Source organism: Nocardia yamanashiensis (assembly GCF_021183565.1).
Classification (GTDB): Bacteria; Actinomycetota; Actinomycetes; order Mycobacteriales; family Mycobacteriaceae; genus Nocardia; species Nocardia yamanashiensis.
In genome coordinates, this window is sequence record NZ_CP089226.1 from 3,242,804 (window position 1) to 3,298,705 (window position 55,902).

Genomic DNA, 55,902 nt, shown 5'->3' on the forward strand with positions numbered 1-55,902 from the left:
CAGCTGGAGGTGGAACCGGCCGCGCCCGGTCGCGAGAAGCTGGCCGCCCGGATCAGCGTGGTGCTGGGCGACGAGGTGGTGGGCCAGGGTCTGGTGAAGGCGGTGTGGACCACCGACACCGATCTGTCGGCGCGGATCAGCCGCCGGGTGGCGCATTACACCGGGCAGGCCGAACTGGCGCAGGCGGTGCAGGAGGGGCTGGCCGCGCGCAAGGCGGGCGATCTCACCACCGCCACCGCGAAACTCCAGCGCGCGGTGCAGCTGGCCGCCGAATCCGGCAACGACAACACCGCCAAACTCCTTGCGGCGGTGGTGGAAGTCGATGACCGGACCGGTACGGTGCGGCTGCGTTCGGCCATCGATCCGGCCGACGAGATGGCCCTGGATGTGCGTTCCACCAAGACCGCCCGGGTGCGAAAGGACGACTGATGCCCGCCTGCCCCGAAGGCCACCCGTCCACGGCGACCGACTACTGCGATGTGTGCGGATCGCCGATGGGCGCGGCCGCGCCGCCCGCCGCCGCGCTCGCGCCGCCGTGCCCGCAGTGCCAGTCGCCCCTGGAGGGCCGGTTCTGCGAGTACTGCGGTTACGATTCCGCGCTGGGCGCCGCGCCCCGGATCGCCGCTCCCCCACCGGAATCCGTGGCGGAGACGACCGGCGACCATGGCATCGCCGCGGGCACCGTGCTGTGGGTGGCCACGGTGACCGCGGATCAGGCGCACTATCAGCGCATGATCGCGCTCAAGGGCCCGGACCTGGATCGCGTCGACTTCCCCGTCTACTACCCGGAGCGCCGGATTCCCCTGCACGACACCGACATTCTGATCGGCAAGCGCAGCGAATCGCAGGGCGTGCACCCGCACATCGACCTGTCCATCGCCCCGGCGGATGTGGCGGTCTCACGCTCGCACGCCATCCTGCACGTCGACGGCGACAGCATCGCGGTGACGGATCTGGGTTCGACCAACGGCACCTGCGTCAACGAGAGTTCCACGCCCATCCCGCCGCGCCGGCCGCTGCCATTGCAATCCGGCGACCGGATTCACGTCGGCGGCTGGACCACCATCACGCTGACCGCCGAACGGTGCTGACTCAGCGCACCGAGCGGATCGGGGCGACCGCGAGCGCGCCGAGCACCGAGAGCAGGCCGCCGAACAGGAACAGCGGGGTGTAACCGCCGAGGCCGACCACCGCCGAGGCCACGAACGGGCCGAGGATCTGCGGTCCGGCATTGGCGATGTTCAGCACGCCCATATCGCGGGCGGCGTCCTCGGCCTTGGGCAGCACCATGGTGACCAGGGCGGTGTCCACGGCCATGAAACAGCCGAAGGCGAAACCGTTCACGGTGGCGAAGACCAGCATGCCGGGCCAGGTGGGGCTGAGGGCGGGGATGAGCTGGGCACAGGCGGCAAGCCCGGCGGAGATGCCGACGAACAGTTTGCGGCGGTTCAGGCGGTCGGACAGGACGCCGCCGATCACGGTGGAGATCGCCATGCCGACGGCGGCGATGGGGGTCAGGATCGCCACGGCGTCGGCGGGTTCCAGGTTCCCGGGCAGCCGGATGTGGTCTTGCAGGATGTAGAGCTGGTAGCCGCTGACGGCGAAGTAGCCGAGCACGATCAGCGCGCGGCCGATGAACGCCCAGCGGAAGTCGTGCTCGCGCAGTACACCCAGGAACGTGGCGACCTGATCCCGCAGTGGCGCAGCCTGTTTCGGCGGCAGTCGCTGTTCCCTGGCACGCGTGGTGAACACCACCGCGGCCAGCGCGACCAGCGCACCCAGCGCGAGATATCCGGTGCGGTAATGGCCGGAGAAGCCGGATGCCAGCAGCACGCCGATGATCGATCCCACCGGCAGGCCCAAACCCACCGCCGCCGAGGCCGTTCCGCGCCGATCCAACGGCACCCGGTCCGGCACCACCGAGGTGATCGCGGCCTGGTAGATGTTCATGACGGCCTGCCCGAGGCACCAGCAAACGGCCACCAGCAGCACGGTATTCACGCTGCCGAGCAGCCCCAGGACGACGATCGCCGCCAGCCCGCCGCCCAGGATCCACGGATTGCGCCGCCCGGACCGATCCGACAGCGCGCCCGCGACCGGATTGAAGACGGTCGCGAAGATGGCCGCCACGCCCGCCACCACACCCAGGTTCGCCACCTTGTGCACCGGATCGATGTGCTCGATCTGCAAGGGCAGCAACACCGATCCGACGCCCACGTACACCGCGTACATGGCCGCATTGCCCAGGAACAGCAGGGGCAGCAGCCCGCGGCCCGGAGCGGCCACGGGTGGTTCGCCGACAACGGCGTCGATATCGGCCACGGTGAATCCCAAACGAAGAGAAGCGGAAGCGAGATTTCCGGCCCCGAGCGGGCCGGGCGGCAGGCCGTCTGCGCGGCCCGCTCCGAGCGGCCGGTCCCGCACGCGGCACGGGACCGGCCGCGGCTCAGCCGATGTCGGCGGTGAGCGGTAGCTCCATGACGGAGGTGCCGATATGGAGTGTGAAGCCGCCGGGCTCGACGGCCCAGCCGGTGTCGGTCCAGTGCTCGAACGCGCGCCGCGGCAATTCGATGGTGGCGGTGACGGTTTCACCCGCACCGGCCTCGACCAGCGCGAAGCCGGCCAGCCAGCGCACCGGGCGATCGACGGCGCTGTGCTCGCGGGACAGGTACGCCTGCACCACCTGACGCCCGGCACGATCGCCGGTATTGCGCACCGTGACGGTCGCGGTGCGCCCCGACACCGTGAGCCCCGACAGCTCCCAGCTGGTGTAGCCGAGCCCGTGCCCGAACGGATAGGCCGGGGCCACACCGGATTTCAGCCATGCCCGGTAACCGATGTGAATGCCCTCGTCGTAGGGCAGGGTGTTGTCCGGGTTCGGTTTGGTGTTCAGCACCGGTACGTCGGCCATGGTCTTGGGCCAGGTGGTGGGCAACCGGCCGCCGGGTTCGGCCGCGCCGGTGAGCACATCGGCCAGCGCCGCGCCGAATTCCTGTCCCGGGAACCAGGCCAGCAGCACCGCCGCCACGTCGTCGCGCCACGGCATCTCCACGGGCGAACCGGAATTCACCACCACAATGGTGCGCGGGTTGACCGCCGCCACCGCCGCGACCAGTTCGTCCTGGCGGCCGGGCAGGGCGAGATCGGTGCGGTCGAAGCCCTCGGATTCGATCTGCTCGGTGGTGCCGACCACGATCACCGCGACATCGGAGTTGCGCGCCAATTCGACCGCGGCGGCGAACTCTTCGTCGTCGGCGCGACGCGGGCGGCCGATGGCGTAGGTGATGCCCATGGCCGGGAAGCCGCCGCCGGGCGTCAGGCGGATCAGCACATCCACCTCCTCGCCCTCGGCGAGGGTGCGGGTGACGAAGCGCTGCGGCGGATTCAGCAGCATCTCCACCGGGTCGCCGCCGTCGGGCATGACGGTGTCCTCGAGCACGGTCTCGCCGTCGATGCTCAGGCTCAGCGCGCCGACGCCCGCGAGCCCGATCCGCCATTCCCCGGCGGCATCGGCGCGCAAGCGCCCGCGCAGCTCGATGGCCTTGGCGGCCATGGCATTCGGATTGCCGAACAGCATGAGGCTGCCGGCCGTGCGATGTTCGGCCTCGAGCACCTCGTCGCCGTCGAGATAGCGCAGCGACAGCCCCGGCGTCCCGGTCTCGGGATCGGTGACCAGGGCAAGCGGGACCGGAATCAGGTTCTCGCTCAAGTGCACACCGGGCGTGTAGGTCACCGGCAGCGCCGCCGACAGCCCCTCCAGGGGTGAGGTGGTGTGCGCTGGAATGACCGTGGCGCTGCCGCCGCCCATGAAACGCGGTTCGGCGGCGGCGGATCCGAGCAGCGCCACCCGCGCGGGCTTGTCCAGGGGCAGCGTGCCGTCATTGGCGACCAGCACCATGGCCTTGGCGGCGGCCGCGCGCACCAGCTGCTGTGCGGCGGCGTCGGTGAACGGCGCGACCGCCTTGGGCTCGCCGTTCAACCCGCCGACCCGTTCGGCGAAACGCAGGATGCGCCGGACCTTCTCGTCGATGGCGGACTCGGGTACCTGGCCCTTGCGCACGGCCTCTTCCAGGGGCGCGCCCCAGGCCTCCCACGGTCCGGGCATGGCGATGTCGTTGCTCTTGGCCGCGCCGGTGGTGGAGCGCACCGCGGTCCAGTCCGACACCACCACGCCGTCGAAACCCCACTCGCCTTTCAGGGGCTCGTCGAGCAGGGCGTTCTCGGTCATGGTGACGCCGTCGACCGAGTTGTAGGCGGCCATGACCATCCACGCGCCGGCGGCCACCGACCGTTCGAACGGGTACAGGTACAGCTCGCGCAGGGTCCGTTCGGAGGCGATCACGTCGGTGGTGAAGCGCTCGGTCTCGGAATCGTTGGCCACGTAATGCTTCGGGCAGGCGCTCACCCCGTGCTCCTGCACCGAGCGCACGTACGCGTCCGCGATCTCGCCGGTCAGCACCGGATCCTCGGAGAAGCATTCGAAATGCCTGCCGCCCAACGGCGATCGATGCAGGTTGATGGTCGGGCCCAGCACCGCGTACACGTCCTTGCGGCGCGCCTCGGCCGCGATCAGCGCCCCGATCTCGGTGAGCAGCTCCCGATCCCAGGTGGCGGCCAGCGCCGTGCCCGAGGGCAGGCTCACCGACGGATCGCGCTCGTCCCACTGTTCGCCGCGCACCCCGGACGGCCCGTCCGAGACCGGCATCTCGGCCAGCCCGATGCTCGGCTCCCCCGCGAACCGGAAGAACCCGGCCCCGGAGATCAGTCTGATCTTGGCGGGCAGGTCCAGCTTGCCGAGCAGATCCTCGATGCGGTCGCTCATGCCAGTTCCTTCCAGAAGTCGACCAGATCGGCCGTAACCTGTTCGGGCACATCCTCGTTCGGCACATGGCCGTGACCGTGATACACGGCGGTCTTCGCACCCAGCGCGGCGGCGAACTTCTCGTGCACGGCCGGGGCCCACAGATCATTGGTATCGCCGTAGGCGACCAATAGCGGCACGCCGGTCTCGCGCAGTTCGGCCGGATCCTTGACCGGCGGCTCCTCCATCACCTTCAGAATGCCGAGGATGTTCGCCTGTTCGGTGGCGAGGATCCGCTCGTGCAGGAACTCGGCGCGACCGGGCGCGAAGGTGGTCCCCGCGGCGGTCATGGCGGCGTTCATCTGCTGCCAGATGGCTTCGCGCCCACCGGCTTCCACCATTTGCGCGACCAGCTGCGGCGGCGGGAAGTCGATGTCCTCGATCGAGGAGGGCCCGGAGGCCAGCAGGGTGAAGCTGCGGAAGCGCTGCGGCGCGGCGATGACCGCGACCCGTGAGACGTAACCGCCGAAGGAATGCCCGACCAGGTGCACCGGTTCGGCGGGCGACACCTGATCGATCACGCCGAGCAGGTCGCCGACGAAATCGGCCATGGCATAGCCGGACACCTCGTCCGGCCCGTCGGACTGATACTGCCCGCGCTGGTCGTAGGCCACCGCGCGATACCCGGCCGCCGCCAGCAGCGGGAGCATGTACTCGAAGTCTTCCTTGGATCCGGTGAAGCCCGGCACCAGCACCACCGTGCCGCGCGGCTCGGCTCCGGCGGCCGGCGGAATCTCCCAGGCGGCGAGCGCTCCGGCTCCCCCTCGCAGGGTGATGGGCGTGATCGCCTCGCTGCTCCGACTCATCCCGGCTTCCCTTCCTCGCACGTCCCTGTACGGCTGGCACGAGTGTGCCAGCGGAGCACCCAGTTTACCGAGTGCCCACTCGGTACTGTTACCGTTTCGTTATTCGAGAAGGATTTTGCCTGATCAACGCACTTGGTTAGTGTGCCTGGTCATGAGCGAGAACCCGCAACGACGCTCCCGGGGCGAGGCCCGGCGCGAGCAGATCATCGACGAGGCGCTGCGGGCGTTCGCCGACAACGGCTATCGCGGGGCCTCCATCGCCGAGATCGCCGAGCGGTGCGGACTGTCGCAGCCGGGCCTGCTGCACTACTTCCCGAGCAAAGCGGCGCTGCTGGCGGCGGTGCTGGAACAGCGCGACCGGCTCGACTACGACCGCATGTCCGCGGGCCGCCCGCTGAGCGGCAAGGACGCGCTCATGCGGCTGGTGCAGCTGGTGGAGTACAACGAGCATGTGCCCGGGCTGGTGCGGTTGTTCACGGTGCTCACCAGCGAGGCCGTCACCGCGGACCATCCGGCGCACGAGTGGGCGGTGCGGCGGTACCGGAAATTCGGCGAGTATCTGGCGCAGGCGCTGGCGGAAGGCCAGGCGGACGGGACGATTCGCGCCGAGGTGGATACCGTCGCGGTGGCCCGGCAGATCTCCGCCATGATGGACGGCCTGCAGCTGCAATGGCTGCTGGATCCGGAGCGGGTGGATATGCCGGGGCTGTTCCGCGCCTATATCGAAGAGCTCATCGCCGGGCTGTCGTAGCCGGGCGCTGGGCGGCGAACCAGGACAACAACTCCGGAGCGTCGACGGCGGAGGGGTCCACCACCTGCGCCGGATCCGCGCCCTGGAGCAGGCGTTTGAGCGGGACTTCGAGCTTCTTGCCGGTGCGGGTGTGGGGAATGCCTGGGGCGCAACGGATTTCGTCGGGGACGTGCCGGGGCGAGAGTTCGATGCGGATGACGGCGGCGATGCGCTGCTCCAGGATCGGGGTCAGCTCGTGCCCCGGCGCGGGGACGATGAACAACGGCATCCAGTACCCGCCGTGCGGCTCCTCGATACCGAGCACCAGCGCCTCGGCCACCTCGGGCAATGCTTCGACGGCCTGGTAGATATCGGCGCTGCCCATGCGAATTCCATTGCGGTTCAAGGTGGAATCCGAACGGCCGTGCACGATGACGCCGCCGTGCGCGGTGCGGGTGATCCAGTCGCCGTGCCGCCACACCCCGGGGAAGGCGTCGAAATAGGCGTCACGGTAGCGGGACCCGTCGGCATCGTTCCAGAAGCCGATGGGCATGGACGGCATGGGCGCGGTGACCACCAGTTCGCCGACCTCGCCGTACACCGGGACGCCGGCCTCGTTCCACGCCTCCAGCGCGACGCCGAGATACGGGGCCGACAGTTCGCCGGGCCGGACCAGGACCGTGCGCACGCCACCGGCGAAGGCCGACACCACATCGGTGCCGCCGCTGATCGAGGACACCGGAATGTGTTCGCCCACGGCGTCGCGCAGCCACAGCGACGAGGCCGGCGGGAGCGCGGATCCGGTGATGCCGACCAGCCGCAGCGCGCTCAGGTCATGTGCGAGCGCCGGGATGACGCCGGCTTTCTCGCACGACAGCACATAGCCGGGACTGGTGCCCAGCACGGTGGCGCGGGTACGGGCGGCCAACCCCCACAGCGCGTCCGGGCAGGAATAGGAGGGGCTGCCGTCGTAGCAGACGATGGTCGCGCCCACGAGCAGGCCGGCCACCTGGTAGTTCCACATCATCCAGCTGGGGCTGGTGTACCAGAAGAACGTGTCGTCGGATCCGATATCCGATTGCAGGGCAAGGACTTTGAGGTGTTCCAGCAGCACTCCGCCGTGACCGTGCACGATGCCCTTGGGCTTGCCGGTGGTGCCGGAGGAGTACAGCACCCACAGCGGGTGATCGAAAGCCACCGGTTCGACGGCCGGCAACGCGCCGCTGTGCCCGGGATCCTCGGTGGCGTCCTCCCAGCTCAGCGCGGCGGGCACGGTGAGCCCGAGCCGCGAGATCGCCACCGTCGCACGCAGACTCGGCAACCCGGCCCGCAGTTCGGCGATCTCCGCGCGCTTGTCGTGCGCCTTGCCGCCGTAGCGGTAACCGTCGGCGGTGACCAGCACGGTCGGCTCCAGCTGCCCGAGCCGGTCCAGCGCCGCCTTGGCCGTGTAGTCCTGCCCGCACGCACTCCAGGTCGCCCCCAGGCTAGCGGTGGCCAGGAACGCGATGACCGCCTCCGGAATATTGGGCAGGTACCCGGCGACCCGGTCCCCCGGCCGCACCCCGAGCTCACGCAACGACTGCGCGAGAACAGCGGTGCGGGAAAGCATGTCGCCCCAGGACAGCTCACGCGGTGGCGTGTCCTCGCCCAGTCCGATAATGGCGGGCCGGTCGGTACGCGCCTGCCGCACCACCTGCTCGACATAGTTGAGCCGGACGCCGGGGAACCACCGCGCCCCCGGCATGGCGGTGTCGGCCAGCACCTCGCCCGGGATCGCCCCGAGCTCGAAGTACTCCCACAGCGCCCGCCAGAACCCGGGGATATCCCCGACCGACCATTGCCACAGCGCACGGTAGTCGCCGGTCCGCACCCCATACCGCCGCTCCACGAAGCGGGCGAAGTCGGTAATGCGCGCCTCGTCTATATCAGCCTTGCCCGGAACCCATTGCGGCACGTTCTCATTCGCCCCGGTCGCGCTAGGCGCGCTCCCATTCGCCGCAGTCGCACTCGCAGCGGTCACACTCGCGGCGGTCGCCTCAGACCTATCCGGCGCGGTCACGCTCGGCGCGGCCGTACTCGCGGCGGTCGCGCTAGGCGCGCTCGCGCTCGCCGCAGTCGCGCTCGCGACGATCGCCGCAGACATATCCGGCGCGGTCATGCTCGGCGCGGTGGCGTTCTCGGTGCGGTTCATCGCGCGCTCCATCCGCCGTCCATGGTGTAGGACGCGCCCGTCACCATCCGCGCCTGGTCCGTGGCCAGCCACGCCACCAGGGAGGCCACTTCCTCCGGTTCCACCAGGTGTTTGACGGCGTTCTCGGTCAGCATGATCCGTTCCACCACTTCCTGCTCCGGGATGCCGTGCGCCTTGGCCTGATCGGCGATCTGCTTGTCCACCAGCGGGGTTCGCACGTAGCCGGGATTGACGCAGTTGCTGGTCACCCCGTGCGGGCCGCCTTCCAGCGCAGTCACCTTCGACAACCCTTCCAGGGCGTGTTTGGCGGTGACGTACGCGGATTTGAAGGCCGAGGCCCGCAATCCGTGCACCGAGGACACATTCACGATGCGACCGAACCCCCGCGCGTACATGTGCGGCAGGGCGGCGCGGGTGAGCAGGAACGGGGCCTCCACCATGAGCGCCAGCATTTCGCGGAAGCGCTGCGGCGGGAACTCGGTGATCGGGCTGACCGTCTGCACCCCGGCATTGTTGACCAGGATGTCGGCGTCCAGCCGCAGCTCCTCCAGCGCGGTCACGTCCAGCAGATCCACTTCCCAAGCGCTGCCGCCGATCTCGGCCGCGACCTGCTTGGCGCCGAGCCCGTCGATATCGGCCACGGTGACGGCCGCCCCGCACGCGGCCAGCTCCCGCGCACAGGCCGCGCCGATCCCGCTCGCGCCGCCGGTCACCAGCGCCGTCCGCCCGCTCAAGTCTCCGCGTAGGGGTCCGGTCGTCCCGCTCATGCCACCCGCACCTTCGAATTCGATTCCGCCGCCAGCATTTCCGCATCCGCCCGGTCCACCTCGGCCAGGTCCGCGCCCTTGGTCTCGCGGGCGAAGAACACCGCCACCACGGTGATGGCGCAGGCGCCCGCCAGGTAGAAGGCGATCGGCACCGAGGAGTGGTAGGTGTCCAGGAGCTTCACCGCGATGATCGGCGCCAGCGAGCCGGCCACGATGGAGGTCACCTGATACCCCAGGGACACACCGGAATACCGCATGCGGGTCGGGAACATCTCGGCCATGATGGCCGGCTGCGCGGCGTACATGAACGCGTGGAACACCAGGCCGATGATGATGGCCGACAGGATCACCGCATTGTGTTTGGAGTCCATCATGGGGAAGGCGAAGAAGCCCCAGGTGCCCGCGGCGAGCGCGCCGATCAGGTAGACGGGCCGCCGCCCGTAGCGGTCACTGAGCCGTCCCACCACCGGGATCACGAGGAAGTGCACGGTGTGCGCGGCCAGCAGCCACCACAGGATCACCTTGGTGTTCGCGCCCACATGGACTTTCAGGTAGGTGATGGAGAAGGTGACGATCAGGTAGTAGCTGATGTTCTCGCCGAACCGCAGGCCCATGGCGGTGAGCACGCCGCGCGGATACCGCTTGAGCACCTCGAGCGCACTGAACGAGGCGGCCTTCTCCTGTTCCGCGAGCTGTTGCGCGGCAACGAAGATCGGCGCGTCGGTGATCTGCCGGCGCACGTAGTAGCCGACCAGCACCACCACCGCCGACAGCCAGAACGCCACCCGCCAGCCCCAGGACAGGAAGGCCGCGTCCGACAACGTGGAGGTCAGCGCCAGCAGCACGACGGTGGCGAGCATATTGCCCACCGGCACCGCCGCCTGCGGCCAGGAGGCCCAGAACGCGCGGCTCTTGCTCGGACTGTGTTCGGCGACAAGAAGAACCGCGCCGCCCCACTCTCCGCCGACCGCGAAGCCCTGGATGAAGCGCAGGGCGACCAGCAGCGCCGGGGCGAGATAGCCGACCTGCCCGAAGGTCGGCAGGCACCCCATCAGGAAGGTGGAGGCGCCGACCAGGATCAGGCTCAGCTGCAACAGTTTCTTGCGCCCGTACTTGTCGCCGAAGTGCCCGAACACCACCCCGCCCAGCGGCCGGGCCGCGAATCCGACGGCATAGGTGATGAACGCCGCCAGGATGGCGTCCAGATCGCTGGTGCCCTTGGCGAAGAACACCTTGTTGAACACCAGCGTCGCCGCCGTGCCGTACAGGAAGAACTCGTACCACTCGACGACGGTCCCCGCCATCGAGGCGGCCACTACTCGCCGTAATCCGGCGAGCGCCGACCCCGGCTCCGGTTCCGAAACCCGGACGCTCATCGCGCACTCCTTCACGCTCGGGCCGTCACACCCTCATCGTGTGACGGGGCCCACAAACTTCGATGCCAAGGAGTATTCGTGCACATCGGAGGGCGAAGCAATGACCAGTTCCGCAACCACAATCTGCAGATTCGCAGATAAGGCCGTGACCTGCGCCACTTCGTACCCACCCCCTGGATGAATCAAACCGAAAGGTCGCGATTCGATATCGGACGGGCCGCGCCTGCACGGGACCGGGCCGGATGCGTCGTAACGTCGCGAGTCATGACGGAGAAAAAGCTCATCGGCCTGCTCGTCGGTGCGTTTGTTTGTGCCGCCGTATTCACCTTCAACCCCACCCCCGCCGGTGCCTCCGGTGATGTCGGAACACCCGGGGGACCCGTTCCCAGCAATGCTCCACACGGCTCCACCCCCGCCGGCGCGCTGCCGGTTCCGGAAAGGCCCGTGCCCGCACCGGAAAAGATTCTCCCCGCCAGCCCGCCCGGTGGAGGTTTCCTCTGCCCGACACCCTGATCAGTACCGGACGTTGTTCCGAACCGCGAAACTATGGGCCCCTCCGGCCTGGCCGGAGGGGCTTTTTCGCGCCCGGACGCAGGGATAGGTAACCCGCGGCGAGCATGATCAGCACCGCCCCGGTGACGACGGCGGGCGTCAGGGCGATGGGATAGAACGCGGCGGAATAGACCAGGGTGAGCACCGGGCTGATGGTCCGGACGGCATTGGCCTCGTTCGACGGAATGCGTTTGAGCGCCTCGTAGAACAGGATCAGGCCCAGGAAGCCGTTGAGGAAGGACGCCAGGCAGATCCAGCCCGTGCCGCCATTGACCGGCAGAGCGCCTTCCGAGAGCAGAGCCGCGGGTAGCAGCGGAATCAGCGTGCAGACATTGATCGTGAACAGAGTGTCGTTCGAATCTTGTTCGGGGGCGAGGCGTTTGATCAGGACATTGGTCAACGCGAAGAACGCGGCGTAGGCGAGCACGGCCAGCACCCCGAAAGCCGGTGCGGTCGCCGAGCCGGAACCCATGAACAGCAGGCCGCCGCACACGATGACCAGCAGGCAGGCGCCGCCGATGGCGGAAACGCGTTCGGCCAGCAGCCAATAGGAGAAGGCGGTCGCGAACAAGATGTAGGAGCGGCTGTAGAAGCCGACCTGAGCGGGCGCCAGCCAGACCGCGGACAGATAGAGCAGGGTCAAGCCCGCGGCGTTCGCAGCGGCGATCAGCAGCATGGGGGCGGTGGGAATCAGCACCGGGCGGCGCTTGCGGATCAGGCCGAATGCCAGGCATCCGGCCGATCCGATGGCGGCGCTCAATACCGATCCCCACAGCGGCCCCACGCCCGCGGCGACGCCGAACTTGTTGAACAACGGAGCCGATGCCATGATCGCCACCGATAGCAGTTGCATGAGGTGGCCGGGCCGGACCCCTACTCGTTCAGCCAGAAATAGGACAGTCCGTCGCCGGGATGCGCCGCCATGTGCGCCAAGGCGTTTCGCACGTACGGCACCACCGGTTCGGGTAACGCGTTCGGCGGAAAGAATCCCAGGTCGTCGCATTTATCGCGCTCCAGGTTCACGGCTCGCTGGTCCGGGGGCAGGGTCGCGGTGAAGAACACGTCGAAGCGTTCCTGGCGGTCGGTGTCGCGCTTGTGTTGCAGCAGCGCGTATTCCAGATCGCCCGGTTTCAGCAGCACCGAGGTCTCCTCCGCCAGTTCGCGCACCGCCGCGTCGTGCAGTTGCTCGCCGAACTCCACGTGCCCGGCCGGCACCGTCCAGCATCCGTCCGCGTAGCCGGTGTTCGCGCGCCGCAGCATGGCGATGGCTCCGTCCGCGCGGGCCAGCACCACATGGACCGCGACGTGATAGCTCGCATGCGTCACCGCTCGTCTCCGTTCTCCCGTAGGCAACCGTCCCGGAACACCGACAACCCTTTCAGACCGAGCGAGCGCGCCCGGTCGAACAGCGCCGCGACATCGTCGACCGTTGCCTCGGCGGGCAGGTTGATGGTCTTCGAGGCGGAATCGTCGGCGAATCCGGAGAACGCGGCATGGATGCGCAGATGGGTGTCCGGGGTGAGCTGTCGCGCGCACGCCAGCAGATGCGATTCCCCGATCCCCGGCAGCTGCCCGGCGGAATCCAGGCTTTCGATGCCGATGCCGTGCCGGCGCACCTCCGGTGGCACCGTGTTCTCGAACCGGCTCGCGACGCCGGTCTGCCCGAGCAGCGAGAAGTGCGGTTCGTAGGAACGCGAGACGCCGAGCATCTCCGCCACCACCCCGGTCGGCGGAAACGCCACCGCGCTGGCATTCCGAATACCGTGCCGGACAATGCGTTCCTCGAGCTTCCGCCATTCCGCGGGCCGGACCGCACCGGCCCGCAGCGCCCGTTTGCGCCCCACCCAGGCGCGATCGGCCCACCGGGAGGTGTGAAAGGCGGGGAAGGGCCCGCGTTCCTCCGCCAGCCGCTGACTTTCCCGATGACAGCCGTAGGTCAGGAATTCCGCCAGCCGCCGGGCTGTGCGCACACTGCGCGAATACGGGATGCCGAGCATGAGCAGGCTGGTGTGGAATCCGCAGAAACCCACGCCCACACGCCGTTTGGCGAGCACCACGTCCTCGGCGTCGTGCGCCGCGATATCCACCGCGTTGTCGGCGGTACGCATGCACAGCGCGATACTGTGCTCCAGCTCGAGCCAGTCGTAATCGCCCTCCCCGACATGCGCGGCCAGATTGATCGAGACGAATACGCACCGCTCCCCCTCCGCCAGGAACACCTCGGCGCACGGTGCGGTGGAGCGGATTTCGTATTCGGGCGTCGGATTGTCCGCCTCGGCGGCGCGCTGGAACAGCACACCGGGTTCGCCATTGGCGTGCGCCGCCGCCGCGAGCACCGGGCGCAGGCGCTCCCATTCCAGATCGCCGCCCGAGACCCGCAACGAGATATTGGCGACCCAATCACCGAAATCCGCACCGCTTTTCACGGTCGCGAACTCGGCACTGCGCGGATGCCGGGAATCGCAGGTCAGCATGAGCGCCGGTGGCCGCAACCGCCGGGCCCGCAGTTCCCGGTTCAAGCGCGCGGTCGCCGCGTTGATCAGGCGCGCGCCCCGCGCCGGATCCGCGAAGTCGGACAGGTCCACCCCGCAGCCGAGCCCGCGCCGCGATCCGGCCTCGATCAGCACGACCGCGCGTGCCAGCCGGTCGGCATCGGTCGGGCCCGCCACCGGCAGCACCGTGCACGAAGCGGCGGTCCCCTGCCCGCCGAGCGCGGCCAGCAGTTGGCTGGCGGGCGCGATGCCGCCGGTGGCCAGCGCATGCCGCAGCGCCTCCCGATATCCGCCATCCGCACCGTATTTCGCGTCGGCGGCGGCGATCCGCTCCACGAACACCCGGTGCGCGTCCGCGATCGTCGACGCATCGCCGATCACCCCTCGTTGCCGCGCGATCCGGTCCGCGGCCCCGCCGGGCGCGAAATCCGGTGTGTACCGCCCACCGGCACAGGTCTCTTCCCGCAACATCATGTCGATCCCCCCTGGTTCGATCCGGTTTCGATCGAACGACCGGGACCATCCCCTCCCTGCCCCGGCCGCCCGCCCTGCCGCATCGATGGTGCGGGCGCGGACCATTGCGCAACCAGCCTGCTTCCATCCGTGAAATACCGCTTGACCAGCGTTATAGCCTGGTGCTATGGCGCGTTCGGGCGTTCCACCGGTGCAGGCACGATCGCTTTCCGACATCGCGGAATCGAACCTGTTGTCGATGGCGGACCTGGCGTTCCTATCGCAGGTTCCGGTGAGCACGCTCTCGCGGCTGTGGCAGGACGAGGCCTGGCTGGACCGGGTGTCGGGGCCGACCCTGCAACTGCTGCTCGGGACGCTGCCGGGCCTGGCCGAGCACCTTGCGCGCCGCGGCTGCGCGGCACGGCTGGAGGGCGCGGTGCGCAAGTGCCGGGACGCGGGGCTGGAATTGCGCCCGGGCGCAATGGCCCGATTTCTCGCGGATGTCCGGTTGATTCCGCATCTGGCGACGGCCTTGTCGGCGGCCGCCGGGGTGGCGCGGCTGGAGCCTTGGGAGGCGACGGCCTATCTGGCCCGATGCTGGGGCAGCAGACAGGATCTCGCGCTGGACGCGGCGTTCTCGGCCGGGCCGGACCGGCTGCTGGCCGATCCGGCGGGGCTGCTGGCGCAAGCGCGTGATCTGGTCGGGCGGGTGGAGGTGGGCAACAATGCGCTGCATCCGACGGTGGCGTACGGGATTCTGGTCCACAAGATCGCCAAGGCGACGGGGACGCCGCCGGTGCTGCATCGGCCGGACACGCCGGAGCGGCACTCGGCGTTCGCCTATCGCAGCGGCGTCATCGGGGTGCTGCTGCACACCGACGATCTCGAGACCTCCATCGCGTATCAGCGTGCGCTGGAGCGGAATCCGCTGCTGCGGCGCAACGAGCTGTGGTCGCTGTCCAGCTATTGCGCCGATATCCAGCAGACTCCCCAGTTCACCGTCGCGATGACGCGGGGACTGCGCCGGACGGCGGGCGAGGTCATCCGGGATGTGGGTCTGCGCAATGAAACCTATCTGCATTACCTGGTGAACACGGCGATACCGGTTCTACTGGAACGAGATCCGGGGTTCGGCGGGCAGCAGGCCGAACTGCGCCGGAGCTTGCACGAACGGCTGACCACCGGCATTTCCGCGCCGATCGTGCGGACGGCGGCGGCGCAACTGATCCGCAAGACCCGCTGAATTGCCCAGAGGAGCGAATGTGCTTGGTGACGAACGCGTTTCGACCGCGTACGCGCGGAATGCCGAATTCTGGATCGATATCGTCCGGGATCGGCTGGATCCGTATCAGACCCAGCTCACCGATCCGGCATTGCTCGCGGCGGTGGGCGACTGCACCGGATCGGACGTGCTGGATGCCGGATGCGGGGAGGGGTATCTCACCCGGGAGCTGGTACGGCGTGGGGCCGGGCGGGTGCACGGGGTGGACACCTGCGCCGAATTCGTCACGGCCGCACGCACACACCCGGAGCACAGGGCCGACACCGCGACCTTCCATCATGCCGATGTCGCCGAGCTGCCACTGCCGGACCGCAGTATCGACCTGGTCATCGCCAATCGCCTGCCGAATGGAATCACCGATCCGCAGGGGCGTTTTCGCGAGTTCGCCCGGGTGCTGCGGCCCGACGGCCGCCTGCTCACCCTGGGCATGCATCCCTGTTTCTATGCCGCCCGCGCCGAACGTGATTCCACGACAATGCAATTCGATATCGACGACTACTTCGGCACTCGGACGGTGGAGCAGCGGTTTCAGGTCGCCGGCCGCACTTCCCCCGCCGCGTCCGTCCAGAGCTTCTTCTCCCTCGAAGCCTCCACAGCCATGATCACCGAGGCGGGATTCGCCATCACCGCACTGCGGGAACCCCGGCCCACCGCCGAGCAACGCCGCGAAAACCCGTGGTGGGATCAGCATTTCCAGCGTCCACTGTTCCTGCTGCTCGAAGCCAGGCCCTGGCCACGGCCGGGACGACGAAAGCGGGAGGTGGCCGATGCCGCCTCCCACTTTCCCGCCTCGTGACTCGCGCGCCTTCCTTCGATCCGCTCAGGCCGCGAGTGCGAGCTGCCGTTCCGCCCGGTCCGTCGGCCAGCGCCGGTGCTCGGCGTCGATCACATACACGTGGGTGTGTTCGTACAGCCCCTCACCCACCAGCTCCGCATCCGCGAGCCGCTCCGGAGCGATGCTGCCCGCCGCGTGCACGTGGGTCAGCTCGGCCGGGTCGTAGGCGGGCCAGACCCGCAGCGCCACCACGATTCCCGCACCCGCCAGCACCGTCAGCGTCACCCAGGTGGCGGTGAACCCCGCGGCGGTGGTCAGCCAGCCCGCGATCGGGTAGGTGACCAGCCAGGCCAGGTGCGACAGCGAGAACTGAGCCGCGAACAGGGCCGGGCGATCGGCGGCCCGCGAGGAACGCCGCAGCACCTGACCGGTCGGGGTGAGAATGGCCGCGGTGCCCGCACCGACGGTGGCCCACACCGCGATGGCGGCGATCCAGCGCCAGTCCCCGGCGGTGGCCAGCGACAGCGCGATACCCGAGGCGAGGCCGGTCACCAGCGTGGCCGCACCGGTCAGCATGACCGGCCGCGCACCCACCCGATCCAGCACCCGTGGCAGCGTCAGCGCGATGACCATGGTGCCGAAACCGTTGGCGGCCAGCAGCATCGCCACACCCGACTGGGTGCCACCGAGAGTGTCACGGACGTAATTGACGGTATTGACCATGATCACCGAACCGGCGGCGGCGACCACCAGGTTCAGGCCCAGCAGCCCGCGCAGTCGCGGTGTGGCGGCGAAGATGCGCATACCCACCGCGATGCGTTCGCGGAAGCTGTCCTGCGCGGCGGCGGTGGCGTCCGGGATGCGGGTGCTCACCACCAGCAGCGCCGAGATCACGAACCCGATGGCGGTGCCGACGAACAGCCAGTGGAAGCTGATCACGGCCAGCGCGGCGGCGGCCAGCATCGGGCTCAGCAGGGTCTCCATGGTGGCGGCCAGCTGGGCGGCCGACAACGCCCGGGTGTAGTCCCGCTCCTCCGGCAGGATGTCCGGAATCACCGCCTGATAGGTGGGAGTGAAAGCGGCCGAAGCGGTTTGCAGCACGGCGATCAGCACGTAGATCTGCCAGACCTGGTCGATGAACGGCAGCGCCAGCACCACCGCCGCGCGAATCGCGTTGAGCGACACCAGGAACAGCCGGCGCGGGAAGCGATCGGCGTAGGCGCCGACGATGGGCGCGACGGTCACGTACACCAGCATCTTGATGGTCAGCGCGGTGCCGAGCACCGCCGCCGCGTTCCCGCCGGCCAGTTCGTAGGCGAGCAGGCCGAGGGCGACGGTGGTCAGGCCGGTGCCGAAGAGGGCGGACACCTGAGCGGTGAACAGGCGCAGGTAGTCGCGGTTGCTGAAGAGTGAGGAGATCATCGGAAAGTCCTGTGGCTAGGGCTCGGTGGAAGGTTCCACTTCGCTCGTCGAGCTGATGACGGGGTCGGCGTGGTCCGCGCAACAGCTACAGGTCGTTCCGGTCACGGCAACGGTGATGGCGCTCATCGCAAGTCCCTTCTCGGTGCCGCTCGATCGGCAACACCGGGAACCATACCCCCAGGGGGTATATTCCGCAAGGTGGTGTGACGGCTGGATTCAGCGTTGTGGCGGTTCCCACTCCAGCACCGGGGCCAAGCCGTCGAGCAGCGCCTTGGCCGGGGTCAGACGCACGATCAGGTCGCGCAGCGCGGCCGCCGGCGGGAAACTCCAGTGCGCCACCGCGCCGATGCGATGCGAGCGGGTCGCGATCTGCTGGGTCCGGGGCCGGCGCTGCTTGTCGTAGGCCGCCAGCGCCGCGCCGATTCCCGCATGGGTGTCGAGCAGCGCGGCCAGGGTCACGGCATCCTCGAGGGCCTGGTTCGCGCCCTGGCCCATATTCGGCGTCATGGCGTGGGCCGCATCGCCGAGCAGGGCCACCCGGGTGGAGACGAAGGTGTCGAGGGCGGGGAGTTCGAAGATGTCGTGCCGCAGGATCGCGTCCTCCTCGGCGGCGGCGAGCAGTTCCGGAATGGGCAGGTGCCAATGGCCGAAGCGCCGCCGCAGTTCGGCCAGTTCGCCGTCGGCGCTGCGCTGTCCCGCCGGTACGCTCGCCACCCCGAACAGGTACACCCGGCCATCGGGCAACGGCCCCAATCCGATTCGCTCGCCGCGCCCCCAGGTCTCCCCGCCCGCCGTCAGAGGCCGCTCCGGCCGCACCACCACCCGCCAGGTGGTGTATCCGGCGTACTTCGGCTGCACCTCGCCCCAGATCGCGTGGCGCACCGTGCTGCGAATCCCGTCCGCGCCCACCACCAGGTCCGCGCGCGAAACCCCGTGCGAATGCACCACTTCCACCTGCTCCCCCACCACCCGGACGTCCTTCACCTCGGTGGCCAGGTGCAGCAGATCGGCGTCCACCGCGGCGCGCATGATCTCCAGCAGCTCGGCGCGATGCACCACCACCAGCGGACCGAATCGCCGCGTCAATTCCTCGGTGTCGGTCCGCGACAGCCAGCGCCCGGACACATCGCGAATCCCGGCCTGGGTGTCGGCCATGGCGCGCTCGCGCACCGCGTCGCCGAGCCCCAGCTCGTCGAGCGCGCGAATACCGTTGGGCCACAGCGAGAGCCCCGCGCCGACCTCACCGAAGGCCTTCGCCTTCTCCAGCACCTCGACAGCCCAGCCGCTCCGGGTCAACGCCCGCGCAGCCGCCAGCCCGCCGATGCCGCCACCGACCACTATCGCTTTCCGCGCCATAACCCACTCCGATCTCGTGCCTGCGCAATTGCGAGCACGATATTTTCCGGGCGGTGACGGCAGGTATCGGATGAATGCCTGAAGTTGCGTGCCTTATAAGAGGGTCAGGGTGCGGGCCTGCTGATACGGGCAGTGGGCGGCTTCGAACGCGGCGGCGGTGGCCCGCACGCCGTCCGGATCGTGGTCGTGAAGCGCTGCGGCCCGGTCGACGATGGCGGCGGCGATCGGGTTGCCGGACACCGCGGTTCGCGCCGTCTCCAGGTACTCGGGCGCCTTGGGGTCGCCGGCCAGGACGGCGGCTTCGGCGCGCAGGGCCAGGTACCAGTGGCTCCAGACCCACAGGGTCCGTTCGTCCAGATCGGCGGGGTCGGTGGCCAGTTCGGCGAGCGCTTCGGCGGGGCGGTCGTGGTGCAGCAGGACCAGGGCGTTGAAGACGGCGTTGTAGGCGGCCTTGTGGTCGGGGGTGACGCCCAGGGCGTCGACGATCGCGAGCCAGTCCTTGCGGGCTTGTTCGTCGCCGCTCAGGCCGTGGGTGAGGGCCACCGCGGCGGCGGCCGTGGCGAGGTTTGGGGCGTGCGGGCGGCCGGTGAGCGTCCACGCGTCGAGAAAACGCTCGCTGGCGGTGCGGACTTCGTCGGCATTGCCGGCCAGGGCGTCGGCGACGAGGAGGCGGGAGGTGGCGAAATCGCCGCGTTCGGCCAGCAGGGGGAAATCGCGGAGCCGGGTGGCCCAGCGGCGGGCATTCTCCAGATCGCCGGTGCCGATGGCTGTTTCGGCCGCTTCGGCCAGGGCGCTGACCTGTTCGAGGGCGATGGCGGGGCTGGCCGGGGCCGCGTCGAGGAGTTCGACTCGGCGACGGATGGTTTCGGTGGTGGCGAACGCGCCGCCGGTCCAGATCTGGGCGGCCGCGAGGGCGTCGAGGGCGGCGCTGCGCGCCAGCGGGTCACCGGTGCGGTCGGCGAGGTCCACCGCGCGCTGGGCGCGCGCAATGGCCTGGTGCGCAGCGGTTTCCGGCTCGAGGGCATCGGCATCGGCGGTGTTGGACTGGACGCCGCATTCGGCCAGGGCGACGGCGGCCAGCGCCGCCGGGTCGTCACCGGCGAGCGCGCGGGCCTCCTCCAGCAGTGCGGCGGCCTCACCGAACGGGGGCGGGGTGGAGAAGGCATCGGACATGCGGTAGACGGTGATGGCGGCCGTGGCGAGATCGCGTGCGGCCCTTGCCTTCCGATCAGCGCCGCGCGCGACGTCGGCGGCGGCGCGATACAGGCGGTACATGTCCTCGCCGCGCATATGGCAGCCCGCGACCTCGGCGGCGCGGCGCAGGGCGCCGGCCGCCGCGTCCGGGTCGTCGGTGAGCGTGGCCGCCTGCTCGAAGCGGGACTGGGACTCGCTGACGAGATTTCGCCCGAATGCCAAGTGCGCCAGGGACATCGCCAGCTCGTGTGCCGCCGCGCGATGCTGGGGCTCGGAGGCCGCCCACGCCAGGGCGGCCCGGATATCGTCGGCGGCCGCATCGAATCCGGCGCGCCACTCCCCGGCGTCGGAGGTGACGGCACCGGAGCGCTTTCCGACGGCGGCCGGTAGTTCCCGTTCCAGCTTCGCGGCAGTCGCGGTGCACCAATGCAGATGCCGGACAAGCACTTCGGTAAGTTCACCGTTGACGCCGAGCTGCTCGCGCGCGTACTGCCGCACCGCCTCCAGCGCCCGGTAGCGTGTGCCGCGCACGGAAGGCGTCACGGTCAGCAGGCTCTGTTCGACCAGGCCCGCCAGTCCGAGCGCCACCGCGCCGGCATCCAGCGGCGCGTAACCGGCCAGCGCCGCGGCATCGGCGGCCGTGAACGGGGCCACGAATACCGAGATGCGTTGCAGCAGAGTGCGATCGGCGGGCGTCAGCAGCGCCTGACTCCAGTCCAGCATGGCGCGCACCGATTGATGCCGTTCATCGGCCCGGCGACCGCCGACCAGCAACCGCAGCGGATCGGCCAGGCTCGCGCCGAGGCCGTCCAGGCCCAGGGTGGGCAGCCGGGCGGCGGCGAGCTCGATGGCCAGCGCCAGTCCGTCGAGCCGCTGGCACACCTCGCTGACCTGATCCAGCTGCTTCGCGTCCACCGGCCAGCCGAGCGCGGCGGCCCGGTCCTGGAACAGGGCGATGGCATCGGCGGCATCGTCGCCGAGGGACATCGGCGGCACGGTGTAGACCTGCTCGAACGGCACCATGAGCCGGGCGCGGCTGGTGGCCAGCACGGTCACCCGCGGGCAGCGCGCCAGCAGCCGTTCGATGAACGGAGCCACGCCATCGCGGAGATGTTCGCAGTTGTCGAGCACGAGCAGCACGTGCCGGTCGGCGAGCGCGGTCAGCACGGCATCGTCGAGGCTGCGGCCCGGCTGTTCGCCCAGTCCGAGCGCCCGGGCCACGGCCGCGCCCGCCATCTCCGGATCGGTGACCGGCACCAGGTCCACGAACCAGGCGCCGTCGGCGAATTCGCCCGCCAGGTCGGCGGCCACCGCCAGCGCCAGCCGCGTCTTGCCCACCCCGCCCGGGCCCAAAGCCGTGACGTGCCGGTTCTTCTCGACGGCCGCCCGCAGCGCCGCCCGCTCGGCCGCGCGCCCGACGAACGAGGTCAGCGGTGACGGCAGCACGGCCGTCGTCTCGGTCGCCGGCGCTTCACCGGTGAGTTCACCGGCGCGTTCGGCGAGCGCACGCCGATCCGGCACCCCCACCTTGCGCAGCAGCGACGACACGTGCGTCTCCACCGTCCGCACCGAGATGAACAGCTGCGCCGCTATCTCGGCATTACTGCGGTGTTGTCCCACCAGGGTGAGAACTTCCGCCTCCCGGCCCGAGATTCCGGCGGCGACCTTCTGCTTCGACACGCCCCCATTCTCACGCACGGAACCGGAAAGCCCGATACGTACCGATTACGTGGTGGGTTCCGTGGTCAGCACGGATGTCCGGGCCCCTGCCCCGGCCATACCGTAATTCCCATAGCGACAACGCATCCCGAACCACCGGAACCGAAGGAGGGGCCGTGACCGCCAAGGGCATCAAGACGGTGCTGCATCCCGTATCCGACCTGGCCGCAGCCAAGACCATGTACACCGCCCTGTTCGGCTTCCCGCCCCAGGTGGACGGCACGTACTACGTCGGTTTCGAACTCGACGGCCAGCACATCGGCCTGGTCCCCGGCGGCGGCCCGCAGGGCATGACCTCCCCCGTCACGTACTGGCAGGTCACCGACCTCGAGTCCACCCTCGACGAGATCATCACCGCCGGCGCCACCCTCGCCGAGCCCATCCGCGAGGTCGGCGGCGGCCGCCGCGTGGCCACCGTCACCGATCCCGCCGGCAACGTCATCGGCCTGCTGCAAGACCGCTGACCCCCCATTCCCGCCAATCCCCGAGGAGGCACCCCAAATGTCCACCACCACCAAAACCACCGTCGGCTTCTCCGCCGAAGAGCGCGCCGCCATGAAGGCCCACGCCGCCGAACTCAAGACCGCCGCCCGCCGCGGCGCCAAGGCCACCAAAGCGGACGGCGAAGCCGACGTCATCGCCAAGATCGCCGAAATGTCCCCCGCCGACCGCGCCCTCGCCGAGCGCATCCACGCCATCGTCAAATCCGCCGCCCCGGCCCTCACCCCCAAACTCTGGTACGGCATGCCCTCCTACGCCCGCGACGGCAAGGTCGTCTGCTTCTTCCAGTCCGCCGAAAAGTTCAAGGCCCGCTACGCCACCCTCGGCTTCAACGACACCGCCCACCTCGACGAAGGCACCCTGTGGCCCACCGCCTTCGCCCTCACCCACCTCACCCCCGCCGACGAATCCCGCATCGCCGCCCTCATCGCGAAGGCCGCGGGCTGACCATCAACCACTGCTTCGAGCCGGCCGGGTGATCCCAACGCCGCGATCACCCACCGTGCAAGGCCTCCCACCCGCAACGCCGCGGGCCGGAGACCCCCTCGACACGGTGCCGCAAGATACGACCATGACCATCTGGCTGGGTATCCGCTTCGCTGTCGACGACGAAGCGCTCTCACGACTGCATGCCGAGGCTTTCGGGGAGGGCTATGAGCTCGTCCCGTGGGGAGCGCGGCTGGAACGGCACAGTAGATCGTGGGTGGGGGCGTTCGACGGTGAGGTGATCGTCGGGTTTGTTCATGCGGTGTGGGATGGCGGGCGTCATGCGTTTCTGCTCGACACGATGGTCGGTGCCGGGTACCGGCGGCAGGGCATCGGGGTCCGGCTGGTGGCTGCGCTCGCGGATGATCTCCGGGAGCTCGGAATCGATTGGCTCCATGTCGATTACGAGCCGCATCTGGACAGGTTCTATCGCGATGGTTGCGGATTCGGCATGACGGCGGCTGGATTGTTGCGGCTCAGCTGAATCGGAGGCTGGGTGACGTCAGGCGGGTGGCAGCAGGTCGCTTTCACTGACGGTGTAGGTCAGGGTGGGGTAGGTGAAGTCTGTTTCGTTGTTCTCGCGTCGTCGTAGCTGGTAGAACTCGCGCTGCTGGTCTTCGTCCGCTGCGGTGAGGCGTACGCCCTGAGGGAGGTGGGGGTGTCCGTCGCGGAAGTGGATGAGTGTCTTCGAGGTTCGGAAGGTCACGCCTAGCCATTCGTTCTCCACCGCGCGGGCCTCGAGCACGATCTTGTGTTTGAGGCGTCGGTTTGCGTCGATAGAGAACACGACGAAACCGTTGTGGGTGAGGGGTATCTCGTATTGCTCTCTGGAGATCTTCGATTCGACGATCAGTTTCCGCGATGGGGTGGGCTCGGGGTTTCGGTAGCAGGAGAAGACTGCGATGAACGATTCGTCGGCGAGGTCGAGGGCCTGGTCCGAATGGCTGCCCATGGTGGCGTAGGCGTTCGTATAGGTCTCGATGAGTGCGTTGTCGAAGCCGGTCGAGAGCGCTGCCTGGGCTTGAATCGACTGTGCCAGGCGGTCGTGGACCGGATGGAAGTGCTGCGCCGGGTTCGTATATCGCGCGGTGGTTCGCACCAGCGGTACGCCACCGGTGGCATCGACCTTGGTGAGAATGGCGCCGCGGCGGCCTTTTCCTGCGTCTTCGAGTACGGCTGACGCGGAGAGTTCCGTGAAGAGATCCTCCTCGGTCGGCCACGCGTACGAGGCGATCTCGTCGGCGATCCTAGGCGCGGGGCGCAACATAGTCTCCCGTATTCATGCTGAACAGAAACTGGTCCCCGTAGTCGATGAACGACGAGGTCCGGTTCTCCTGTGCGTAGAGTCCGCGCAACTCGTCCATGCCCTCCGGAGTGGGCGGCTCCAACGGAACCAGATCGCCCGCCTTGTCGAGGTACGTCCGCCCGTTCTTGTGTACGGCTTCGGTCTTCGAGCAGCGCACCACGTATCCCAGGCGGGTCGGAAGTAATTCGGCGTCCAGCATCGACGGCCGGATCTCGTGCGTGTACAGGCGATTGGTCGACAGCGGCATGAAGAAGACGGAGCCCGGATACAGCGTCAAGCTGAACTGCGCGGGGAGCGAGCCTCTTTCGCTCTCCTCCACCGAATCCTTGAGGCGGAACCGAAGTTTGGTCAGCCCGCTGACACCCTTCACGCCATAGTCGAAAACGTCATCTTCCAGCGGCTGCAGCTTGTCGAGCCCGTCATAGAAAGTGCAGAAAGCCATGATGCCGTTGACGGGCATGTCCTTGGTCTTGTCGGCATGCGAGGAGATCTTGGCCTTCGATTGCTTCCGATCGGCCGTGGCCAGAGTGTTGTGATAAACCTGCGCGAGCACATGATTGAGCGCCGCATGACCCCGAAAGATCGCGTCGGCCTCACGATTCAAGGCTTCGACGATGCTCGTGTCGGTCGCCCGGAAGTTCTCGGTCGGTCCCGAAAGGTTCGTGGAGCACCGAAGCAGACGAAACCGCAGCTCGTCCCGATCGCGGGTGACAGGAGTCAGGTAGATCCCGCTGCGATGCGCCGACCCCGGCTTGGTGGATTCGGTCAGCGATTGAAACTCGTGCTCCGCGCGTATCCGCCCGAAATGATCGTCCGCGAGATCGAAAAACCGACGGTAGAACACTCCGGCATCGTGAACCCGAAAAGGCACCCGCCCCGCACCCGAGGCAAGCGTCTCCGCCGTGCCCGACGAATCGAAGAAGTCCCCGAAGTTGTTGTCGCCCAGCACCGCGGGCACAACCACGTCTTCAGCGCAGGTTTCAGTTGTATCCAACGCCCGCCCCCTCACTCCCGATCTCTGACGATACCCACCCGCTACGACGTTCTCGCGAGGAAAGTTGATCTACCCGACCACGGTTCATGCTAGGACAGAACCCATGATGCGAAGCATGCTCAGGTTTGCGGCAGTATCCGCCCTGCCGGTCATCGCGTTCGGAACGTCAGTCGGCCCAGCGTCCGCGGACACGTCGTCCTTCGACCCCGTACACGTCGACGCCGGATCGGGCTGCGTCGGCACGGTCAGTGCGTCGGCGTCCCCGCAGCAGGGCCAGCAGGGCGGCGACCACGCGACCTTCTTCGACAGCTCGGTGCAGGTCAAGGTGGGCTTCAAAGCCGACGCCGACAGCACCCCATCCGGTTCGACATCCCCCTCCCCCACCGCGGGCACCGACTGCTCGATCCCCGCGACCGTCACCGTCACCAATCTCGACACCGGCGTCACCGCGACCGACACCCAATCCACCCACTACGACAGCCATTACGGCTGGAACGCCGCCTGGTTCCACTTCCCCGGCTCCGGCCGAGTGAGCATCCAGGTCAGCACGAATCCCACCCCCACCGAACTGATCGTGGACGTACCCGCCCCACGCTGACCCGAGCCCACCCGCTCACCCGAACCATCCCCACCGAACGCGGCATGCCGGCGCCGCCCATTACCGTGACCGCATGATCACGACGGCTCGAGCCGCCTCCGCACCGAGGGCGTTACCTCACACGTAATCGACGAGATGTGCGGTCGCCGAAAGGATGTCGGACATGAACGAAGTCGGAACGAGCTCCACCCGCACGGTCGTCGAGGAATTGCTGCGCCGTATCGGTGCCGGTGACACGGAGGCTATCGCCTCGATGTACGCCGAGGTCAGTGACTGGAAGCTGAATTGGCCCGAGTATGAGCACGATCGACCTGCCACCCCGTGGATTCGCCACCGCGCCACACGTGCCGATGCCGCCGCGCATTTCGAGGGGATTGCCCGGCATCATCTACCAGAGGAAGCCGGAACCGTGGTCGAGCGCATTCTCGTCGACGGGCCGGATGCGGTGGTACTGGGCGAGATTCGCCAGACGGCCCGCCGCACCGGGCGCGCGTATCGCTCGCGATTCGCACTGCATCTGACCGTCGAGCACGGACTCGTCACCCGCCACCACGTCTATGAGGACAGTCTCGCCGTCGCGCAGGCATTCGACGACCAGCCCGGCGCGGCCTGCGAGGTGCGCAATGTGTAGATCAGAGCGCGAGTTCGGTGAGCAGTTCGCGGATGTGGGTTTCGATCTGATCGCGGATGGCGCGGACGGCGTCGATGTTCTGGCCGGCGGGGTCGTCGAGTTTCCAGTCGCGGTAGGAGATTCCGGGGAAGTAGGGGCAGGTGTCGCCGCAGCCCATGGTGATCACGACTGTGGAGGTTTCGACGGTGTCGGCGGTGAGGACCTTCGGGGTTTGGGCGGTGATGTCGATGCCGAGTTCGGCCATTGCCTGGACCGCGACGGGGTTGATGGTGTCGGCGGGGGCGGTGCCGGCGGAGCGGACTTCGACTCGGTCACCGGCGAGGTGGGTGAGGAAGCCGTGGGCCATTTGGGAGCGGCCGGCGTTGTGGACGCAGACGAACAACACGCTGGGGCGGACCGATGTCATTGCGGCAGGGGGCCTTTCAGCGCGTCGGGGTGTGGGAGGACGATGTCGTCGGCTGCAGTGGAGGGTGGAAGACCGAGACCGCACCGAGTCCCAGCAGTGCGCCCAGGAGTTGGGCGGCGATGAATCCGGGTGCGGCGGTGGGGGCGAAGCCGAGGACGGTTGCGGTGGAGTTCTGCAGCAGTTGCAAGCCGGTGTCGTTCGGCGACCGCTGCTGGGTGGCGATGCCGGACCCGACTACCACCGCGACCAGCATGGCGGTTCCGACCGCCTCGGCGGCCAGTCGGCGCGCCAGCGGCGGCGTACCCATCGCGCTTATGCCGAGGCGGGGACGGTCAGCCCGGCCGGGGCGAGGATATCGGAAAGACGTTGCAGCGCAGCGGGAACAATCCGGTAGTACACCCAGGTCGCGCGCCGCTGGGAGGTCAACAGCCCGGCCTCGCGCAACACCTTCAGATGATGAGAGATCGTCGGCTGCGACAGGTCGAACGCGGGCGTGAGCTCACAGACACAGACCTCGTCCCCGCCTGCGGCCGCGATCATCGACAACAGCCGCAGCCGCACCGGATCCCCGAGCGCCTTGAACGCCGCCGCCAGATCGACCGCGGTCTCGGCATCAAGAGGCGTTCCGAGGGTGGTGCAGCAGTCAGTGGAGGCGATCACCGGCAGTTCCTGTTTCGACACTCATCAATATTGACAGATATCGAATCAGCGCGCCAGACTGTATATCGACAATCGTCAATACAGGCCGATCAGCCGGGTACGAACCGGCCCCGGGCGGCCTCCAAGAGGAGTGATTCCCATGCCAGAAGCCGACGCCCTGCGCGAGACAGTGCGCGACCGATACGCGGCGGCCGCCATCGCGGTCACCGACGGCAAATCCGCCGAAGACTGCTGCGGCACCACCTGCTGCGGGACCGGAGAAGCCGACATCGACCAGAACTTCGGCGCCGGCCTCTACGCCTCCGCCGACCGCGACGCACTACCCATCCAGGCCGTCGCCGCCTCCCTCGGCTGCGGCAACCCCACCGCCGTCGCCGACCTCCGCACCGGCGAAACCGTCCTCGACCTCGGCTCCGGCGGCGGCATCGACGTCCTGCTCTCCGCCCGCCGAGTCGGACCGACCGGCAAGGCATTCGGACTCGACATGACCGACGAAATGCTCACCCTCGCCCGAGCCAACGCCACCAAAGCCGAGGCCACCAACGTCGAGTTCATCAAAGGCACCATCGAATCAATCCCCCTCCCCGACAACACCATCGACGCAGTGATCTCCAACTGCGTAATCAACCTCTCCACCGACAAACCCGCAGTATTCGCCGAAATCGCCCGCGTCCTCACCCCCGGCGGCCGAATCGGCATAGCCGACGTCCTCGCCGACGACGCCCTCTCCCCCACCGCCCGAGCCGAACGCGGCGACTACGTCGGCTGCATAGCAGGCGCACTCTCCTTCACCGAATACCGAACCCTCCTGCAATCAGCCGGATTCGAACAAATCGAAATCACCCCCACCCATCCCGTAGCCGACGGCATGCACTCCGCAATCATCAAAGCCGTCCAACCCGCACAACGCGGCGAGCGCTCATGCTGCGGCACAGACTGCTGTTCATAGCTCCCGAACGACGTTTCGTTGATAGAGACTCGTCGGCCATCGGGTGCCCGGCGGGTCTGCGACATGTTCGAAGCCGGCTTGTTCGTAGTACCGGCGTAGTCGGGGGTTGTCGCTCGAGGTGGCCAGTCGTACGTATCGACGGCGATCGGCGGCGGCGCGGGCGGTGATCCAGTCCAGGATGCGGTAGCCGAGGCCGGCGCCTGCTGCGCGGCGCGCGATGGCCAGGCGGGAGATGTAGTAGGCGGGAGGGTCATCTGTTTCCCAGAATTCGGTGTTGCGGTCGGTGACTGCGATGGTGGCGATCGGGGTTCCTGCTTCGAGTACCAGCAAGGATTCGCCTCGGGCGATTTGCTGCTGCACCGAGGCCGAGGGAAAGCGTTGCGGCCATTGGTCGATGCCTCGGCTTCGTAACCAGGCCGAGGCCTCGGTCAGCAAGTCGAGGATGATGTCCGCCTCGTCGGGTTGTGCGGGTCGGATGGTGAGTTCACCGATGGGCGTTTCCCGGTGGATGACTGCCACATAAGCCACGGTAAATGTCGAACGTCCCGTGTGGGTGGGACATCACGGAGCATCGTCGCGTCCCCGGCGATCCGGGTCGATCGCGCTGGCCGGAGCGGTCGAGTACGGTTGTCTGGTTGCGAATGGTGCAGAGGCACAGAGCTGCTAGGGGCGTTCATGTCGGCGCTGGGACGACCGGGCTGGGTGCTGGGTGGCCGGTATCGGTTGATCGAGAAGCTGGGTAGTGGCGGGTTCGGGACCGTGTGGAAGGCGCGGGACGAGCGGTCGCGGGTGGATGTCGCGGTGAAGGAAGTGCTGTTGCCGCAGGCGGAGTCGGATGCGGAGCATGCCGAGCGGGTCGCGCGGGCCGAGCGGGAGGCTCGGAATGCGGTGCGGCTGCGGGATCACCCGAATATCGTGAGTGTGCTGGATGTGGTCACCGATGGCGGGACGCCGTGGATCGTGATGGATCTGGTGGCTGGGCGGTCGCTCAAACAGCGGGTCGATGCCGAGGGGCCGGTGGGGGTGGCGGATGCCGGCGCTATCGCGGACGCGATGCTGCGGGCGCTGCGGGCCGCGCACGATGCCGGGGTCGTGCATCGTGACGTGAAGCCGGGCAATATTCTGCTCGGCGCCGGCGGAGAAGTGCTGCTGACGGATTTCGGTACCGCCCGCCATCATTCCGATCACACGCTGACCGCCAAAGAGACCATCATCGGGTCGTTCGAGTACATGGCGCCCGAACGCATCGACGGCGACGACACCCCCGCGGGCGACCTGTATTCCCTCGGCGTCACCCTGTACCAGGCGGTGGAAGGCGTTTCGCCGTTTCGCCGCGACACCATCCAGGGAACCATGAAAGCGGTGATGTTCGCGGCCGCTCCCCTACCCGCACGCGCCGGCCAGCTCGCCCGCCTCATCACCCGGCTGATGGACAAACAACCGGAACTACGCCCTTCCATCAGCGAAGCACTGCTGCTGCTCACCGAGCGCACGCCTCCCGCCCCCAAACAGCTGGTCCCCCCGACCAATTCGCGATCCCCCGAAAGCGGCCGCAAACGCGGCGAGGTCGGCCAGCTGCTGGCCCGCGCCCGCGAATACCAGCAGCGCGGCAACATCCGCGAAGCCGAACGCCTACTCCGCCAGGCCGCCTCCTCCAACGATGCCTTGGCCATGTCCTTCCTGGCCCGACTACTCGAAAACCGCGGCGCCCGAACCGAAGCCGAACGTTGGTACCGCCGAGCCGCCGAAAGCGGCGAAACCCTCTCGATGCTCACCCTCGGCCACATGTGCCTGCAATCCGGCGACCTCAACCAGGCCGCCTACTGGTACCGCCGCTACGTAGACCACGGCCACGTCCTGGGCAAGGTCCACCTCGCAGCCGTCCACGAAGCCCGCGGCGAAACCGACCGAGCCGAACTCCTCTACCGCGAGGTAGAGCAAGACAGCGACATGGTCGCCCTCAAAGCCCTCGGCGACCAATGGAAATCCCTGGGCCGCACCGACGCCGCCAAACGCGCCTACCGCAAGTCCGCCCAAGCCGGCTACGCCCCCGCCAAAGCGGCCCTGGAAAGCCTCCCCCGCTCATAACCCCCCGTCGTCGGCGTGGACAGTGCCGGTGGTTGTCGCGGGTCAGCGGGTGGGGAGGCGGGCTACTGCGGCTCGGAGGATTACTTCGGCCATGGGGCAGTTCATTTCTCGGGTGCTGTCTATCCAGCTGATGATTACGGCGAGGGTTTCGGTGTTGGTGGTGGGGTCTAGGTATTCGCGGGTGCAGGTGGTGGTGACGTCGGGGGTGTCGAGGTACATGCGGACGCCTTCGACGATTTTGGTTTCGGCGGGGGTGGGGGTGTAGGTGCCGGTGCGAGAGAGGCGGATGGTGGCTTCTACGCCGCCGTCCCATACGCAGGAGTGGGCGTCGGAGATGGAGGGTTGGAGGGGGGTGGGGCCGATGGTTTTGGTGACTGCTTCGCGGGTGACGAGGGAGCAGGGGGTGAGGGTGGCGAAGGAGGTGGTGGGGCGGGGTGAGGTGGGGGCGGTGGTTAGGGTGCGGGCGAGGGTGGTGGCTATGGGATCTATTGGGGTGCAGTTCTTCACGGTGGCGGGCTGGCGGAGTTCGAGGGTGATGCCGGAGGTGGTGTCGGGTGCGGCGGCGGCGATGGAGCGGGAGCAGCGGGGGGCGGCGCCGGTGCGGACGGCGATACCGTCGACGAAGGATTGCTGCGGGGTGAAGCCGGTGAGGTGCTGGCCGAGGGTGAGTTCCAGTTCGTAGCCGGAGGAGGCGGCCAGGCAGCCCCAGCTGGGGGTTTCGGCGAGCTTCCAGGCGGATTTGGGGAGCGTGGCTGGCGATGCCGGGAAGGAATCGCCGAGGGCGGTGGTGAGCCAGGCGCAGGCATCGGTTCGGCGCAACTGGTCGAGGGAGATGCCCGGGACCGGAGCGGGTTCGGTGCTGGGGGCCGGGTCGTCCCGGGTTACCGCGATGGCCGTGGCGGTGGCGGCGAGCAGGATCAGCGCCGCGACGCCGGCGGCTATGCGGATCAGGGGTCTGGTGCGGGACAGCCGCCTGCGCATGGACCGGACCCCGGCGGTTCCGGATTCCGTTGTGCGACTGAGCGCTTCGGACAGGCGTACGCCCACGGCGGGCGCGGCGCCGGCGGTGGTGACGGTGGGCTGGGCGGCGACGAGCTGGTGAACTTGCTGTTCTTGTTCGTCGATGGCGTTCAGGACCGAGGTAGGCCACGAGACGGCCGTGGGATTACCGAGACCGCGCAGGATCTGGGCGGGGGTCGGACGGGCGCCCGGGTCGGGCCGCAGACAGGCGGCGATCAGATCGTGCAGCGGCGCGGGAACCGATCGCAGGTCAGCAGCAGGCGATTCGCCGGTGGCGGCGTAGACGAGCACCGCACCGAGCGAGTACACATCGGCCGCAGGCGCCGGGTCATAGCCGTGCCGCTGTTCGGGCGCCAGATAAGGGGTGTCGAGCGGCGGCATCCCCGGCGGCGGCGGGATGCCGATCTCGGCCAATCGCACACTGTCACGGGTCAATCCGACGGTGTCGGGACGGACGCGCCGATGCACCAGCCCGGCCGCGTGCACACTGTCGAGCGCGGCCGCCAGCCCGGCGGCGAGGGCTCGAACGGCGGGCACGGGCAGCGCCCGATGTCGGGCGACAATGCTGTCCAGGCTGATGGCAGGCACGAATACCGACGAGCGCCAAGGGTTTTCATCCTCGGAGTCGACGTCGATGACCGTGGGATTCCCCGGCCCGCCGACCCGCATGGAAGCCACTGCGTTCGCCCGCCACCGCGCCCGGAAATCCGGTTCGGACAGCAGCGGCGCACCCACGCGTTGCAGTACGTACACGCCCCCGTCCGGCCCGACACCGAGAAAGGTGCGGAACCCGGGCCCGGTGCCGAGCACGCCCAGCAGGCGGTACGGCCCGATGCGCGGCGGATCCTCCGGGGTGATGGATTCGATGCTCATAATCTCGGCAGCTTCTTCAGAATGGGAGCGGCGATGGCGTCGGCGAGCTCACACGCGTCCTTCTCGGGCACCCGCCGCGAAAGATAGTCCACGGCAACGATTTCCCCATTGCGCCCGGTGGTCGGCTGGGCGAGCACGATGTAGGAGCACCGCTGCGGCGAGCGATCCATATTGTAGGCATTCCGGCTGTCGACCGAGCGATACCCGCGCCCGCGCGCACCGGACCACGCGGGCCGCAGCCGTTCGTCGAAACTGAGCGTGAGTTCCCCGTCCCGGCCCGACAGCAGACAGCCGTGCGGCCCGGACGTGGTGTAGACGGCGGGATCCCCGATCCCCGCCGGGGTGGTTCCGCGCTCGAACAACGTGCAAGGATCCAGGGCCAGTACGGAATTCGCGGGCAGCGCACGCAACGGCGGATTCACCGACAGCCGATGCACGATCGCGCGCAGCGCCTTCTCCGCGGCCACGCACCCGTCCCCGCTCGCCACCCGAACCCGCAGATTCACCGACAGCGGCAGCCCGCTCTGGGTGATGACATAGCGATCACAGGTGGCGGCGGTGGCGGCCGGCCCCAGCACCGGCATCCACGCGATGGTGCTCCCGGTAGGCTCGTTCCGCGCCCGCACCGTCCCCACCGGATTGGCCACGGACAGCGTGTATTCCAGCTTCCGCCCGGCGGTATCGGTCATCCCGGTCGCGCACGCCATCGCCCCGTCCGCGGTCAGCTCGTCGACATAGGTGCCGAATTCCCCCAGCACCGCCGGTCCGAGCAGCTCGCATACGTCCAGACCGCGAATCTCCTTGTCCGTCAGCACGAGCGGCGGATCACCCATGGCGATGGCATGCCCCGGCACCGTCGTATCCACCAGCAGGCTCGCCGCCAGCACCGCCACCGAACCCACCGCCACACCCACCACGATCCGGCGATACCACGGCCGCAGCCGTTTCCAGGGCCCGGCCGATTCGGCCGGCCCGTCGGCCCACCGCACCGCCTCCATCCGGAATTCCTCGATCCGCCGCCGCACCGGCCCCGGCCACACCGGATCGGCCGGAATCCGCTCGGCCGCGTCCAGCACCTGTGCGGGTGTCGGCCGCAGCGCCGCATCGGGATTCAGGCAGGCGGCGATCAGCTCGCGCATCTCCGCCGGCACCGCACCCAGATCCGCCGTACCGTGCAACGGTCCCGCCGACCCGAACGGAATCGACCCGGTCGCCGCCATCACCAGCACCGACCCGAGCGAGAACACATCCGACGCCATGGTCAGCGACTGCCCGCCCGCCTGTTCGGGCGACATGTACGCGGGCGACCCGATCCGCACCCCCGCCATGGTCAGCGCCACATCGGTTTCCAGCGCCAGCGCGATCCCGAAGTCGATGACGCGCGGCCCCTCGGCGGTGAGCAGCACATTGCTCGGTTTGAGATCGCGATGCACCAGCTCGGTGCGATGGATCTCCAGCAGCGCCGACGCCAGCCCGACCGCCAGTAGCTTCAACCCCGGCAACGGCAGTTTGCCGTAGCTGTCGAGCATCTCCTGCAAGGTCGGACCGGCGATGAATTCCGTTGCCAGCCATGGCCGATCGCAGTCGATGTCGTACCCGACCACACCCGCCGTGTACGCCCCGGTGACCCGTTTGGACGCTTCGATCTCCCGCCGGAACCGCGCATGGAACGTCACGTCACCCGCGAGCTCGCGGTGGATCAGCTTGATGGCCACCAACCGCCCGTCCGGTCCCCGCCCCAGCAGCACCTCCCCCATGGCCCCGTGCCCGATCACCGCCAGCACCCGGTAGCGGCCCAGTTGCTTCGGCACGTGCCGACCCCGGGGTTTCATCGTCGCGCCTCCCTCGCCGATGTCATCGATTCTCCCTCGAGAGCGCCGCCTGCGCCGCCGCCATCTGCCGCACGGGCACTTCCTGATTGCCGTTGATCCGCCATACGTACGCCCCGTGCCGCAGCAGGCAGGCGTAGTGCCGGGCGTCGATGACGCGGGCGTCGGGTTGCGTGGCCCGGTAGCAGGGCACGCCGGTGACGCCCGCGCCCGCGTCCATGCTCTCGTAACCCGTTGCCTTCAGCTCGCTTTCGATGGCGTGCTGCAACGAGTCGGCGGCATCGCCGTCCTCGGCGCGAAAGAGCTGGTTGTTGTGCGCCACCGCCACCGCGTCGACTTTGAATTCCCTGTACTCCGACAGCCGCTGCGACGGCCGGTCCAGCAGCAGGGCGTAGGCGCGCGGCCCGTACACCGCGAATTCCAGCTTGTCCGGGGTGTTCGTCCCGGTCCGCACCAGATCGGTGAGCAGTTCGTCCGGATCCATCTTCAGGTTCGGCAGGTCGGCCGAGCGCGTGGGCATGAACCCGGACAGGCCGCTCACCTGTTCCTTGACGGTCCGGTCCAGCATGTCGACGAGCTGGCTGGCGCGCGCGTTCTCGAACTTGGCATTGACGACCAGCACCAGGGATTTCCACGTGGTCCAGGCGGTCGCGATCTTCACTCGCGATTGCCAGTACCCTTGCGCGGCAAGAACATTGGGAATGGCCAGCATACTGTTCCCGGCCTCGGACCCGAAGTCGGCCGCCGCCATGGCCTGCGCCGCCGCCACCGCCAGCTCGTCACTGGGCAGCGCCAGCACGGTGACGGTCAGCGACTTCCCGGGCTGCTGTCCGAGCTGCGCGGAATTCCCGGCCACGGCGCTGTACCCGCCCAGCACCTCGAACGGCTGCAGGGCAGTCCGGGCGGCGGGCGAGAGCGGGCCGGACGCGCCGGCATGATCCACGATCACCCCGCCGCCGCGCCCATGGGTGAGGTCGGAGTCGATCTGCTGCGCGAACACCAGGCGCTCGCCGATCCGCAACGACTCCACCAGGATCCCGCGTGCGGCGCTCGCCTTGCCGTCGTAATCGGCCGCCGCCCGGGCCGTCGAATAGGGTCCGAGATCCGGTGCGGGCGTGGCTTCCCCGCACCCGCTCACCCCGAGCACCAGGCTGGTCAGCACCGCCAGTCCGCGCGCGCGATATCGCCGCCCCCGCATACCGTTCATGCTATTTCTTCGGCAGCCGCGCAATGGCGGCGGTGAGCACCGAGGTCGCCGTAGCGCATTGCGATCCGTCCTGTTTGTCCGAAATAACCAGGGCTGTCACGGTTTCCACATAGGTTTCGTCGATGGCCCGGAACCGATAGAGCCGCTGGCAATGCATGGCCGAATCGAAACTGTTCGGTTGTTCGATGACAATGCCGTTGTCCAGCTCCACCACATCGCCGCGAGTGACCACATCCACTTGACGCGGCAGCTCCAATTGCAATTCCACCGACGTCGCACCCCGCCACACGCAGCCGTGCGCTTCCGGGATACCGGGTCCGGCCGCGCCCGCCGTGGCGATCTCCGAATCGGTGAGCAGCGCACAGGGATCGACCACGGCCAGCGATCGAGCGTCGGCGGCGGCCGGTCGCGCGGACAGCGTCGCGGTGAGCCGATCGAGGATATGCCGGGCCAGCAGGCACTCACCGCTGCCCGAGGTCACGACCGTGATGCCCCAACGCTGCTCCGTGCCCCCATTGGCCACCGCGAACGCACATTCGGTGCCGCGCCGGATCAGCTCGAACCCATTGACTTCGGCGCCGGTGGCGGCGAACCGGTCCACGCTCTGCCCGATTTCGACCGCGAATTGATCGCCACCGGAGGTGCCGATGCACCCCCACGTCACCGTCGGCCCCCACCGCCACGCCGCGATATCGCGTTTGGCCCCGGAGGAAGCCGTCACCACTTCCGCGGGCAAGACCGGGCCGAGCGCCTGCTTCAACCAGCCGCACATATCCGTGGACCGCAGCTCGGCCAGCGCGGGCAGGGCGCCGCTCGTGCCGTCCCCGGCCGGACCGTCGCGCAGGAACACCACCACCCCGCCGATCACCGCGATCACCACCGCCGCCAGCGCCCCCAGCACCAGTCCCCGCCGTCGGCGCGGGGTGATCGTGCCGCCGTGGGCGGCCGCCGGGAGCAACGGCGCGGGCACCGCGGGCACGATCACCCCGGTCGCGTCGGGATCGGTGGTGAAGGCGCGCAAGCGCTGCGCCTGTTCCTCGATGGCGCGATGGATCAGCGGCGGCCACGGCTGCGATCGCACCGACAGCACCCCGAGGTGGTCGAGGATCTGCGCCGGCGTCGGCCGCGCCGCCGGATCCTTGCGCAGGCAGGCCCCGACCAGATCCCGCAGTTCCACCGGCACCCGTTCCAGCCGCGGTTTGTCATTGACCACATTGGCCAGAATCTGCGCCGGCAGCGAGGCCGCGAACGGATTCACCCCGGTGGCAGCGCAATACAGCAGCGTGCCGAGGGAGAAGATATCGCTGGCCGAGGTGATCTGCTGGCGGGTCGCCTGCTCCGGCGACATGTACGACACGCTGCCCACCACACCGACGCCGGTCAGCTCCCCCGCGTCGCCCACCATCTGCGCGATGCCGAAGTCGATGACGCGCGGACCGTCGGCGGCCAGAATCACATTGGCGGGCTTGAGATCCCGGTGCACCAGTCCGGCGTCGTGAATCGAATGCAACGCGGACGCCAGCCCCGAGGCGAGCGTGCGCAGCGCCGAGACCGGGAGCGGGCCGAAATTCTCGACGGCTTTGTCGAGTGCGACGCCCGGAATGAAAACCGATGCGAGCCAGGGCGTGTCCCCGGCCGTGGAATAGTCGATGACGGCCGCCGCGAAGGCCCCGGAGACGCGCGCGGAAATGGTGACCTCATTGGCGAACCGGTCCCGGTATTCCTGATTGCCGAGCAAATGCGCGTGAATCTGTTTGATGGCGACGAAACGCCCGTCTGGGCCGATGCCGAGCAGCACCCGGCCCATTCCGCCCCTGCCGAGGACACCCAGTATCCGATAGCGACCGACCTGGGCCGGTTCATCTGCCGCCAGCGGCTCGAGCAATTACCCATCTCCCCGACACGCGTCGCACCCGTCCCACCGGCGAAACGACCGCTTACCCGGGGTATTCGACCGCTTACAACGAGTCCGATGGAAAATCTAACATCAACGATCCTCCGGCACACCCGGATTGCAATGGCCTCGTTCAGGGCCGGTCACGGCGCCGAGCGGGTGACGGCCGCCAGCGCCGCGGTGATCTCGTGCGGCCCGCGATTGCGCAGGCGCGCCGCGATATGCCCGTCCGGCCGCACCAGCAGCGCTTCCTCCGGTTCGAGTTCGTAGCTGATCGCGTGCGCGCCGGGCAGCGTCTCGACGTGCAATGGCCATGGCGCGCCGGCGGTTTGCGTCCAGCGGGCCGGTTCGGGCGCGAGCAGGGTGAACCATTCGCCGAGGGTGTCGAGGGTGGAGCGGCCGGGGCCCAGCCAGCGGTGCGGCAGCCGGTCGCCGGGCCCGGCGGTGGGCAGGTAGTCGGTGCCGGGATCGGGCGCGGCGCCGGTCACGCCGAGCACCGCGGCCGAGCGATAGCTGACGCCGAGCACCAGGCCGAGCTGGGCGAAAAACCGTTCCGACCAAGGCAGTTCGACGTGTTCGGGGGTCGGTTCCCGGCTGCGCAACTGTTCGCCCCGCTTGTCCTGGACGTCGAAGGCCAGCCGGGCGTTGGCGACCGCCTGCCGCAGCGTCCGCTGGGCGACCGGTAGTCGTTCCGGCTCATAGGTTTCCAGCAATTCCGGTCCCGCCCAGCCGCGCAGTATGCCCGCGAGCTTCCAGCACAGGTTGTGCACGTCGGCGATGCCCGCGTTCATGCCCATCCCGCCGGTGACCGGAACGGCGTGCGCGGCATCGCCGGCCAGCAGGATGCGCCCGTGCCGGAACCGCTCGGCCACGAAGGCGTTCATCACCCAGTGCTGTACGCGCAGCACTTCGACCTTCGTGTCGATGCGCGGCCCGAGCGCCCGCAGCACATGCGCGGCCCAGTCCGTTCGCAGCGGGTGCGCCGGGGTCCGCCCGAACCAGGCCCAGCCGCCCTCGGGATACAGCGGCGCGACGGTGCCGTACGCGGTGAAATACAACCCGGCCGGATGCGCGGCGCAGCAGTCGCGCAGATCGGCATCGAACACGACGGTGGTCAGCTCGGCCATGGCGCCGGGACCGGTCGTGCCGATATCGAGTCCTTGCCGCACAGTGGAATTCGCCCCGTCGGCGGCGAGCAGGTAGCGCGCCCGCACCTGGGTCCGGATCCCGGCCCGGCGCTCGATCAGCCCCGCGGTCACCCCGTCGTCGTCCACCGCCAGTTCCACCAGTTCGACCCCGAACCGCACCGGCGTGCGCGCGGCCGCGATGAGCGTCGGCTCCAGCCGATCCTGCGAGGTGATGGCCCCGATGACCGGGCTCTCCGCGATCGGCGCGTCGATCCCCACCATGGCCGCTGCCGCGAAATCCTGCTCGCACAGGGTGTCCCGGAACCGGATGCGCCCGTACTCGCGCGCGAACCCGCGCTCGCTCACGGTCGCGGCGATGCCGAGTTGCCGGAAGATCTCCATCGAGCGCACATTCACCAGCCGCGACCGCGGAAAGGGCGATAGCTCAGTATGTTTCTCGATCAACAGCACTCGCACACCCCAGCGCTCCAAGAGCGCCCGCGCCGTCAACCCGACCGGCCCGCCACCGACGATCAATACCTCTACCTCGACGTTCGCTGCGGCCATGCCGAGCTCCTCGCGGTCGATACGCCCCGTCCGAAGCTCCAGTTTCGCACTTCACCCCGGCCGCGGCGAAGGCATTTCGGCAGATCGCCCCGGGTTCACCGGCCGCGCGCCGGGAACATTTCCTGCGCCTTGGTTTTCACGCCCTGCGCCACCAGATGCCAGCCGCCCGGATCCCCGCGCAGCACCGCCTCGGTCACCGCCTTCAGCTGGTCCCAGGTGGCGTGCGGCGGAATCGGCGGCACCTCCGGATCGGTGTGGAAGTCCAGCACCACCGGATGATCGGCGGCGAGCGCGGCATCCCAGGCCGGGCCGATCTGATCGGGGTGGTCGATGGTGAACCCGCCCAGCCCGGCACTGCGCGCGAATTCGGCGTAGTCGATATCCGGAAGCGTTTGCGATTCCTCGAATTTCGGCGCGCCGCCCATGGCGCGCAGCTCCCAGGTGACCTGGTTGAGGTCGTTGTTGTGGAAGACGCACACGATCAGGCGCGGATCGGACCAGCGCTGCCGGTAGCGGTGCACGGTGAGCAGTTCGGCCATCCCGTTCATCTGCATGGCGCCGTCCCCGACCAGCGCGATGGCCGGCCGATCGGGATGGGCGAATTTCGCGCCGATGGCGTACGGCACGCCGCAGCCCATGCTGGCCAGGGTGCCCGACAGCGATCCGCGCATCGCGCCCCGGAACCGCAGGAAACGCGCGTACCAGTTGGTGGAGGAACCGGAATCCGCGGTCACGATGGCATCCTCGGGCAGCCGCCGCGACAGCTCCCACACCACCCGCATCGGATTGACCGGCTTGGCCTCGAGCATGGCCTGCCGTTCCAGGGTCTGCCACCAGCGCGCCACGCTCTCCTCGAGCTCGTTGCGCCAGGCCCGGTCCGGCCGGGGCGTGAGCAGCGGAATCAGGCGCGCCAGGGTGGGCTTGGCGGCGCCGACCAGGTTCACCTCGGTCGGATACCGCATCCCGATCATGGTGCCGTCGATATCGATCTGCACGGCCCGCGCCTGCCCGAACTCGGGCAGGAACTGGCTGTAGGGGAAGTTCGAGCCGACGATGAGCAGGGTGTCGCATTCATGCATGAGCTCGTAGCTGGGCCGGCTGCCGAGCAGTCCGATCGGACCGGTCACGAAGGACAGGTCGTCGGAGAGAATATCCTTGCCCAGCAAGGCTTTCGCCACCCCCGCACCGGTGAGTTCGGCGACCGCGATGAGTTCGTCCACCGCGTCGCGCGCCCCCTGCCCGATCAGGATGGCCACCCGCGAGCCCGCGTTCAGGATCTCCGCGGCCCGCCGGATCTCGCTCTCGGGCGCGATGACCAGCGGGGCCGCCAGTTCGCCCGGCGGACTCGAGGGCACCTGCCGGAAGGCGTGCTCGGGCGGGGAGTAGGTCTCTTCCTGCAGATCGGCGGGCAGGATCACCGCGGTCGGCGCCCGCCGCGTCCACGCCGTCCGGAACGCCCGGTCGACGGCATTGGGCAGCTGGCTCGGAACATTGACCTCCACCAGGTATTCCGAGGCCACGTCCTCGAGCAGCACCCGCAGGTTCACCTCCTGCTGATAGCTGCCGCCGACCGCGCCGCGCGCGGTCTGCCCGACGATCGCCACCACCGGCACATGGTCCAGCTTGGCGTCGTAGAGCCCGTTCAGCAGATGGATCGCGCCCGGCCCCGAGGTCGCCGTGCACACGCCCACCGCGCCGCTGAACTTCGCGTAGCCGGTGGCCGCGAACGCGGCCATCTCCTCATGCCTGGTCTGCACGAACGCGGGCCGGTCGCCCGCTCGACCGAAGGCGGCGATGAGACCGTTGATGCCGTCGCCGGGATAACCGAAGACCTGTTCGACGCCCCACTCCCGTAGTCGCGCCACGACATGATCGCCGACCTGCTCGCTCATGGTCTCTCCCAGCTGTGGTGTCCTCGTCGCCTCCCGGTCGCTGCCGCGATACCCGCGCAGCCACCACCGCAAACGCCCGCGGGATCGGTGTGCGGGTGCGGCGAACGGGTAGAGCCCGGGACAGGAGGTAAAGGAAAAATGGTGGAAATGCCAGGGAATCCGGGATCCAAGGGATCCCCGGTGTCCAATCTGACCGGGCTGGGCGTCGACCAGTTGCGGGCGGTCGTGCGTGAGCAGACCGAGCGCGCGATGCGCGAAACCATCGGGCGCATGCCGCAATTCGGGGCGCGAGCCAAACTGAACGCCACGGCCGCACTGCTCGGGCTGTACGGCGGCGGCGCGGTGGTCGCGGCGGTGATCCTGCTGCTGGCGCTGGCCCTGCCGGACTGGGTGGCGGCGGTGCTGGTCGGCATCGTGCTGCTGGTCGCGGCGGCCGTGGTCCGGGCGCAGGCGAAAGCGAAGACTAGCGGGGCAGCAGCGGACCCAGCGGACCCAGATCGATATTCAAATCCGCTGGGCTGAGCCCGAAATGGGCGCTCAGGTCGTCCATGGCCGCGGCCAGCCGCATCAGGGTCGTGCCGATCTGTTCGATCTGCTGATCGGACAGATCGCCGACCTCGACGCGCCGCAGGGCCTGCCGTTCCATCAGCTGCCGCAGCAGTTCGACGATGGTGAGCACCAGGGTGGCCAGACCGCGCTCCACGGTGGCCGGATCCAGTTCGATGCGTTCGCTCGGAGTGGCCGGTTCGGGCATGGTCAACCTTCCAGGAGGTTCGCGACGGAGGTGATCAGCGTGCGCAGCGAGATGTGGACCAGCTCCACGTCGGCGATGGAGAGGGTGATATCGCCGGAGATCACCACCCCGCCCGCCAGCACGCGATCGAGCAGGTCGATGAGCGCGATCTCCCGATCGCGGTAGTGCGCGAGGCCGGAATCGCCCGGCCCGGGCGTGATCCGGTGCGGTTCGCTCATCACAGATCGCCCGCGCCGGCGACGAACGAATACGGCAGCCACGGCCCGGTCTGCTCCACGATCAGCAGCGGATGGTCCGCCAATCTGTTCACCGCGCCCCGGAATTCACCGATTCGCGCGTGATCGACCAGATATGCGGCATTGAGCAGCATCGGGGTGTCGCGGCCGGTGAGCGCGCGATCGGTGACGGGCCGGCGACGGGCGGCCACCGCGTACGGGCACAGCTCGCGGAACAGTTCGGCGGCGGCCAGGTCGGCGGCATCGCGCTCGGTGCGGTCGCGGTGCAGCGATTCGCGGCGCAGCTTCAGGTATTCGGCACCGGAGGTGGCCCGCGGCATGCGGTCCGGATCGCCGCGGTGGGCTTGAAAGGCTTTGACTCCCAATTCGATTCGGCCCTCGACCAGCGACAGCGCGCGGTCGAGATCGTCCCGCCGGTCGCTCAGCAGCCGGCGCACGCCCTCGTCGTCGCCGCACAGCACCGCGAGCCGCACCGGCACGACGGCCCGGCCGTCGGCCACCGCTTCGATGACGGCGTTATGGGCGTCGGCGGTGGCGGCCAGCCAATCGAAGTCGTTCAGGTTGCGCTGTAAGGCTTCCGCGCCGAAACGGTCCACCGGCACGGTGCCCACCACCGCGGTCAGGCCCGCGGCCGTGACGCCCCGGGTCGCCTCGCCGCCCACCCCGGCGGGTGTGCGCGCGACATCGTCCCCGCGCTGCACCGCGTACACCCACACCACGCGCTCACTTCCCATCGCCTTCCTCCAGTTCGGCCAGGCGCTGCCGCAAAAGCTCGTTCTCCGAACGCAATTCGTCCAGTGCCGCGGCGTCCGGACGCGGTGTCACCGCCCGGTCCCCGCGCAGCCACGGATCGCGCTCCCACCAGTCGATGCCGACCTCGCGCGCCGTCTCCAGCGACGCCACCACCAAGCGCAGCTTGATGGTAAGCAGTTCGATATCCAGCAGGTTCACCCGGATGTCCCCCGCGATGACCAGGCCCTTGTCGAGCACCCTTTCCAGAATGTCGCCGAGATTCGCCGGTTCGGAACCGCCGCGCGCCTGATTCGCCGGGTAGCGGCCGGAAGACAGGGTCATCGCCGATCGTCTCCGATCACGCAGCGCTTGCCGCGCCGGATCCGGCGGTAGGACAACAGATTTCCGCTCGCGTCCAGGTCCACCTGATACAGCGCGAGGATGTCCTCCGACGACGGGATGTGGGTGTCCTCCAGCACTTCCACCTCCACCTGCCAGCCGTCATCGGCGGGCTGCACGCCGGTGGCGCCCAGGATCTCCTTGCCGGTCAGTTCGGCGATGTGCCGCACCCCGGCCCCGGCGGCCGCGGCGGCGGACAGCCGTTCCCGGGAACCCGATTCAGTGGCCACCGCCGCTTCCCTTCCGATTGAGCAGCCGGCTCAGCACCTCCTGCTCGGCGCGCTGGTATTCCGCTTCGTCGAGCTGTCCGGCGGCCCGTGCCCGCTCCAGTTCGTCGAGCTGCCGCCGGATGGCGGTCATGCCGTACAGCTCCTTGTCGACCTCCTCGGCCAGCATCCGGGCCAGCGCCACCACGCCGCGCACGGGCAGCAGCGGCAGGCCGAGCAGGGTGCCGATCACGATGCGTCCGGCCCCTCGGCGGCCACGAAATCCCAAGCGGCGAGCGGGCCCACGACCCGCAGGTCGACGCGGCCGCGCCACTGCTCGGCCAGATCGCCGACCAGTCGCATGAGTTCGTCCTGTTTCGCCACCGGCACCAGCACCGCGATATCGGCGACTTCCTCCTCGTGGGTGGGCGGCCGGAGCGCCAGATGTTCGGTGAACGCCTGCAACGCCTGCACCAGCACCTCACCGTCCACCTGTCGCTTGTATTCCAGTGCGGCATTGATGGTTTCGCCCAGTGCGATGCGGGCGTCGCGGCTCAGTTCGGGCGGGGCGGTGCGAATGGTCTCGCGCAGTTCGGCGGCCTGCCGGTTCTCGGCGAGGATCTCGCGCAGCACCGCGTCCTCGACGTACTGGCCCTTCACCAGATATTCGGCGAGGCCGGACAATTCGTCCAGGGCGCGCCGGAAGCGATCGGCATTGGGTTCGAGCAGTTCCCGCTCCACCTCCTCGGCGGCGCTCAGCGCCGCGCCGAAACGCACCGGAATGACCGGCATCTCGGCGACCAGGCTGTCGACCACCCGGGAGAAGGCCTGCAGATCCTCGGCGCGGTCCAGCGGCTGATCGGCCGGGACCTCGCTCACCAGCGCCGCGATCCGGCCGTGTTTGACGGTGCGCACCGGTGCGGGCGTGCGTCCGATGCCGTCCACCTCCGGTTCCACGTCCGCGGGCACGATGCCGTAGATCAGCAGCGCGGTATTCGGATCGGCTTGATTACCAGTGTTTTCGGCGGTGCTCATGATTGGGTCTTCCGGCGGGTCGTGGTCCTGGGCTTGGCCTGTTCCTTCTCTTTGTCCTCGTCCTTACCGGAGCCGAGCGCGCCGAGAATCTGCTGCCCGGCGGCCTCCAGCAATTCCTTCGCGTCGCCCTTGTTGTCCTGCAACGCTCCCGACAGCTGCTTGGTCACCGATTCCACGGTTTCCTTGGCGGTGGAGGCTTTTCCGCCCGACGCCACATCCTTGACCACGTCCGGCAAGCCGGGTTTCTGGTCCTGCGCGGCGATATCGAGCCGATTCACCGCCTCCGCGAAGCGCAGATAGGTATCGACGCTGGCCACCACCACGCGCGCGTCGATGGTCAGGATCTCGATGCCGACCAGCGAAACACGCACATACGCGTCGATCACGAGGCCCTTGTCCAGGATCGTGTCGAGCACCTCGGCCAGGCTGCTGGCGTTCGGCCTGCCGACGCCGCCACCTCCGCCGCGGGGTTGAAGTGCGGTTGTCATTTGTATCCAACTCCTTGTTCGTTCTCTATCGGCCGCCTACCCGCTCCGGCCGCGGCTATGCCCCAATTGCCAGGTTTCTCAGCTCGTTTCGGGCCGGATGTGACGGGTAGGTCGAGCAACGGACCGTCCGTGGTCCACCGAGTAGGAGGAATGACATGAGTGCCACCGACAAGGCCAAGAACAAGGCCGAGGAAGTCAAGGGCAAGGCCAAGGAGAAGCTCGGCCACCTCACCGGCGATGCCGATCAGGAGCAGCGCGGCCGGACCGATCAGACCAAGTCCGATGTCAAGGACGCCGGCGAGAAGGTCAAGGACGCTTTCAAGCACTGACCGCCGAATGGACGTGATGCCGGGGCGCCGTAGCGGCGCCCCGGCTCATTCGTGATGGGCGGCCGCTAGTGGACGGACCAGTCGGGTCGGTTTCAGGCGGCCGCGCAAGGTCACCGATTCACCCGCCGCCCAATGCATTCGCTCGCGCGGGCCGGCCGCCGCGACCGTGGCGGCCGAGGTCAGTACCCGATCGGGTTCGGCCTTGGCGAGTTCGCACAGGCGGGCGGCCTCATTGACGGCATCGCCGATCACGGTGAACTCGTAGCGCTGATGCGCACCCACATTGCCCGCCACCACCCGGCCCGCGGCGACGCCGATGCTCGCGTCGATTTCGATTGCGCCGGTGGACAATCGGCGGCGGATGCGGCGGGCGGCGGTCAGGGCCGCACCGGCGGCATCCAGCAGCGGTGCGGGGGTGCCGAACACGGCGAGCGCGGCATCGCCTTCGAATTTGTTGAGCAGCCCGCCCTGCCGTTCCACCTCGTCGACGACGATGCCGAAGAATTCGTTGAGCAGCGCCACGATCTCGGTGGCGGGCCGGGTCGCGGTCATGGTGGTGGAGCCGATGATGTCGATGAACAGTGCGGCCGCGTCGGTTTCGATGCCGGTGAGTTCGGGCGGGCCGGCGAGGGCGGCCTCGGCGACATCGTGGCCGACATGGCGGCCGAACAGGTCCCGGACGCGTTCGCGCTCACGCAATCCCGCGACGGTGTGGTTGAAACCGCTTTGCAGTTCGCCCAGTTCGGTGCCGTCGTAGACGGTGACGGCCACTTCGAGGTCGCCGTCCTCGACGCGGCGCAGGGCATTGCGGACGCCGCGGATCGGGGCGACGGTGGCGGCGAGCGTCTGGACCTGCAACAGCAGGCCGAAGACCAGCGTGGCGCCGCCCAGGGCCAATACGCACACCGCGAGGCGGGCGGTGCTGACGTCGGCATCGGTGAGGGCGAGCACGCCGACCGCCATGAGCAGGGCGATCGGGGTGCCGGATCCGACCAGCCAGACCAGCACCGAGCGGCCGAAGACGCCGATGCCCCGGCGGCGGCGGGCGGTGCCGGCTTCCAGCACCCGGGCGGTCACCGGGCGCAGCGCGAATTCCGCGATCAGGTAGCTGTAGGCGCACACCACGATGGCGCTGAAACCCATGCCCAGCACGATCTTCGCGACGAAGGCCAGATCGTGGCGGGCGTAGAGCGGGGTGAGCACGGCCAGTCCGCCCAGCCACAGCGCGGCCTGCAGGAAGGTGAGCCGCCGGGGCACCGCGGTCGCGGCGGCCTGTTCGGCGGGGGTGGGAATGCGATCGGGATCGGTGGACCAGCGCAGCGTGCGCAGCGCCCACGCGGTGCCGATGGCCAGTCCGGCCAGGCTGGCGACCAGACCGTAGACGGGCGCGGCCACGAAGTTCAACAGCACCAGTTCCCGGGTCAGCACGCTCGGGCCGGGCAGCACGAAGGCGATCAGCACGCTCGCCACCGCGACGCCGATCATGTTCGCCACCACCACCGGAACGGTCAGCAGCACCTGCACCCGCACCCGCCGGCGCAGCGCGCCCTCGTCCGCGGGTCCGAGCCAGCGCGAACCCCACGGCTCGGGGCCCAGGGCTGCTGAGGTCACCTCGCTGTCGGCCACCTCAGCAGCGTAGGCCAGCGATCTTGGTCAATGCCGGTGGCTGGCCGGGCTGCGATGCGCCGGGCCGTGCGAGTCCTCGCAGTGCGCGTCGGCCGCATCCCCGACCTGCAGCAATTCGGGCGTCGCGTGATCGACCTGAAGGGTGGCGTGCTCGATGTGGAACTCGTCGTCCAGGAGTTTCGCCAGTTCGGTCCGGGCCTTGTGGCAGTCGCGGCCGGGTTCGACCAGCACGTGCGCGGACAAAGCCGGTGAGCCCGAGGTGATTTCCCAGATGTGCAGGTCGTGCACCTCGACGATGGAATCGACCGCCGCCATGGCCGCGCCGACCTCGGCCGGATCCAGATTCGCGGGGGCGGCCTCGAGGAAGATGCGGCTGGAGGCGCGGACCAGTTCGATGCCGGCCTTGACCATCAGCACGACCACTACCAGCGTCGCGATGCCGTCCGCCCGGGCGAAACCGGTGAGCAGGATGATCACGCCCGCCACCGCGGTGGCGATGAAGGCGAACAGATCGTTGAGGATGTGCTGGTAGGCGCCTTCGACATTGAGGCTGGTGCGGTTGGCGCGGCTGATCATCCAGCTGGCCGCCACGTTCACCACGATGCCGATCAGCGCGGTCACCAGCACCAGGCCGCCGGTCACCTCGGGCGGATCGATCAGGCGGCGGATGGCCTCGTAGGTGAGCCAGGCCGCCAGCAAGAGCAGCGTGAGGCCGTTGGCCTGGGCGGACAGGATCTCCGCGCGCTTCCAGCCGTAGGTCATGCGCCCGGCTGCGGGACGGGCGGCGAGCCGGATGGCCCACAGCGCCAGCACGATCGAAGCCGCGTCGGTGAGCATGTGCGCGGCGTCCGACAGCAGGGCCAGGGAGCTGGCCATGATGCCGACCACGACCTCGCCGAGCATGAAGACCACGATCAGCGCGAGCGCGCCCGACAGCCAGCGCTTGTCGCTGTCGGCGGTCGCGCCGTGTGAGTGCCCGCCGTGGCCACCGTGGCCGTGCTCGTGCGAATGTCCCGCGCCCATCCCTCGTCTCCTTCGTCAGACCGACGACCACCATATGCACGGATTGCTATCTATGCAATAGTTTGCCAGGGTACGAGCCGAGCGGCCGTTCCCGGCACGGGTAGGGTCGCCGACGTCGCTGTCCATAGCCGGCGGGCCCGCCCGTCACCGTTCGAAAGACTCGTGTCCATTGTCCCCGCATGCCTCCGATCCCACCCGTCGCGCCGTTCTGGGCGGCGCCGCCGGTCTCACCGTCGCGGCGATCGCGGGGTGCGGCCCCGGTCAGGCGGCCGAGCAGACCGACGAGGGCCCGTTCACGGTCGCGGCCGCGGATATCCCGGTGGGCGGCGGCAAGGTCTTCAAGGACCGGGCGACCGTGGTCACCCAGCCGAATCCCGGTGAGTTCCATGCTTTTTCGGCCAAATGCACGCATCGTGGCTGCCTGGTTCGCGATATCGCCAAGGGCAAGATCCTGTGCCCCTGCCACGGTAGCGCATTCGCCGTGGCCGATGGCTCGGTCGTGCTCGGACCGGCCGAACAGCCGCTCGCGGCCCGGACGGTGACGGTCGCGGGCGCGGAGCTGCGGATCTCCTGACAGCTCCGCCCCGCGCGCGGGGTCAGCGCAGTCGATGCCGGCCGCCGGGAGGGGTCTCCCCCGGCCAGACGCTGGGCACCGGCAATTCGAGGGTGGGGTGGTCCAGGACGCCCTTCAGATGCTCGAAGAAGGCGTCCACCGTGCCGTACCGAGCGAAGATCTCGCTCAGCAGTCGTTCCACATTCGAGGTCATGACCAGCTCGTCCACTGTAACCCCTTCTCCCGGAACCGATTCGGTAGAGACATCCAGTTCTTGCCCACGCCAGGATCACGTCCCGGTACCCGGGACCGCCGATCACTGTAACCAGGCGGACCCGATACTCCCCGGCACCACTCATGACGAATAGTGCCAACCATTCGGTTACAAAGAATCAGATCAGGGCGCGCTGCTTGTGCAGGCGGCGGCGCACGTCGGCCATCATCGACCGGGTGCCCGCGTTCCGGAGGAAACGCGGGATGAAGCGGTTCACGAATCCGACGAACAGGAAGAGGTTCTCGAACCGGCGCTGATCGAGAGCGCTCCACTCCACGCCCAGCTGCTGCCGGAAGTACGGCGGCAGGTAGCCCGCGGTGAGGAAGCGCAGCAGTCCGCCGAACACCACGCGCAGATACCAGTGGATCATGCGCAGATGCAGCAGGTCGTCGATGAAGGCCCGGATCTTGGCGTCGGCGGTCACTTCCCGGCACGCCCGGTTCCAGTACACGTCGAAGTCGGCGCGGGTGGCCGGCCACATCTGCTCGGTCACCTGCAAGGTGGTGCCCAGGGTCGAGGAGGTCGAATAGAACGCCTCGGCCTGTTCGGCGTTCATCTTGCCGTTGAGCAGCTGATAGGAATCCTCGAAGCCGATGTACAGGCAGGCCGCGACCCACAGCTGCAAGTCACGGTCGAAGGCGTTGTACTTCACCGCCGCGCCCGGCTCGGACCGCACCTGCCGGTGCGCCACGTTCACCGCTTCCCGGAACGCCAGCTTCTCCTCGGGCGTACCGAGAATGGCGACCGCGAGATAGGAAGCGGTGGTGCGCAGGCGCTTCCAGGGGTGCACCATGAGCGCCCCGGATTCCACCTTGCTGTCCGCGACCCCGTGCCCGACGCCCGGACGGGCCATCTGCATGGCCACATTCGCCGCCGCCCCGGAGAACTGCCAGAAGTCCAGGGCGTCTTCGAGTTTCGGGAGCCTTTTCGTGCCGGTGCGATGAATGCCCGGAATGTGGATGCGCGTCTGCTCGAGGGTCAGCGGCGGGTGCCCGCCGGGCCCGGACGAATCGATGGGCTGCGCTGCCGCCGATGTCATGTGGATCCTTTCTCAGGGTGGCCATCGGCTATGTTACTCAAGATTCTCGCTCTTCAGAACCCATTTCCGGGGAAAACAATGCGAAAGTCGGCGCCTGCGCCGGGGCGGTCGAGGAGTTGGATCCGGGCGTCGTGGGCGGTGAGCACGGCGGCCACGATGGCCAGGCCCAGGCCGGAACCGCCGGTGCGCGAGCGGGCTTCGTCGGCGCGGTAGAAGCGGTCGAAGACGTGCGGGGCCTTGTCCGGGGGAATGCCGGGGCCGTCGTCGGACACCTCGATGAGGACGCAGTCGGAACCGGCGGGGAGGTCCGCGCCGGTTTCGGCCATCACTTCGGCGGGCGGCGGTTGCGGGGCGCGGGTGACGCGCACGTCGATGCGCGCGGTCGCGGGGGTGTGGACCAGGCCGTTGCCGACGAGATTGGTCAGCACCTGCCGCATGCGGTTCTCGTCGCCGACGACGTAGACCGGACCCTCCGGAATATGCACGCGGACACTGCGTTCCGGATGCCTGGCCAGGGCGTCGCGCACCACTTCGTCGGCGACGGCGGCGATATCGAACTCGGTCAGATCCAGGGGTCGCTGCTCGTCCAGGCGGGCCAGCAGCAGCAGGTCCTCGACCAGCACGCCCATCCGGATGGCCTCGTTCTCGATACGGCGCATCATCATGGCCACCGCGTCCGGGTCGGCCGCGCCGCCGTGCCGATACAGTTCGGCGTAGCCGCGGATCGAGGTCAGCGGGGTGCGCAGTTCGTGCGAGGCGTCGGCGACGAAAAGCCGCAGCCGCGACTCGGATTCCGCGAGCCGGCCCATGGTGGTGGACAGTCGTTCCAGCATCACGTTGAAGGCGGTGCCGAGTTTGCCGACCTCGGTGTGGTTGTCGGTCTGCTCGACCCGGCGATCCAGCTCCCCGGCGGCGATGGCGTCGGCGGTGTGCTCGATGCGCGAGAGCGGGCGCAGCCCCACCCGCACCAGCCAGGCCGCCACCGCGACCATGAGCACCAGCAGCCCGGCGCCCGCGGCCAATTCGATGGTGCGCAGTTCCCGGATGGTCGCGTAGTAGCCGTCCAAGGGCATGATCACCGCCGCGGTGCCGCCCTCGGGCTGGAAGTCGTTGGCGGGCTGGGTGAAAGTGCGCACCCGCCAACGGGATTCGCTGCCGGTCTCGCCGACAGTGAGCAGTTCATCGCCCCGGTCGGTCACCGATGCCCGGTCCATGGGCGGTATTTGCACCGGTGCGGTGCCGATGCCCAGGCGGCCCAGTTGCTTTCCGGCATTGTCGAAGAACAGGATTCGGAAGGTCGAGGGCAGACCGGCCTCGTCGTCGCCGGAGCTCGGGGGCGGCACCGGCGGGCGATCGGTCACCGACAGGTCGCGGGCCACCACGTTCAGCTGCCCGTCGATGCGGGACATTTCCGAGCGGGCCAGCATGGCGATGCCGAGCACCCCGAATCCGATCAGCCCGGCGACGGTGATGGCCAGCACCGCGACCAGCAGCCGGGTGCGTAAGGTCCAGCGCCGCAATCTCATCGGGACTCGTCGGGCGCGCGCAGGGTGTAGCCGACGCCGCGCACGGTGTGGATCAGCGGCGGGCGATCGGCGTCGAGTTTGCGACGCACCTGGCTGATGAACGATTCCACCGCCCGGTCACTGCGGGCCTCGGTGGCCGAACCCCACACCCGGTCCAGGATCTGCGCCTTGCTGACCACCGTGCCCGCATTGACCAGGAGGTAGCGCAACAGGCTGAATTCGGTGGCGGACAGCACGATCGGCGTGCCGGCCCGGTGCACGGTGTGGGCGCCGGCGTCGAGCACTACATCGGCGTAACGCAGCACGTCGGCGGGTTCGGCTTCCGAGCCTTTCGTTCGGCGCAGGATGCCCCGCAGACGCAGGATCACCTCCTCGAGGCTGAACGGTTTGCTGACGTAATCGTCGCCCCCGGCATTCAGGCCGGCTATCCGGTCCTGCACCGCATCCCGGGCGGTCAAGAACAGCACCGGCACATTATTGCCCGAATCCCGCAGCCGCCGCGCGACCGCGAAACCATCCATATCCGGCAGCATCACGTCCAGCACCACCACGTCCGGCCCGTGCGCGGCCGCCGCCAGCGCCGAGCGCCCGTCCACCGCGGTGCGCACCTCGAAGCCGTTCATCCGCAGCGCGGAGGTGAGCAGATCCAGGATGTAGGGCTCGTCATCGACCACCAGAACGGTCGGCGCGGCGGCTGGGCGATCGATCACGGACCTCACCATAGACACACCGGGCCATGGCTTGCCTGGAGGTAGCTGGGCGCGCCCGCGGTCGATCCGGCGCAGTGCGTCGAGGACGCCGCCGCTGCCCCGGTCAGCGGGGCAGACTCACTGTGAAGGTGGCGCCCTTGCCGGGTTCACTGTGTGCGGCGACCGTGCCGCGGTGCGCGGCCACCAGGGCGGCGACGATGGACAGGCCCAGGCCGGTGCCGCCGCTGGCTCGGGTGCGGGAGGCGTCGCCGCGGTAGAAGCGTTCGAACACCCGGCTCGCGTCCGCCGGTAGCCCTGGGCCTTCGTCGGCGACCTCGATCCGGACATGATCGGGAAAAGGGGTCAGCCGCACCGTGATCGACGCCTCGGCGGGGGTGTGGGTGAGGGCGTTGCCCACCAGGTTGGCCAGGATCTGGCGGAGGCGGGCTTCGTCGCCGGGGATCTGGAGCGAGCCCTCACCCGCGCGGACCTCGAGTTCGATGGAGCGTTCCGGGCCGGTGTCCGAGTCGTCGCGGTGGGCCGCGAGCGCGCGGGCGTTGTGCACGGCGTCGCCGGCGATCGCCAAGAGGTCCACCGGTTTTCGATCGAGCGGGCGCTGGGCGTCGAGGCGCGCGAGCATGAGCAGATCCTCGACCAGCACACCCATCCGGGCGGCCTCGCCCTCGATGCGTGCCAGTACCGACGCGGCATCGGTGCTCGCGCCCTGCCGGTACAGCTCGGCGAAACCGCGAATGGTGGTGAGCGGGGTGCGCAGTTCGTGGCTGGCGTCGGCGACGAATTGCCGCATGGTCTGCTCGGATCGGCGCGCGGCTTCCTCCGAGGCCTCGGTCGCGGCCACCCCGTGCTGGATGCGCGTGAGCATTTCGTTGAGCGAACGCGCCAGATGATCGACCTCGGTATCGACCCCGCGCACCGGTACCCGCCGATGCAGATCCCCGCCCGCGATGGCGGCGGCGGTGTCCTCCACCTCGCGCAGCGGGCGCAGGGTATGCCGCACCACCAGGTACCCACCGACCGCCAGGATCAGCAGAGCCGTTGCGCCGGTGCCGAGTTCGAAGTAGATGAGCCGCGACACCGTCTGCTGGTTCTCCGACAGCGGCAGCCCGATGGTGGTCGCGCCGTACTCGTTGGTGGTGGTCAGCACCCGCCATTTGGTGCTGCCGCCGATCGAGTCCACGGTCGTCGGCGCCGGCGAGCCGTGCCCGGCCAGATCGGGCAGCGATCCGCTCTTGTTGCCCGGAATCTCCGAATACGTCTGCCCGCCAGGGCCTTTGCGCAGTTCGTAGAAGCGCCGCGGCTGATCCGAGGCCGACTTCACCAGATCCGGGGGCGTCGGCGCGTCCGCCGGCACCCAGAAGGTCCGCCCGTCGTCGGCGGTCAACTGTTTCATCTGCCGCGGCTGCGCCCAGGTGCGGGCGGCATCGTAGAGCTGCTCGTCGGTGCGCTCGGTCAGCGACCGCGACAGCGCCGAGGTCAGCGCGACGCCGGAGGCCAGCAGCACCACGGTGGCCAGCGCCACCATCGCCACCACCAGTGCGATGCGCAGCGGCATTGCCGAAATCCGGCGCGCCACCGCGGATTTCACGGTCACGGACGACCCGGCCGCGGCGGGCGCAGCGTGTAACCGACACCGCGCAACGTGTGCAACAGCTTGGGCTCCCCGGTGTCGATCTTGCGGCGCAGATACGACACATAGGATTCGACCACCCCGGCATCGCCGCCGAAGTCGTAGTGCCACACGTGATCCAGGATCTTGCGCTTGCTGAGCACCTTGCCCGCGTTCAGCATGAAGTAGCGCAGCAGCGTGAACTCGGTGGGCGACAGGGAGACCGGCTGCCCGGCCTTCCAGACCTCACGGCTGTCGTCGTCCAATTCGATATCACCGACGCACAGGCGCGGGGAGCCGCCCGGCTCGGCGACGCCGTGTGCGCGCCGCAGCACCGCGCGCAGCCGGGCGATCACCTCTTCCAGGCTGAACGGTTTGGCCACATAGTCGTCCGCGCCGAGCGAGAGCCCGGTGAGCCGGTCGTCGACGTCGTCGCGCGCGGTGAGGAACAGCACCGGCACGTCGACGCCGTCCGAGCGCAGCCGGCGCAGCATGCCGAACCCGTCCATGCCCGGCATCATGACATCCGCGATCAGCGCGTCGGGGCGGAAGCCGCGCACCTTGTCCAGCCCGTCGGCCCCGGACACCGCGGTCGCGACCTCGAAGCCCTGGAATCGCAGGCTCGCCGCCAGCAGGTCCACGATCATCGGTTCGTCGTCCACGACGAGGATGCGCGCCTCCGGATTTTCATTGCCCATACCACCATGGTGAGCGGCCGACACCCCGCGCCACCTCCGAGCCGGCTGGGCGTTTGCTGTGAACCGGCCGGGCGCGCGGCGGGCGGATCGGCATGGCGTAGGCCATAATTCGACATCTTCGTGAGCCGGCTCATAGTATTTCGAAACACAACTGGTTCACTATCGAGGTTCTCATGCGACGACGCCGCCTGCTCGCCACCCTGAGTGCCCTGGCCACGGTCCTGGGCACCGCGACCATTTTCGCCTCGGCGCCCAGCCGTGCCGAAACCGATTGTCCCGCACTGTTCGTCGTGGCCATTCCCGGTACCTGGGAGACCAGTATGGACGGTCACACGCATGCGACGCCGGGCATGCTGTCGTTCGTCACCCGCGGCCTGCCGGACTCCATCCGGACCAACTACGTGAACTATCCGGCGACCGCCTTTCCGTGGGAGACGGGCGTGTACGGGCGGTCCAAGGCGGAGGCGATCGGCAATGCCCGGGCCATGATCGCGTCCATCGCCGACTCCTGCGCGGAGACCAAGATCGCGCTGCTGGGGTACAGCCAGGGCGCCGACGCGGCGGGCGATCTCGCGGCCGAGATCGGGACCGGCGAGGGCGTGGTGCCGCCGGACCGCATCGCCGCGGTGGGGCTGATGTCGGATCCGCGCCGCTCCCCCACCGATATTCAGATCGGACCGGAGACGCCCGGCGCGGGCGCGGGCGGCGCGCGTCCCGGCGGATTCGGGCTGCTGGCCGATCGGGCGCGCACCATCTGCGCGGTCGGCGATCTCTATTGCGCCACCGCCACCGATGATTTCGTGACCCGCTTCGCCGGATTCGTCGCCCAGCTCTCGGATCCGACGCTCACCGAGCTCTGGCGCTACGAGATGGAGGCGGGCACCCTGATCACCGACCTGCGCAATGGCGGCGGCATCGTGCGGATGTTGCAGACGCAGTTCTCGGCCGAGGCCAATCAGGAACGCATCGCGATGTTCGAGGAGTTCTACAGCTCCCGCGTGCACACCAACTACCCCAGCTACGACGTCGGCGGCGAGACCGCGACGAAGTGGCTGCACAACTGGTTCGCGGGACTGGCGGTGTGCCTCGAACCCAGCATTCCGACCGAACCCAGCGAGCCGAGCGAACCTACGGAGCCGAGCGAACGCACCGCCCTCAGCGGGTCGTGCGGGTGAGGAATTCCTGAGCGAGGGCGCGGTATTGGTCCGCGCCCGAGGAGCGCGGCGCCCAGGTGGTGATGGGCTCCCCCGCGATGGTGGCGTCCGGGAACCGGACCGTGCGGGAGATGGCGGTCTCGTAGACGGCGTCGCCGAACACCTCGATCGCCCGGTCGCGGACCTGACGCGAATGCAGCAGCCGCCCGTCGTACATGGTGACGACGATGCCGTACAGCGCCAGCTTCGGATTGAGGCGATCGCGGACCTTGTCCATGGTGTCGGTCAGCAACGCCAGCCCGCGCAGTGAGAAGAACTCGCATTCCATCGGAATGATGACGCCGTCGGCGCAGGCCAGCGCATTGATGGTGAGCAGGCTCAGCGACGGCTGGCAGTCGATGAGGATGTAGTCGTAGCGCTCGCGCACCGGTTCCAGCACCCGGCGCAGCGACTGTTCCCGGCCGACCTCGTTGACCAGCTGGATCTCGGCGGCCGAGAGGTCGATATTGC

The 55,902-nt window shown here is 68.8% G+C and carries 57 protein-coding genes (2 of these 57 only partly in view); 16 read left to right on the forward strand and 41 right to left on the reverse strand.

Annotation, left to right across the window (positions count from 1 at the left end; translation table 11 throughout):
* Positions 1-429: the 3' portion of a vWA domain-containing protein gene (locus LTV02_RS15735; protein ID WP_233040701.1), read on the forward strand. The gene continues 858 nt to the left of window position 1, outside the view; only the last 429 of its 1,287 coding nucleotides appear in the window; its start codon lies off the left edge, out of view; it ends in the stop codon at positions 427-429.
* On the forward strand, positions 429-1,091 hold the full coding sequence (locus LTV02_RS15740; RefSeq protein ID WP_233040702.1) for an FHA domain-containing protein: 663 nt from the start codon (positions 429-431) through the stop codon (positions 1,089-1,091). The genes LTV02_RS15735 and LTV02_RS15740 overlap by 1 nt, the downstream gene beginning before the upstream one ends.
* Before the next feature lies 1 nt (position 1,092).
* Here LTV02_RS15740 and LTV02_RS15745 read toward each other — a convergent pair whose 3' ends face one another.
* The 3 genes from LTV02_RS15745 to LTV02_RS15755 all read right to left on the reverse strand — a co-directional run bounded on the left by LTV02_RS15745 (position 1,093) and on the right by LTV02_RS15755 (position 5,667).
* Positions 1,093-2,322 carry an MFS transporter gene (locus LTV02_RS15745; protein ID WP_233040703.1) on the reverse strand — a complete coding sequence of 410 codons (1,230 nt, stop codon included), beginning with the start codon at positions 2,320-2,322 and terminating at the stop codon, positions 1,093-1,095.
* Between the two features lie 124 nt (positions 2,323-2,446).
* The gene (locus LTV02_RS15750; RefSeq protein WP_233040704.1) at positions 2,447-4,822 is read right to left on the reverse strand and encodes a beta-glucosidase; all 2,376 of its coding nucleotides are present in this window, start codon (positions 4,820-4,822) and stop codon (positions 2,447-2,449) included.
* Positions 4,819-5,667 carry an alpha/beta fold hydrolase gene (locus tag LTV02_RS15755; RefSeq protein ID WP_233040705.1) on the reverse strand — a complete coding sequence of 283 codons (849 nt, stop codon included), beginning with the start codon at positions 5,665-5,667 and terminating at the stop codon, positions 4,819-4,821. The genes LTV02_RS15750 and LTV02_RS15755 overlap by 4 nt, the downstream gene beginning before the upstream one ends.
* A gap of 151 nt (positions 5,668-5,818) precedes the next feature.
* On the opposite strand from LTV02_RS15755, the gene LTV02_RS15760 reads away from it, so the two are divergent.
* Positions 5,819-6,418, forward strand: a complete 600-nt coding sequence (locus LTV02_RS15760) for a TetR/AcrR family transcriptional regulator (protein WP_233040706.1) — start codon at positions 5,819-5,821, stop codon at positions 6,416-6,418.
* Here LTV02_RS15760 and LTV02_RS15765 read toward each other — a convergent pair.
* From LTV02_RS15765 to LTV02_RS15790, 6 genes are all read right to left on the reverse strand, one after another.
* Positions 6,399-8,588 carry an acetoacetate--CoA ligase gene (locus LTV02_RS15765; RefSeq protein WP_233040707.1) on the reverse strand — a complete coding sequence of 730 codons (2,190 nt, stop codon included), beginning with the start codon at positions 8,586-8,588 and terminating at the stop codon, positions 6,399-6,401. The two genes, LTV02_RS15760 and LTV02_RS15765, sit on opposite strands and share 20 nt — an antisense overlap.
* Positions 8,585-9,355 carry a 3-hydroxybutyrate dehydrogenase gene (locus LTV02_RS15770; protein WP_233040708.1) on the reverse strand — a complete coding sequence of 257 codons (771 nt, stop codon included), beginning with the start codon at positions 9,353-9,355 and terminating at the stop codon, positions 8,585-8,587. The genes LTV02_RS15765 and LTV02_RS15770 overlap by 4 nt, the downstream gene beginning before the upstream one ends.
* Entirely contained in the window at positions 9,352-10,731 is a 1,380-nt protein-coding gene (locus LTV02_RS15775; protein ID WP_233040709.1) for an MFS transporter, read from the reverse strand. The genes LTV02_RS15770 and LTV02_RS15775 overlap by 4 nt, the downstream gene beginning before the upstream one ends.
* A 544-nt stretch (positions 10,732-11,275) precedes the next feature.
* On the reverse strand, positions 11,276-12,112 hold the full coding sequence (locus LTV02_RS15780) for a DMT family transporter (protein WP_233040710.1): 837 nt from the start codon (positions 12,110-12,112) through the stop codon (positions 11,276-11,278).
* A 44-nt stretch (positions 12,113-12,156) separates the two neighbouring features.
* Positions 12,157-12,609 carry an NUDIX domain-containing protein gene (locus LTV02_RS15785; protein ID WP_233040711.1) on the reverse strand — a complete coding sequence of 151 codons (453 nt, stop codon included), beginning with the start codon at positions 12,607-12,609 and terminating at the stop codon, positions 12,157-12,159.
* Positions 12,606-14,249, reverse strand: a complete 1,644-nt coding sequence (locus tag LTV02_RS15790; RefSeq protein WP_233040712.1) for a hypothetical protein — start codon at positions 14,247-14,249, stop codon at positions 12,606-12,608. Before LTV02_RS15790 ends, LTV02_RS15785 begins: the two co-directional genes overlap by 4 nt.
* Positions 14,250-14,415: 166 nt before the next feature.
* On the opposite strand from LTV02_RS15790, the gene LTV02_RS15795 reads away from it, so the two are divergent.
* The gene (locus LTV02_RS15795) at positions 14,416-15,471 is read left to right on the forward strand and encodes a hypothetical protein (RefSeq protein ID WP_233040713.1); all 1,056 of its coding nucleotides are present in this window, start codon (positions 14,416-14,418) and stop codon (positions 15,469-15,471) included.
* Between the two features lie 19 nt (positions 15,472-15,490).
* Positions 15,491-16,306, forward strand: a complete 816-nt coding sequence (locus LTV02_RS15800; protein ID WP_233040714.1) for a class I SAM-dependent methyltransferase — start codon at positions 15,491-15,493, stop codon at positions 16,304-16,306.
* A 24-nt stretch (positions 16,307-16,330) separates the two neighbouring features.
* Here the strand turns inward: LTV02_RS15800 and LTV02_RS15805 are convergent, their stop codons facing one another.
* The 3 genes from LTV02_RS15805 to LTV02_RS15815 all read right to left on the reverse strand — a co-directional run bounded on the left by LTV02_RS15805 (position 16,331) and on the right by LTV02_RS15815 (position 21,937).
* Positions 16,331-17,707: an MFS transporter gene (locus tag LTV02_RS15805; protein WP_269821630.1), complete on the reverse strand. Its 1,377-nt coding sequence runs from the start codon at positions 17,705-17,707 to the stop codon at positions 16,331-16,333.
* Between the two features lie 216 nt (positions 17,708-17,923).
* Positions 17,924-19,063 (reverse strand): FAD-dependent monooxygenase, encoded by a 1,140-nt coding sequence (locus LTV02_RS15810; protein ID WP_233040715.1) that lies wholly within the window; start codon positions 19,061-19,063, stop codon positions 17,924-17,926.
* A gap of 93 nt (positions 19,064-19,156) precedes the next feature.
* Positions 19,157-21,937, reverse strand: a complete 2,781-nt coding sequence (locus tag LTV02_RS15815; protein WP_233040716.1) for an ATP-binding protein — start codon at positions 21,935-21,937, stop codon at positions 19,157-19,159.
* A gap of 155 nt (positions 21,938-22,092) precedes the next feature.
* Here LTV02_RS15815 and LTV02_RS15820 point away from each other — a divergent pair, with 155 nt between their 5' ends.
* The 3 genes from LTV02_RS15820 to LTV02_RS15830 all read left to right on the forward strand — a co-directional run bounded on the left by LTV02_RS15820 (position 22,093) and on the right by LTV02_RS15830 (position 23,447).
* A complete protein-coding gene (locus tag LTV02_RS15820) occupies positions 22,093-22,440 on the forward strand; it encodes a VOC family protein (protein ID WP_067714250.1) in 348 nt (115 codons plus the stop codon).
* 37 nt (positions 22,441-22,477) lie between these two features.
* Positions 22,478-22,924, forward strand: coding sequence for an iron chaperone (locus LTV02_RS15825; protein ID WP_233040717.1), 447 nt, complete (start codon positions 22,478-22,480; stop codon positions 22,922-22,924).
* Between the two features lie 124 nt (positions 22,925-23,048).
* Positions 23,049-23,447: a GNAT family N-acetyltransferase gene (locus LTV02_RS15830; protein WP_233040718.1), complete on the forward strand. Its 399-nt coding sequence runs from the start codon at positions 23,049-23,051 to the stop codon at positions 23,445-23,447.
* A gap of 18 nt (positions 23,448-23,465) precedes the next feature.
* Here LTV02_RS15830 and LTV02_RS15835 read toward each other — a convergent pair whose 3' ends face one another.
* The gene (locus tag LTV02_RS15835; protein ID WP_233040719.1) at positions 23,466-24,230 is read right to left on the reverse strand and encodes a hypothetical protein; all 765 of its coding nucleotides are present in this window, start codon (positions 24,228-24,230) and stop codon (positions 23,466-23,468) included.
* Positions 24,211-25,263, reverse strand: a complete 1,053-nt coding sequence (locus LTV02_RS15840) for a hypothetical protein (protein WP_233040720.1) — start codon at positions 25,261-25,263, stop codon at positions 24,211-24,213. Before LTV02_RS15840 ends, LTV02_RS15835 begins: the two co-directional genes overlap by 20 nt.
* A gap of 115 nt (positions 25,264-25,378) precedes the next feature.
* Here LTV02_RS15840 and LTV02_RS15845 point away from each other — a divergent pair, with 115 nt between their 5' ends.
* Positions 25,379-25,861 (forward strand): hypothetical protein, encoded by a 483-nt coding sequence (locus LTV02_RS15845; protein WP_233040721.1) that lies wholly within the window; start codon positions 25,379-25,381, stop codon positions 25,859-25,861.
* A gap of 163 nt (positions 25,862-26,024) precedes the next feature.
* Complete coding sequence (locus tag LTV02_RS15850) at positions 26,025-26,492, forward strand: nuclear transport factor 2 family protein (RefSeq protein WP_233040722.1); 468 nt, start codon at positions 26,025-26,027, stop codon at positions 26,490-26,492.
* Between the two features lies 1 nt (position 26,493).
* Here the strand turns inward: LTV02_RS15850 and LTV02_RS15855 are convergent, their stop codons facing one another.
* From LTV02_RS15855 to LTV02_RS15865, 3 genes are read right to left on the reverse strand one after another with little or no spacing between them, the layout of a single operon-like run.
* Complete coding sequence (locus LTV02_RS15855; RefSeq protein ID WP_233040723.1) at positions 26,494-26,898, reverse strand: arsenate reductase ArsC; 405 nt, start codon at positions 26,896-26,898, stop codon at positions 26,494-26,496.
* A gap of 16 nt (positions 26,899-26,914) precedes the next feature.
* Complete coding sequence (locus LTV02_RS39500; RefSeq protein ID WP_332909581.1) at positions 26,915-27,205, reverse strand: hypothetical protein; 291 nt, start codon at positions 27,203-27,205, stop codon at positions 26,915-26,917.
* Positions 27,206-27,210: 5 nt separating this feature from the next.
* Positions 27,211-27,579, reverse strand: coding sequence for an ArsR/SmtB family transcription factor (locus LTV02_RS15865; protein ID WP_233040724.1), 369 nt, complete (start codon positions 27,577-27,579; stop codon positions 27,211-27,213).
* Between the two features lie 118 nt (positions 27,580-27,697).
* Between LTV02_RS15865 and arsM the strand changes: the two genes are divergently transcribed.
* On the forward strand, positions 27,698-28,507 hold the full coding sequence (arsM, locus tag LTV02_RS15870) for an arsenite methyltransferase (protein ID WP_233040725.1): 810 nt from the start codon (positions 27,698-27,700) through the stop codon (positions 28,505-28,507).
* Here arsM and LTV02_RS15875 read toward each other — a convergent pair.
* Complete coding sequence (locus LTV02_RS15875) at positions 28,502-28,942, reverse strand: GNAT family N-acetyltransferase (protein WP_233040726.1); 441 nt, start codon at positions 28,940-28,942, stop codon at positions 28,502-28,504. The two genes, arsM and LTV02_RS15875, sit on opposite strands and share 6 nt — an antisense overlap.
* Before the next feature lie 240 nt (positions 28,943-29,182).
* Here LTV02_RS15875 and LTV02_RS15880 point away from each other — a divergent pair, with 240 nt between their 5' ends.
* Positions 29,183-30,595 (forward strand): serine/threonine-protein kinase, encoded by a 1,413-nt coding sequence (locus LTV02_RS15880; RefSeq protein WP_233040727.1) that lies wholly within the window; start codon positions 29,183-29,185, stop codon positions 30,593-30,595.
* A gap of 42 nt (positions 30,596-30,637) precedes the next feature.
* On the opposite strand, the gene LTV02_RS15885 is transcribed toward LTV02_RS15880, so the two are convergent.
* The 6 genes from LTV02_RS15885 to LTV02_RS15910 form a co-directional block, all read right to left on the reverse strand.
* The gene (locus tag LTV02_RS15885; RefSeq protein WP_233041941.1) at positions 30,638-32,488 is read right to left on the reverse strand and encodes a serine/threonine protein kinase; all 1,851 of its coding nucleotides are present in this window, start codon (positions 32,486-32,488) and stop codon (positions 30,638-30,640) included.
* Complete coding sequence (locus tag LTV02_RS15890; RefSeq protein ID WP_233040728.1) at positions 32,485-34,320, reverse strand: serine/threonine-protein kinase; 1,836 nt, start codon at positions 34,318-34,320, stop codon at positions 32,485-32,487. Before LTV02_RS15890 ends, LTV02_RS15885 begins: the two co-directional genes overlap by 4 nt.
* Positions 34,321-34,342: 22 nt before the next feature.
* Positions 34,343-35,515 (reverse strand): DUF7373 family lipoprotein, encoded by a 1,173-nt coding sequence (locus LTV02_RS15895; RefSeq protein ID WP_233040729.1) that lies wholly within the window; start codon positions 35,513-35,515, stop codon positions 34,343-34,345.
* A gap of 10 nt (positions 35,516-35,525) precedes the next feature.
* Positions 35,526-37,409 (reverse strand): serine/threonine-protein kinase, encoded by a 1,884-nt coding sequence (locus tag LTV02_RS15900; RefSeq protein WP_233040730.1) that lies wholly within the window; start codon positions 37,407-37,409, stop codon positions 35,526-35,528.
* Between the two features lie 152 nt (positions 37,410-37,561).
* On the reverse strand, positions 37,562-39,112 hold the full coding sequence (locus LTV02_RS15905; RefSeq protein ID WP_233040731.1) for an FAD-dependent monooxygenase: 1,551 nt from the start codon (positions 39,110-39,112) through the stop codon (positions 37,562-37,564).
* 95 nt (positions 39,113-39,207) lie between these two features.
* The gene (locus tag LTV02_RS15910; RefSeq protein WP_233040732.1) at positions 39,208-41,004 is read right to left on the reverse strand and encodes a thiamine pyrophosphate-requiring protein; all 1,797 of its coding nucleotides are present in this window, start codon (positions 41,002-41,004) and stop codon (positions 39,208-39,210) included.
* Positions 41,005-41,184: 180 nt separating this feature from the next.
* On the opposite strand from LTV02_RS15910, the gene LTV02_RS15915 reads away from it, so the two are divergent.
* Positions 41,185-41,526 carry a phage holin family protein gene (locus LTV02_RS15915; protein ID WP_233040733.1) on the forward strand — a complete coding sequence of 114 codons (342 nt, stop codon included), beginning with the start codon at positions 41,185-41,187 and terminating at the stop codon, positions 41,524-41,526.
* Here LTV02_RS15915 and LTV02_RS15920 read toward each other — a convergent pair.
* From LTV02_RS15920 to gvpJ (LTV02_RS15955), 8 genes are read right to left on the reverse strand one after another with little or no spacing between them, the layout of a single operon-like run.
* Positions 41,468-41,758 carry a gas vesicle protein K gene (locus LTV02_RS15920; RefSeq protein WP_233040734.1) on the reverse strand — a complete coding sequence of 97 codons (291 nt, stop codon included), beginning with the start codon at positions 41,756-41,758 and terminating at the stop codon, positions 41,468-41,470. The genes LTV02_RS15915 and LTV02_RS15920 overlap by 59 nt on opposite strands.
* 2 nt (positions 41,759-41,760) lie before the next feature.
* Positions 41,761-41,976 carry a gas vesicle protein gene (locus LTV02_RS15925; protein WP_233040735.1) on the reverse strand — a complete coding sequence of 72 codons (216 nt, stop codon included), beginning with the start codon at positions 41,974-41,976 and terminating at the stop codon, positions 41,761-41,763.
* A complete protein-coding gene (locus LTV02_RS15930) occupies positions 41,976-42,728 on the reverse strand; it encodes a GvpL/GvpF family gas vesicle protein (RefSeq protein WP_233040736.1) in 753 nt (250 codons plus the stop codon). Before LTV02_RS15930 ends, LTV02_RS15925 begins: the two co-directional genes overlap by 1 nt.
* Entirely contained in the window at positions 42,718-43,068 is a 351-nt protein-coding gene (gvpJ, locus tag LTV02_RS15935; RefSeq protein ID WP_233040737.1) for a gas vesicle protein GvpJ, read from the reverse strand. The genes LTV02_RS15930 and gvpJ (LTV02_RS15935) overlap by 11 nt, the downstream gene beginning before the upstream one ends.
* Positions 43,065-43,355, reverse strand: a complete 291-nt coding sequence (gvpO, locus tag LTV02_RS15940; protein ID WP_233040738.1) for a gas vesicle protein GvpO — start codon at positions 43,353-43,355, stop codon at positions 43,065-43,067. The genes gvpJ (LTV02_RS15935) and gvpO overlap by 4 nt, the downstream gene beginning before the upstream one ends.
* Positions 43,345-43,584, reverse strand: a complete 240-nt coding sequence (ccmI, locus tag LTV02_RS15945; protein WP_233040739.1) for a c-type cytochrome biogenesis protein CcmI — start codon at positions 43,582-43,584, stop codon at positions 43,345-43,347. Before ccmI ends, gvpO begins: the two co-directional genes overlap by 11 nt.
* Positions 43,581-44,366, reverse strand: a complete 786-nt coding sequence (locus LTV02_RS15950) for a GvpL/GvpF family gas vesicle protein (protein ID WP_233040740.1) — start codon at positions 44,364-44,366, stop codon at positions 43,581-43,583. Before LTV02_RS15950 ends, ccmI begins: the two co-directional genes overlap by 4 nt.
* On the reverse strand, positions 44,363-44,854 hold the full coding sequence (gene gvpJ, locus LTV02_RS15955) for a gas vesicle protein GvpJ (protein WP_233040741.1): 492 nt from the start codon (positions 44,852-44,854) through the stop codon (positions 44,363-44,365). The genes LTV02_RS15950 and gvpJ (LTV02_RS15955) overlap by 4 nt, the downstream gene beginning before the upstream one ends.
* A gap of 155 nt (positions 44,855-45,009) precedes the next feature.
* Between gvpJ (LTV02_RS15955) and LTV02_RS15960 the strand changes: the two genes are divergently transcribed.
* On the forward strand, positions 45,010-45,183 hold the full coding sequence (locus LTV02_RS15960; RefSeq protein WP_233040742.1) for a CsbD family protein: 174 nt from the start codon (positions 45,010-45,012) through the stop codon (positions 45,181-45,183).
* 45 nt (positions 45,184-45,228) lie between these two features.
* Here LTV02_RS15960 and LTV02_RS15965 read toward each other — a convergent pair whose 3' ends face one another.
* The gene (locus LTV02_RS15965; RefSeq protein WP_233040743.1) at positions 45,229-46,809 is read right to left on the reverse strand and encodes an adenylate/guanylate cyclase domain-containing protein; all 1,581 of its coding nucleotides are present in this window, start codon (positions 46,807-46,809) and stop codon (positions 45,229-45,231) included.
* A gap of 27 nt (positions 46,810-46,836) precedes the next feature.
* On the reverse strand, positions 46,837-47,832 hold the full coding sequence (locus LTV02_RS15970) for a cation diffusion facilitator family transporter (RefSeq protein ID WP_233040744.1): 996 nt from the start codon (positions 47,830-47,832) through the stop codon (positions 46,837-46,839).
* A 169-nt stretch (positions 47,833-48,001) separates the two neighbouring features.
* Between LTV02_RS15970 and LTV02_RS15975 the strand changes: the two genes are divergently transcribed.
* On the forward strand, positions 48,002-48,406 hold the full coding sequence (locus LTV02_RS15975; RefSeq protein ID WP_233040745.1) for a Rieske (2Fe-2S) protein: 405 nt from the start codon (positions 48,002-48,004) through the stop codon (positions 48,404-48,406).
* Between the two features lie 22 nt (positions 48,407-48,428).
* Here LTV02_RS15975 and LTV02_RS15980 read toward each other — a convergent pair whose 3' ends face one another.
* From LTV02_RS15980 to LTV02_RS16005, 6 genes are all read right to left on the reverse strand, one after another.
* Entirely contained in the window at positions 48,429-48,614 is a 186-nt protein-coding gene (locus tag LTV02_RS15980) for a hypothetical protein (RefSeq protein WP_067714168.1), read from the reverse strand.
* Positions 48,615-48,777: 163 nt separating this feature from the next.
* A complete protein-coding gene (locus tag LTV02_RS15985) occupies positions 48,778-49,698 on the reverse strand; it encodes an oxygenase MpaB family protein (protein ID WP_233040746.1) in 921 nt (306 codons plus the stop codon).
* Positions 49,699-49,751: 53 nt separating this feature from the next.
* A complete protein-coding gene (locus LTV02_RS15990; RefSeq protein ID WP_233040747.1) occupies positions 49,752-51,224 on the reverse strand; it encodes a sensor histidine kinase in 1,473 nt (490 codons plus the stop codon).
* Positions 51,221-51,946 (reverse strand): response regulator transcription factor, encoded by a 726-nt coding sequence (locus tag LTV02_RS15995; RefSeq protein WP_408639366.1) that lies wholly within the window; start codon positions 51,944-51,946, stop codon positions 51,221-51,223. Before LTV02_RS15995 ends, LTV02_RS15990 begins: the two co-directional genes overlap by 4 nt.
* 91 nt (positions 51,947-52,037) lie before the next feature.
* Positions 52,038-53,486, reverse strand: a complete 1,449-nt coding sequence (locus LTV02_RS16000; RefSeq protein ID WP_269821647.1) for a sensor histidine kinase — start codon at positions 53,484-53,486, stop codon at positions 52,038-52,040.
* Between the two features lie 35 nt (positions 53,487-53,521).
* Complete coding sequence (locus LTV02_RS16005) at positions 53,522-54,238, reverse strand: response regulator transcription factor (RefSeq protein ID WP_233040748.1); 717 nt, start codon at positions 54,236-54,238, stop codon at positions 53,522-53,524.
* 173 nt (positions 54,239-54,411) lie between these two features.
* On the opposite strand from LTV02_RS16005, the gene LTV02_RS16010 reads away from it, so the two are divergent.
* Positions 54,412-55,413 carry a cutinase family protein gene (locus LTV02_RS16010; RefSeq protein ID WP_233040749.1) on the forward strand — a complete coding sequence of 334 codons (1,002 nt, stop codon included), beginning with the start codon at positions 54,412-54,414 and terminating at the stop codon, positions 55,411-55,413.
* Here LTV02_RS16010 and LTV02_RS16015 read toward each other — a convergent pair.
* A protein-coding gene (locus LTV02_RS16015) for a ParA family protein (protein WP_408639367.1) crosses the window boundary here: on the reverse strand, positions 55,394-55,902 show its 3' portion. 304 nt of this gene lie beyond the right edge of the window; the window shows 509 of its 813 coding nt (coding positions 305-813); the start codon falls outside the window, past its right edge; it ends in the stop codon at positions 55,394-55,396. The two genes, LTV02_RS16010 and LTV02_RS16015, sit on opposite strands and share 20 nt — an antisense overlap.

Bases quoted from the DNA above. Each gene is read 5' to 3' on its own strand.
- LTV02_RS15790 (WP_233040712.1), bottom strand. From the start codon at position 14,249: ATGATGTTGCGGGAAGAGACCTGTGCCGGTGGGCGGTACACACCGGAT.
- LTV02_RS15835 (WP_233040719.1), bottom strand. From the start codon at position 24,230: ATGTTGCGCCCCGCGCCTAGGATCGCCGACGAGATCGCCTCGTACGCG.
- LTV02_RS15910 (WP_233040732.1), bottom strand. From the start codon at position 41,004: ATGAGCGAGCAGGTCGGCGATCATGTCGTGGCGCGACTACGGGAGTGG.
- LTV02_RS15925 (WP_233040735.1), bottom strand. From the start codon at position 41,976: ATGAGCGAACCGCACCGGATCACGCCCGGGCCGGGCGATTCCGGCCTC.
- LTV02_RS15750 (WP_233040704.1), bottom strand. From the start codon at position 4,822: ATGAGCGACCGCATCGAGGATCTGCTCGGCAAGCTGGACCTGCCCGCC.
- LTV02_RS15890 (WP_233040728.1), bottom strand. From the start codon at position 34,320: ATGAAACCCCGGGGTCGGCACGTGCCGAAGCAACTGGGCCGCTACCGG.
- LTV02_RS15895 (WP_233040729.1), bottom strand. From the start codon at position 35,515: ATGCGGGGGCGGCGATATCGCGCGCGCGGACTGGCGGTGCTGACCAGC.
- LTV02_RS15930 (WP_233040736.1), bottom strand. From the start codon at position 42,728: ATGGGAAGTGAGCGCGTGGTGTGGGTGTACGCGGTGCAGCGCGGGGAC.
- LTV02_RS15990 (WP_233040747.1), bottom strand. From the start codon at position 51,224: ATGAGATTGCGGCGCTGGACCTTACGCACCCGGCTGCTGGTCGCGGTG.
- LTV02_RS16010 (WP_233040749.1), top strand. From the start codon at position 54,412: ATGCGACGACGCCGCCTGCTCGCCACCCTGAGTGCCCTGGCCACGGTC.
- LTV02_RS15740 (WP_233040702.1), top strand. From the start codon at position 429: ATGCCCGCCTGCCCCGAAGGCCACCCGTCCACGGCGACCGACTACTGC.
- arsM (WP_233040725.1), top strand. From the start codon at position 27,698: ATGCCAGAAGCCGACGCCCTGCGCGAGACAGTGCGCGACCGATACGCG.
- LTV02_RS15950 (WP_233040740.1), bottom strand. From the start codon at position 44,366: ATGAGCACCGCCGAAAACACTGGTAATCAAGCCGATCCGAATACCGCG.
- LTV02_RS15755 (WP_233040705.1), bottom strand. From the start codon at position 5,667: ATGAGTCGGAGCAGCGAGGCGATCACGCCCATCACCCTGCGAGGGGGA.
- LTV02_RS15985 (WP_233040746.1), bottom strand. From the start codon at position 49,698: ATGACATCGGCGGCAGCGCAGCCCATCGATTCGTCCGGGCCCGGCGGG.
- gvpJ (WP_233040737.1), bottom strand. From the start codon at position 43,068: ATGACCCTGTCTTCCGGCCGCTACCCGGCGAATCAGGCGCGCGGCGGT.
- LTV02_RS15880 (WP_233040727.1), top strand. From the start codon at position 29,183: ATGTCGGCGCTGGGACGACCGGGCTGGGTGCTGGGTGGCCGGTATCGG.
- LTV02_RS16005 (WP_233040748.1), bottom strand. From the start codon at position 54,238: ATGGGCAATGAAAATCCGGAGGCGCGCATCCTCGTCGTGGACGACGAA.
- LTV02_RS39500 (WP_332909581.1), bottom strand. From the start codon at position 27,205: ATGGGTACGCCGCCGCTGGCGCGCCGACTGGCCGCCGAGGCGGTCGGA.
- LTV02_RS16000 (WP_269821647.1), bottom strand. From the start codon at position 53,486: ATGCCGCTGCGCATCGCACTGGTGGTGGCGATGGTGGCGCTGGCCACC.
- LTV02_RS15995 (WP_408639366.1), bottom strand. From the start codon at position 51,946: ATGGTGAGGTCCGTGATCGATCGCCCAGCCGCCGCGCCGACCGTTCTG.
- LTV02_RS15970 (WP_233040744.1), bottom strand. From the start codon at position 47,832: ATGGGCGCGGGACATTCGCACGAGCACGGCCACGGTGGCCACGGCGGG.
- LTV02_RS15795 (WP_233040713.1), top strand. From the start codon at position 14,416: ATGGCGCGTTCGGGCGTTCCACCGGTGCAGGCACGATCGCTTTCCGAC.
- LTV02_RS15920 (WP_233040734.1), bottom strand. From the start codon at position 41,758: ATGCCCGAACCGGCCACTCCGAGCGAACGCATCGAACTGGATCCGGCC.
- LTV02_RS15905 (WP_233040731.1), bottom strand. From the start codon at position 39,112: ATGGCCGCAGCGAACGTCGAGGTAGAGGTATTGATCGTCGGTGGCGGG.
- LTV02_RS15775 (WP_233040709.1), bottom strand. From the start codon at position 10,731: ATGAGCGTCCGGGTTTCGGAACCGGAGCCGGGGTCGGCGCTCGCCGGA.
- LTV02_RS15830 (WP_233040718.1), top strand. From the start codon at position 23,049: ATGACCATCTGGCTGGGTATCCGCTTCGCTGTCGACGACGAAGCGCTC.
- LTV02_RS15765 (WP_233040707.1), bottom strand. From the start codon at position 8,588: ATGAACCGCACCGAGAACGCCACCGCGCCGAGCATGACCGCGCCGGAT.
- LTV02_RS15885 (WP_233041941.1), bottom strand. From the start codon at position 32,488: ATGAGCATCGAATCCATCACCCCGGAGGATCCGCCGCGCATCGGGCCG.
- LTV02_RS15805 (WP_269821630.1), bottom strand. From the start codon at position 17,707: ATGATCTCCTCACTCTTCAGCAACCGCGACTACCTGCGCCTGTTCACC.
- LTV02_RS15760 (WP_233040706.1), top strand. From the start codon at position 5,819: ATGAGCGAGAACCCGCAACGACGCTCCCGGGGCGAGGCCCGGCGCGAG.
- LTV02_RS15825 (WP_233040717.1), top strand. From the start codon at position 22,478: ATGTCCACCACCACCAAAACCACCGTCGGCTTCTCCGCCGAAGAGCGC.
- gvpJ (WP_233040741.1), bottom strand. From the start codon at position 44,854: ATGACAACCGCACTTCAACCCCGCGGCGGAGGTGGCGGCGTCGGCAGG.
- LTV02_RS15780 (WP_233040710.1), bottom strand. From the start codon at position 12,112: ATGGCATCGGCTCCGTTGTTCAACAAGTTCGGCGTCGCCGCGGGCGTG.
- LTV02_RS15850 (WP_233040722.1), top strand. From the start codon at position 26,025: ATGAACGAAGTCGGAACGAGCTCCACCCGCACGGTCGTCGAGGAATTG.
- LTV02_RS15855 (WP_233040723.1), bottom strand. From the start codon at position 26,898: ATGACATCGGTCCGCCCCAGCGTGTTGTTCGTCTGCGTCCACAACGCC.
- LTV02_RS15810 (WP_233040715.1), bottom strand. From the start codon at position 19,063: ATGGCGCGGAAAGCGATAGTGGTCGGTGGCGGCATCGGCGGGCTGGCG.
- LTV02_RS15770 (WP_233040708.1), bottom strand. From the start codon at position 9,355: ATGAGCGGGACGACCGGACCCCTACGCGGAGACTTGAGCGGGCGGACG.
- LTV02_RS15845 (WP_233040721.1), top strand. From the start codon at position 25,379: ATGCTCAGGTTTGCGGCAGTATCCGCCCTGCCGGTCATCGCGTTCGGA.
- LTV02_RS15960 (WP_233040742.1), top strand. From the start codon at position 45,010: ATGAGTGCCACCGACAAGGCCAAGAACAAGGCCGAGGAAGTCAAGGGC.